Origin of the sequence: Mesorhizobium sp. Root552, from assembly GCF_001427285.1 — a bacterium.
Classification (GTDB): Bacteria; Pseudomonadota; Alphaproteobacteria; order Rhizobiales; family Rhizobiaceae; genus Mesorhizobium.
On record NZ_LMFV01000014.1, the window covers coordinates 1 to 53,315 of the forward strand.

At 60.3% G+C, this 53,315-nt stretch carries 54 protein-coding genes, 2 tRNA genes and 4 pseudogenes; 31 read left to right on the plus strand and 29 right to left on the minus strand.

The window, feature by feature from the left end; all coding sequences use genetic code 11:
• From ureB to ASD50_RS24065, 11 genes and pseudogenes are all read left to right on the plus strand, one after another.
• On the plus strand, positions 1-635 hold a 635-nt coding region (gene ureB / locus ASD50_RS08545), incomplete at its 5' end, for an urease subunit beta (protein ID WP_056239012.1).
• Positions 636-637: 2 nt separating this feature from the next.
• Positions 638-2,344 (plus strand): urease subunit alpha, encoded by a 1,707-nt coding sequence (gene ureC, locus ASD50_RS08550; RefSeq protein ID WP_056239014.1) that lies wholly within the window; start codon positions 638-640, stop codon positions 2,342-2,344.
• Positions 2,341-2,973, plus strand: a complete 633-nt coding sequence (ureG, locus tag ASD50_RS08555) for an urease accessory protein UreG (protein WP_056239207.1) — start codon at positions 2,341-2,343, stop codon at positions 2,971-2,973. The genes ureC and ureG overlap by 4 nt, the downstream gene beginning before the upstream one ends.
• Before the next feature lie 29 nt (positions 2,974-3,002).
• Positions 3,003-3,821, plus strand: a complete 819-nt coding sequence (locus ASD50_RS08560) for an urease accessory protein UreD (RefSeq protein ID WP_056239016.1) — start codon at positions 3,003-3,005, stop codon at positions 3,819-3,821.
• A 334-nt stretch (positions 3,822-4,155) separates the two neighbouring features.
• Positions 4,156-4,761, plus strand: coding sequence for a recombinase family protein (locus ASD50_RS08565; protein WP_003501158.1), 606 nt, complete (start codon positions 4,156-4,158; stop codon positions 4,759-4,761).
• Positions 4,762-4,777: 16 nt separating this feature from the next.
• Positions 4,778-7,588: pseudogene (locus tag ASD50_RS22380) on the plus strand (Tn3 family transposase); the annotation flags it as partial.
• Positions 7,589-7,599: 11 nt separating this feature from the next.
• Positions 7,600-7,854, plus strand: a pseudogene (locus ASD50_RS24220) (Tn3 family transposase); the annotation flags it as partial.
• Positions 7,855-8,199: 345 nt separating this feature from the next.
• Positions 8,200-8,604 carry a DUF3489 domain-containing protein gene (locus tag ASD50_RS23795; RefSeq protein ID WP_244484465.1) on the plus strand — a complete coding sequence of 135 codons (405 nt, stop codon included), beginning with the start codon at positions 8,200-8,202 and terminating at the stop codon, positions 8,602-8,604.
• Positions 8,605-8,608: 4 nt separating this feature from the next.
• On the plus strand, positions 8,609-9,082 hold the full coding sequence (locus ASD50_RS08580; protein WP_056239018.1) for a DUF2924 domain-containing protein: 474 nt from the start codon (positions 8,609-8,611) through the stop codon (positions 9,080-9,082).
• Positions 9,079-9,168: pseudogene (locus ASD50_RS24060) on the plus strand (hypothetical protein); the annotation flags it as partial. The gene ASD50_RS08580 and the pseudogene ASD50_RS24060, both read left to right, overlap by 4 nt.
• Positions 9,169-9,359: 191 nt before the next feature.
• Positions 9,360-10,086, plus strand: a 727-nt coding sequence (locus tag ASD50_RS24065) for a recombinase family protein (RefSeq protein WP_274533313.1), incomplete at its 3' end; no start/stop codon positions are given.
• 1,389 nt (positions 10,087-11,475) lie between these two features.
• Here ASD50_RS24065 and ASD50_RS08605 read toward each other — a convergent pair.
• Positions 11,476-11,551 (minus strand) — tRNA-Val (locus tag ASD50_RS08605).
• A 216-nt stretch (positions 11,552-11,767) separates the two neighbouring features.
• Here ASD50_RS08605 and ASD50_RS08610 point away from each other — a divergent pair.
• Positions 11,768-11,844: transfer RNA gene (locus tag ASD50_RS08610), tRNA-Asp, on the plus strand.
• A 142-nt stretch (positions 11,845-11,986) separates the two neighbouring features.
• On the opposite strand, the gene ASD50_RS08615 is transcribed toward ASD50_RS08610, so the two are convergent.
• The gene (locus ASD50_RS08615) at positions 11,987-12,190 is read right to left on the minus strand and encodes a hypothetical protein (RefSeq protein ID WP_056239034.1); all 204 of its coding nucleotides are present in this window, start codon (positions 12,188-12,190) and stop codon (positions 11,987-11,989) included.
• Positions 12,187-13,233: a hypothetical protein gene (locus ASD50_RS08620; RefSeq protein WP_056239037.1), complete on the minus strand. Its 1,047-nt coding sequence runs from the start codon at positions 13,231-13,233 to the stop codon at positions 12,187-12,189. The genes ASD50_RS08615 and ASD50_RS08620 overlap by 4 nt, the downstream gene beginning before the upstream one ends.
• A gap of 367 nt (positions 13,234-13,600) precedes the next feature.
• On the opposite strand from ASD50_RS08620, the gene ASD50_RS08625 reads away from it, so the two are divergent.
• A complete protein-coding gene (locus tag ASD50_RS08625; protein WP_156464982.1) occupies positions 13,601-13,954 on the plus strand; it encodes a hypothetical protein in 354 nt (117 codons plus the stop codon).
• Positions 13,955-14,459: 505 nt separating this feature from the next.
• Positions 14,460-14,633 carry a hypothetical protein gene (locus ASD50_RS22995; RefSeq protein ID WP_156464983.1) on the plus strand — a complete coding sequence of 58 codons (174 nt, stop codon included), beginning with the start codon at positions 14,460-14,462 and terminating at the stop codon, positions 14,631-14,633.
• Positions 14,634-14,646: 13 nt separating this feature from the next.
• Here the strand turns inward: ASD50_RS22995 and ASD50_RS08635 are convergent, their stop codons facing one another.
• A complete protein-coding gene (locus ASD50_RS08635) occupies positions 14,647-14,868 on the minus strand; it encodes a hypothetical protein (RefSeq protein WP_056239046.1) in 222 nt (73 codons plus the stop codon).
• Positions 14,865-15,284 (minus strand): hypothetical protein, encoded by a 420-nt coding sequence (locus tag ASD50_RS08640; RefSeq protein ID WP_056239049.1) that lies wholly within the window; start codon positions 15,282-15,284, stop codon positions 14,865-14,867. Before ASD50_RS08640 ends, ASD50_RS08635 begins: the two co-directional genes overlap by 4 nt.
• A 146-nt stretch (positions 15,285-15,430) precedes the next feature.
• Here ASD50_RS08640 and ASD50_RS08645 point away from each other — a divergent pair, with 146 nt between their 5' ends.
• The 3 genes and pseudogenes from ASD50_RS08645 (at position 15,431) to ASD50_RS24230 (ending at position 17,276) form a co-directional block, all read left to right on the plus strand.
• Entirely contained in the window at positions 15,431-15,694 is a 264-nt protein-coding gene (locus ASD50_RS08645) for a hypothetical protein (RefSeq protein WP_056239052.1), read from the plus strand.
• A 905-nt stretch (positions 15,695-16,599) separates the two neighbouring features.
• Positions 16,600-16,746, plus strand: a pseudogene (locus ASD50_RS24225) (TadE/TadG family type IV pilus assembly protein); the annotation flags it as partial.
• 434 nt (positions 16,747-17,180) lie between these two features.
• On the plus strand, positions 17,181-17,276 hold the full coding sequence (locus tag ASD50_RS24230) for a zinc finger domain-containing protein (RefSeq protein ID WP_413813883.1): 96 nt from the start codon (positions 17,181-17,183) through the stop codon (positions 17,274-17,276).
• A gap of 741 nt (positions 17,277-18,017) precedes the next feature.
• Here the strand turns inward: ASD50_RS24230 and ASD50_RS08665 are convergent.
• The 4 genes from ASD50_RS08665 to ASD50_RS08680 form a co-directional block, all read right to left on the minus strand.
• Positions 18,018-18,272: a hypothetical protein gene (locus ASD50_RS08665; RefSeq protein ID WP_056239059.1), complete on the minus strand. Its 255-nt coding sequence runs from the start codon at positions 18,270-18,272 to the stop codon at positions 18,018-18,020.
• Between the two features lie 75 nt (positions 18,273-18,347).
• Complete coding sequence (locus tag ASD50_RS08670; protein WP_056239062.1) at positions 18,348-19,355, minus strand: hypothetical protein; 1,008 nt, start codon at positions 19,353-19,355, stop codon at positions 18,348-18,350.
• Positions 19,315-20,217: a phage tail tape measure protein gene (locus tag ASD50_RS08675; protein ID WP_056239063.1), complete on the minus strand. Its 903-nt coding sequence runs from the start codon at positions 20,215-20,217 to the stop codon at positions 19,315-19,317. Before ASD50_RS08675 ends, ASD50_RS08670 begins: the two co-directional genes overlap by 41 nt.
• Positions 20,177-20,473, minus strand: a complete 297-nt coding sequence (locus ASD50_RS08680; protein ID WP_056239066.1) for a hypothetical protein — start codon at positions 20,471-20,473, stop codon at positions 20,177-20,179. The genes ASD50_RS08675 and ASD50_RS08680 overlap by 41 nt, the downstream gene beginning before the upstream one ends.
• A gap of 24 nt (positions 20,474-20,497) precedes the next feature.
• On the opposite strand from ASD50_RS08680, the gene ASD50_RS23000 reads away from it, so the two are divergent.
• Positions 20,498-20,932 (plus strand): hypothetical protein, encoded by a 435-nt coding sequence (locus ASD50_RS23000; RefSeq protein WP_156464984.1) that lies wholly within the window; start codon positions 20,498-20,500, stop codon positions 20,930-20,932.
• 270 nt (positions 20,933-21,202) lie between these two features.
• Here the strand turns inward: ASD50_RS23000 and ASD50_RS08690 are convergent, their stop codons facing one another.
• From ASD50_RS08690 to ASD50_RS08740, 12 genes are all read right to left on the minus strand, one after another.
• Complete coding sequence (locus tag ASD50_RS08690; protein ID WP_056239071.1) at positions 21,203-22,006, minus strand: hypothetical protein; 804 nt, start codon at positions 22,004-22,006, stop codon at positions 21,203-21,205.
• Between the two features lie 2 nt (positions 22,007-22,008).
• Entirely contained in the window at positions 22,009-22,905 is an 897-nt protein-coding gene (locus ASD50_RS08695) for a hypothetical protein (RefSeq protein WP_056239074.1), read from the minus strand.
• Positions 22,906-23,232: 327 nt separating this feature from the next.
• On the minus strand, positions 23,233-23,526 hold the full coding sequence (locus ASD50_RS23005; protein ID WP_156464985.1) for a hypothetical protein: 294 nt from the start codon (positions 23,524-23,526) through the stop codon (positions 23,233-23,235).
• A gap of 128 nt (positions 23,527-23,654) precedes the next feature.
• A complete protein-coding gene (locus ASD50_RS08700; protein ID WP_056239078.1) occupies positions 23,655-23,963 on the minus strand; it encodes a hypothetical protein in 309 nt (102 codons plus the stop codon).
• Positions 23,963-24,616, minus strand: coding sequence for a hypothetical protein (locus ASD50_RS08705; protein WP_056239081.1), 654 nt, complete (start codon positions 24,614-24,616; stop codon positions 23,963-23,965). The genes ASD50_RS08700 and ASD50_RS08705 overlap by 1 nt, the downstream gene beginning before the upstream one ends.
• A complete protein-coding gene (locus tag ASD50_RS08710) occupies positions 24,609-24,875 on the minus strand; it encodes a hypothetical protein (protein ID WP_056239084.1) in 267 nt (88 codons plus the stop codon). Before ASD50_RS08710 ends, ASD50_RS08705 begins: the two co-directional genes overlap by 8 nt.
• Positions 24,875-25,075, minus strand: coding sequence for a hypothetical protein (locus ASD50_RS08715; RefSeq protein ID WP_056239087.1), 201 nt, complete (start codon positions 25,073-25,075; stop codon positions 24,875-24,877). Before ASD50_RS08715 ends, ASD50_RS08710 begins: the two co-directional genes overlap by 1 nt.
• Positions 25,065-25,250: a hypothetical protein gene (locus ASD50_RS08720; RefSeq protein WP_056239091.1), complete on the minus strand. Its 186-nt coding sequence runs from the start codon at positions 25,248-25,250 to the stop codon at positions 25,065-25,067. The genes ASD50_RS08715 and ASD50_RS08720 overlap by 11 nt, the downstream gene beginning before the upstream one ends.
• Positions 25,251-25,472: a helix-turn-helix transcriptional regulator gene (locus ASD50_RS08725; protein WP_056239094.1), complete on the minus strand. Its 222-nt coding sequence runs from the start codon at positions 25,470-25,472 to the stop codon at positions 25,251-25,253. It abuts the gene before it with no gap.
• Positions 25,473-25,562: 90 nt separating this feature from the next.
• Entirely contained in the window at positions 25,563-26,276 is a 714-nt protein-coding gene (locus ASD50_RS08730) for a hypothetical protein (protein WP_056239097.1), read from the minus strand.
• On the minus strand, positions 26,276-27,565 hold the full coding sequence (locus tag ASD50_RS08735) for a tyrosine-type recombinase/integrase (RefSeq protein ID WP_056239100.1): 1,290 nt from the start codon (positions 27,563-27,565) through the stop codon (positions 26,276-26,278). Before ASD50_RS08735 ends, ASD50_RS08730 begins: the two co-directional genes overlap by 1 nt.
• A gap of 400 nt (positions 27,566-27,965) precedes the next feature.
• Positions 27,966-29,000, minus strand: a complete 1,035-nt coding sequence (locus ASD50_RS08740) for a LacI family DNA-binding transcriptional regulator (protein WP_056239103.1) — start codon at positions 28,998-29,000, stop codon at positions 27,966-27,968.
• Between the two features lie 146 nt (positions 29,001-29,146).
• Here ASD50_RS08740 and ASD50_RS08745 point away from each other — a divergent pair, with 146 nt between their 5' ends.
• The 12 genes from ASD50_RS08745 to ASD50_RS08800 all read left to right on the plus strand — a co-directional run bounded on the left by ASD50_RS08745 (position 29,147) and on the right by ASD50_RS08800 (position 42,720).
• Positions 29,147-30,364, plus strand: a complete 1,218-nt coding sequence (locus tag ASD50_RS08745) for a CaiB/BaiF CoA transferase family protein (protein ID WP_244484466.1) — start codon at positions 29,147-29,149, stop codon at positions 30,362-30,364.
• A complete protein-coding gene (locus tag ASD50_RS08750; RefSeq protein ID WP_082549548.1) occupies positions 30,361-31,194 on the plus strand; it encodes a 3-ketoacyl-ACP reductase in 834 nt (277 codons plus the stop codon). The genes ASD50_RS08745 and ASD50_RS08750 overlap by 4 nt, the downstream gene beginning before the upstream one ends.
• Positions 31,195-31,266: 72 nt before the next feature.
• Complete coding sequence (locus ASD50_RS08755; RefSeq protein WP_244484467.1) at positions 31,267-32,796, plus strand: sugar ABC transporter ATP-binding protein; 1,530 nt, start codon at positions 31,267-31,269, stop codon at positions 32,794-32,796.
• Positions 32,797-32,805: 9 nt separating this feature from the next.
• On the plus strand, positions 32,806-33,639 hold the full coding sequence (locus ASD50_RS08760) for a Cof-type HAD-IIB family hydrolase (protein WP_056239112.1): 834 nt from the start codon (positions 32,806-32,808) through the stop codon (positions 33,637-33,639).
• 2 nt (positions 33,640-33,641) lie between these two features.
• A complete protein-coding gene (locus ASD50_RS08765; RefSeq protein WP_056239117.1) occupies positions 33,642-34,619 on the plus strand; it encodes an ABC transporter permease in 978 nt (325 codons plus the stop codon).
• A gap of 95 nt (positions 34,620-34,714) precedes the next feature.
• Positions 34,715-35,659, plus strand: coding sequence for a substrate-binding domain-containing protein (locus ASD50_RS08770; RefSeq protein WP_056239120.1), 945 nt, complete (start codon positions 34,715-34,717; stop codon positions 35,657-35,659).
• Between the two features lie 74 nt (positions 35,660-35,733).
• The gene (locus tag ASD50_RS08775; RefSeq protein WP_082549549.1) at positions 35,734-36,696 is read left to right on the plus strand and encodes a dihydrodipicolinate synthase family protein; all 963 of its coding nucleotides are present in this window, start codon (positions 35,734-35,736) and stop codon (positions 36,694-36,696) included.
• Between the two features lie 13 nt (positions 36,697-36,709).
• Positions 36,710-37,141 (plus strand): MaoC family dehydratase, encoded by a 432-nt coding sequence (locus tag ASD50_RS08780; RefSeq protein ID WP_056239122.1) that lies wholly within the window; start codon positions 36,710-36,712, stop codon positions 37,139-37,141.
• Positions 37,138-38,769, plus strand: a complete 1,632-nt coding sequence (locus ASD50_RS08785) for a GMC family oxidoreductase (RefSeq protein ID WP_056239238.1) — start codon at positions 37,138-37,140, stop codon at positions 38,767-38,769. Before ASD50_RS08780 ends, ASD50_RS08785 begins: the two co-directional genes overlap by 4 nt.
• Positions 38,766-39,566, plus strand: a complete 801-nt coding sequence (locus ASD50_RS08790; RefSeq protein WP_056239125.1) for an enoyl-CoA hydratase-related protein — start codon at positions 38,766-38,768, stop codon at positions 39,564-39,566. The genes ASD50_RS08785 and ASD50_RS08790 overlap by 4 nt, the downstream gene beginning before the upstream one ends.
• Position 39,567: 1 nt before the next feature.
• The gene (locus ASD50_RS08795) at positions 39,568-41,166 is read left to right on the plus strand and encodes a GMC family oxidoreductase (RefSeq protein ID WP_056239128.1); all 1,599 of its coding nucleotides are present in this window, start codon (positions 39,568-39,570) and stop codon (positions 41,164-41,166) included.
• Positions 41,167-41,220: 54 nt separating this feature from the next.
• Positions 41,221-42,720: an aldehyde dehydrogenase family protein gene (locus tag ASD50_RS08800; protein WP_056239131.1), complete on the plus strand. Its 1,500-nt coding sequence runs from the start codon at positions 41,221-41,223 to the stop codon at positions 42,718-42,720.
• A 110-nt stretch (positions 42,721-42,830) separates the two neighbouring features.
• On the opposite strand, the gene ASD50_RS08805 is transcribed toward ASD50_RS08800, so the two are convergent.
• From ASD50_RS08805 to ASD50_RS08825, 5 genes are all read right to left on the minus strand, one after another.
• Entirely contained in the window at positions 42,831-43,103 is a 273-nt protein-coding gene (locus ASD50_RS08805) for an HU family DNA-binding protein (protein ID WP_056105095.1), read from the minus strand.
• A gap of 195 nt (positions 43,104-43,298) precedes the next feature.
• Positions 43,299-45,710, minus strand: a complete 2,412-nt coding sequence (gene lon / locus ASD50_RS08810) for an endopeptidase La (protein WP_056239134.1) — start codon at positions 45,708-45,710, stop codon at positions 43,299-43,301.
• 262 nt (positions 45,711-45,972) lie between these two features.
• Positions 45,973-47,253, minus strand: coding sequence for an ATP-dependent Clp protease ATP-binding subunit ClpX (clpX, locus tag ASD50_RS08815; RefSeq protein WP_056239146.1), 1,281 nt, complete (start codon positions 47,251-47,253; stop codon positions 45,973-45,975).
• 288 nt (positions 47,254-47,541) lie between these two features.
• Positions 47,542-48,174 carry an ATP-dependent Clp endopeptidase proteolytic subunit ClpP gene (gene clpP, locus ASD50_RS08820; RefSeq protein WP_056239148.1) on the minus strand — a complete coding sequence of 211 codons (633 nt, stop codon included), beginning with the start codon at positions 48,172-48,174 and terminating at the stop codon, positions 47,542-47,544.
• Positions 48,175-48,337: 163 nt separating this feature from the next.
• Positions 48,338-49,438, minus strand: coding sequence for an NAD(P)/FAD-dependent oxidoreductase (locus ASD50_RS08825; protein ID WP_056239153.1), 1,101 nt, complete (start codon positions 49,436-49,438; stop codon positions 48,338-48,340).
• 131 nt (positions 49,439-49,569) lie between these two features.
• Between ASD50_RS08825 and ASD50_RS08830 the strand changes: the two genes are divergently transcribed.
• On the plus strand, positions 49,570-50,820 hold the full coding sequence (locus tag ASD50_RS08830; protein WP_056239156.1) for a cytochrome P450: 1,251 nt from the start codon (positions 49,570-49,572) through the stop codon (positions 50,818-50,820).
• Here the strand turns inward: ASD50_RS08830 and ASD50_RS08835 are convergent.
• The 3 genes from ASD50_RS08835 to ASD50_RS08845 all read right to left on the minus strand — a co-directional run bounded on the left by ASD50_RS08835 (position 50,810) and on the right by ASD50_RS08845 (position 53,115).
• Positions 50,810-51,160 carry a cupin domain-containing protein gene (locus tag ASD50_RS08835; protein WP_056239159.1) on the minus strand — a complete coding sequence of 117 codons (351 nt, stop codon included), beginning with the start codon at positions 51,158-51,160 and terminating at the stop codon, positions 50,810-50,812. The two genes, ASD50_RS08830 and ASD50_RS08835, sit on opposite strands and share 11 nt — an antisense overlap.
• Position 51,161: 1 nt before the next feature.
• Positions 51,162-52,445, minus strand: coding sequence for an O-acetylhomoserine aminocarboxypropyltransferase (locus tag ASD50_RS08840; protein WP_056239163.1), 1,284 nt, complete (start codon positions 52,443-52,445; stop codon positions 51,162-51,164).
• 136 nt (positions 52,446-52,581) lie between these two features.
• The gene (locus ASD50_RS08845; protein ID WP_056239166.1) at positions 52,582-53,115 is read right to left on the minus strand and encodes a CoA-binding protein; all 534 of its coding nucleotides are present in this window, start codon (positions 53,113-53,115) and stop codon (positions 52,582-52,584) included.
• Positions 53,116-53,315: the final 200 nt, after the last annotated feature.

The window sequence follows — 53,315 nt, forward strand, 5'->3', positions numbered from 1 at the left end:
CCGCCGCCTGCGGCGGGTCGGTTATCCGCTGCGGCCAATCCGGTGCCGCCCGTCATCAGTGCAAGGCCTGTGCCAACAGTGCCGCGGGACGACCCTTAGCCGAGWTCCGCGATCTGGGCGGTCGCTTGCTGACAACCGATGATGTGGAGCCGGGCGTCGCGGACATGGTGCCGATGATCTACATCGAGTGCCTGTTTGCCGAAGGCACCAAGGTCATGGCGCTGTTCGAGCCGATCGGCCCCGGCGAGAAGCCGCTGACCGACACGGTCTCTCCCGGTGAAATCATCTCGGCACCCGATGACATTGAGATGTTCCCCGGCCAGCCGGTCACGGAGATTGAGGTAGTGAACACCGGGGACCGCGATATCCAAGTGCGCAGCCATACGCATTTCTTCGAGACCAACCGCGCGCTGAACTTCGACCGCGCGGCCAGCTGGGGCATGAAGATCGACCGCCCGGCCGGCACCGGCATCCGTTTCGAACCGGGCGTCGTCAAGACGGTGCCTCTCGTCCCGATCGAGGGCGAGCGGCGGATCCTGGGGGCGGCCGGGCTGGTGATGGGCAGCCTCGATGCGCCCGGTGCCAAGGAGCGGTCGCTCGAACGCGCCCGCGACCGCGGCTACAAAGGAGCCTGACGATGAGTACCCTTGGCCGCCGCGCCTATGCAGACCTCTACGGACCGACGACAGGCGATCTGGTGCGACTGGGCGATACGGCCCTGTTCGCCGAGATCGAGCACGACTTCACCGCCTATGGGCATGAACTGCTGATCGGGGCGGGGAAGAACCTTCGCGATGGCGAGGGCATCAATGGCCATCGCACCTCCTCCGACAAGATCCTCGACATCGTCATCAAGAATGCGACGATCATCGATGCCGTGGCCGGGATCGTGAAAGCCGACATCGGGATCCGCGATGGCCGGATCGTCGGCATCGGCAAGGCCGGCAATCCCGATGTCATGCCAGGCGTCCATCCCGACATGGTGGTCGGCCAGACGACATCTCCGGTCTCCGGCGCCGGGTTCATCGTCACTGCCGGGGCCATCGAATCCCACGCGCATCTCGGCTCGCCGGAACAGTCGGATCATGCGCTGGCTGGCGGCACCACGACGATGATCGGCAACGGGCCGGGGCCGCTCTTCGACGTCGGAAGCGGCAGCACGACCACCTTCGGCCGCTTCCTGCAAGCCTGCGAGTTCTCGCCGCTCAACTATGCGCTGTTCGGCCGGGGCGCGTCGAATGCGGAAGCGGTGGAGGAGTCGGTTGCGGCCGGCGGCATGTCGGTCAAGATCCACGAGGACTTCGGGGCAGCACCCTCCGTCATCGACCAGAGCCTGGTCGCGGCCGACCGCAACGACTTCGCCGTGCACCTCCATACCGATTCCATCAACGAGTTCGGCTTCTGCGAGGACACGATGGCAGCCACCGAGGGGCGGACCATCCACATGTACCATGTCGAGGGAGCAGGCGGCGGGCACGCGCCGGATCTGTTGAAGGTCGTGTCCTACGACAATGTCATTCCCTCTTCCACCAATCCCACCAATCCCTATACGGCCTATGCGCTCGAAGAGGGCGTGCCGATGGCGATGATCGCCCACCAGCTGAACTACAACACGCCCGAGGACGTCGCCTTCGGCGAGTCGCGGGTGCGGGCGCAGTCCATGGCTGCAGAGGACTTTCTACATGACATGGGGGCCATCTCGATCTTTGGGACCGACACGCAAGGCATGGGCCGGCTGGCTGAGAACGTCACCAATTGCTGGCAGTTGGCGAGCGTCATGAAGGAACGTGTCGGGCGTCTTCCTGAGGAGACGACGGCGCGCGCCGACAATGAGCGTATCAAGCGGTATATTGCAAAGCTGACGATCAACCCCGCCATCGCCGTCGGCATCGATCATCATGTAGGTTCGATCGAGGTCGGCAAGCTTGCGGATCTCGTCCTCTGGCCGCGCGCCTCCTTCGGGGTCAAGCCTTACATGGTGATCAAGGCCGGTTTCATCGTCTGGGCGGCGATGGGCGACGGCAATGGCAGCCTGGGTCTGGCCGAGCCGATGATCCAGAAGCGGATGTGGGGTGCGCTCGGCGATGCGCCCAAGCGGCTTGGCTTCAACTTCATGTCGCGTCTGGCGATCGACGCCGACGTGACGAGCCGGCTCGGCCTCGGCAAGGCAGCGCTGCAGATCAGGAACGTGCGGGGACTGCGCAAGACCGACATGGTGCGCAATGCGGCGATGCCGCATGTCGAAGTGGATCCGCAGACATTCGAGGTCCGCGCCGATGGCGTGCTGCTGATGTGCCCGCCGGCAACGCGCGTGCCGCTGGCCCGGAGGTACATGCTGCGATGAACACTCCACCCATCCTCAAGACCAGTGCCGCCAGGGTCGGCATTGGTGGGCCGGTCGGTTCCGGCAAGACAGCCTTGGTCGAGCGCCTTATCCCGGCGCTGCTCGGCCGCGGCATCGACATCGCCGTGATCACCAACGATCTGGTCACGGCCGAGGATGCCGAGCGCATTCGCCGCTCCGGTCTCATCGACCCCGCCCGCGTTTCCGCGGTCGAGGCCGGTGCCTGCCCGCATACCGTGATCCGCGAGGATCCAAGCCTCAATATCGAAGCTGCCGATGAACTGGAACGCCGCTTCCCCGGCGTCGAGCTGATCCTGATTGAAAGCGGCGGCGACAATCTCGCCTCCACCTTCTCGCGCGATCTCACCGATCTCTGGATGTTCGTCATCGACGTCGGCGGCGGCGACGACATTCCGCGCAAGCGCGGCCCGGGAGTCATCCGCTCCGATCTCCTTGTCATCAACAAGACCGACATCGCCCCTTACGTCGGCGCTGATCTTGTGCGGATGCAGCGTGAGGCGTGCGAGGTCCGGGACGGCCGCCCTGTTCTGCTCACCGATTGCCGCCGGGGCGAGGGTGTGGAGGCCGTGGTGGACCTGCTCGAACGTGACGTGCTGTTCAGACGGTGAGCGCTCCGTTCCAGACTGGCGCCCGGCAGATGGATCTCGGCTTTGAGCGGCGAGGCGAGCACACCGTCTTGGCGCGGCGGCTGTTTGCCTGGCCCTTCGTGATCACGCGGACCTTTCATCTCGATGCCCGGCCGGCACATCTGTTGACGGTGATCCAGCAGACCAGCAGCGGCGCCATGCATGGTGATGATCATTTACGCCAGCGCTTTACGCTCGGTCCGGGCGCCGCGGTCCATCTTGCCTCGCAGGGAGCGGCTGCGGTGCATCGCGCCCATCCGGGCGATCTGACCCGGGATCATGTGGAGATGCGCCTTGGCCCGGACAGCTACTTCGAATATCTGCCCGAGCCCCGGATCCTGTTTCCGGGCGCTGCCCTTGAGCAGCGTATCGACATCGATTGTGCCGAGACGGCCGTTGCTCTCGTCGCTGACGGGTTCGGCGTTCATGATCCCGCCGGTGGCGTGTCGGCCTTCCGGCAGCTGGAAAGCACCAACAGCCTGCGCTTCGAAGGCGGCGAGCCGGTGCTGATCGATCGGCAGCGTGTAGAGGGTCCCTTGCCGCGCTGCGCCGGGCAGTTTGCGGCCTTCGGCAGCCTGCTGTTCATCCGCCGCCAGCCTGCACATGCGCTCGAGGCCGTGGCCGCGCAGCTGACGGCAGCACTGGCACAGGACGGCTTGCTCTATGGGGCGGCAAGTCCCTTGCCGGCCGATGCCGGGATAGGCATCCGCATTGCCGCCTCCAATATTTCCGGTCTGCGGCGCGGCACGAGCCTCGTGCGGACCTGTCTTCGGTTGATGCTCTTCGCCGCCGCACCCGTCGAAAGACACCGGCTCGCCACCCGGGACTGAGCAGCCGGTCGCTTCTCCTAAAACATATCGCGTTTGTCCAGCCTCTGCCGGCGCTTCGTCTTGGAAGCATGAGGCGGTCGGGCACTATCAACATCAGAATGAAACGGTCGATACGGAACCTATTGACGCGAATTTAACCTCGTCTACTAGGGGCTCTGTGGTCATTTCTACATTAATACACGCTAAGGGCATTTTGCAGGTGACGGGAAACACATGATTTCCGCTCACCGTGATCGCGGGGCAAACTGGCCACGCAATAGGGCCATTTTTTGCGCGACAAACCCTGTCGGAATGTTAGGCTGTGCGGCAACACCTGATTTGAGGTTTGTCGCACATGTTGATCGGTTACATGCGGGTATCGAGTAGTGACGAGCGCCAGTCGGTTGCCTTGCAGCGCGATGCCCTGCTCGCGGCCGGGGTCGATGAGCGCCATCTCCATCAGGATCGCGCTTCCGGAGCGCGTGATGACCGGCCGGGTCTGAAGGCATGCCTCGGCGAATTGCGCGAAGGCGATGTCCTGGTCGTCTGGAAGATAGATCGGTTAGGCCGGTCACTCTCCCACTTGATCCGCATCGTCGAGGATTTGAAGGAACGTGGTGTCGCCTTCCGATCTCTCACGGAGGCGATCGACACCACGAATTCGCACGGCGCGTTTCTGTTCAACCTGTTCGGCTCGCTTGCAGAATACGAGAGAGTGCTGATCACCGAGCGGGTCAATGCCGGCCTGGCGGCGGCTCGCCGACGTGGCCGTAAGGGCGGGAGACCTCCAACGATCGATGCGGAAAAGGTCGAGCAGGTTCTAGCTGCTTTGGAAGCTGGCGCCAGCAAGGCGTCCGTGTGCCGGACGTTCAAGGTGGCGCGCTCGACCTTGATCGACACGTTGAAGCGGACTGGATGGACAGGCCCCGGCAAGACCGGCACGCCCGAAACCGTAGTTTGACGAGTGACCGTGGCTGATGGCGTTTCTCGATGAGCAATCGCGTGCCGTTTTATTCGAACCACCCGAAGCTTATGAAGATGCGCAAGCGCGCTATGCACTGACTTCCGAGGATATTGTCTTCGTCAAGGAACATCGCCGGTCGCATAATCGGCTTGGCTTTGCGATCCAACTCGCACTGGTGCGTGATCTGGGCCGTCTGCTGCGAATAGGCGAAGTTCCACCTCAGGCGGTTGTCTCTGTTGTCGCCGACCAGCTGGGCATCGACCCTGCAGTGTTCGAGTTCTACGCCCAGCGCGACGAAACGCGCCGGGAACACGCGCGCGAGATCGTCTCTGCACTGGAGCTTCAGCCTGTCCGGACGAGTGACTATCGCGAGTTGATAACGGCGGCGGCACGCGAGGCGGCGGCCACTGAACAAGGTGCGCCGATCGCCAAGGCCGTGATCGAAGCCTTGAAGGAACGAAAGTTGCTCGTTCCTATGCCGGAGCTGCTGATCCGTCTGGCACTGGCCGGCCGGGCGGCGGCGCGTCGACAAGCCTATCGCGAATTGATCCGGGATCTGGAGCAGCCTTCGATCGAGGCGCTTGATCAGCTCCTCGCTGAGCGGGCCGGCGATCGGAGCCACCTTGGCTGGATTGCGGAAGCACCTGAAGGGGCGAAGCTGAAGAACCTCAAAGGCTTGATCGCCCGCCTCGAGGTATTGCGCTCAGCCGCCATTCCCGACGACCGTCGCAAGACGATCCATGCCAATCGCTACGGCATCATCGCCAGGGATGCACGCATTCTGCATGCCCGGGAGATACGACGCCTGACATCCGAACGTCGCTACGCCACGCTGGCCGCCTTCGTCATCGAGAGACAGGCGTCGATCACCGACCTGACGATCGACATGTTCTGCAAAATGATTGGGAGCAACCGCCGCAAGGCCGAGATCAGCCGCACGGAACGCCGGCTAAAAGAGGCCGAGGTTCTTGATGGGGTGGCGCTTGAGCATCTCAAGCTCGGCGAGGCGCTTCTGGCCGCTCGTGCGAGCAAAACCGATCTTGCATCGGCGATCGCAGCCTCCCTCGGCTGGGACGGATTGGTCGCCAGCATGGCGGCAGCCAGATCTGTCGTCCACCCTGATCGCAGTAACGAATTCGACGAGCTCATCAAGCGGCACAAATCGTTGCGCAAGCTGGGCAGACTGATGTTCCGCACGTTCTCGTTCCGGTCGTTTCGTGCTGATGATCCGATCCTTGTAGCAGTGGACCATCTGCGCGCGCTCTATGGCGGCCGGAAATTGCCGGCGCAGGTGCCGCTCGCCTTTCTGACCCGCAAATGGCGACGCTGCGTGCGCCCGAACAGTGCCGATATCGACCTGCGCGCCTGGGAAGTGGCGGTCCTCGTTCACCTGCGAGAGCGTCTGAGGGCCGGTGACATCTGGGTCGAAGGCAGCCGGGCATGGCGCAGTTTCGAGGATTATCTTCTGCCTCGGCCGATCTTCGAGCTGATGCGCGCCGAGGGGCGGCTCGGGCTCGCACTCCCCGACAGCTTTGCCGAATGGCGAGCAGAACGGACCGCCACGCTCGATGCGAAGCTGAAAGAGCTGGCAAAGGCGGCGGCTGCCAATGCTATTCCGGATGCAGCGATTTCCGACAAGGGCCTGTCGATCTCGCCGATCCGCGAGGAGGAGCGCGACAGCATCGTCGCGCTCAGCCGCCGACTATATGTTCTGGTGCCACGGATCAGGATCACCAGCCTGCTTGCCGAGGTGCAAAGCTGGACCAAATTCCTCGACAGCTTCACGCATTATCGTACCGGTGAGACGGCAAACGACGAGGCAGCGCTGATGGCAGCGATCCTTGCCGACGCCACCAATGCCGGAGCCGAACGTATGGCGGAAAGCTCACGCGGCGTCACGATCCACCAGATGATGCTGATGGTGGACAGGCATATGCGATCGGAAACCTACGCCACGGCGACCGCCGTGCTGGTCGATGCGCAGCAGGCCCATCCCTTTGCCGCGATCTGGGGTGACGGCCATATCTCCTCCTCGGACGGACAGTTCTTTCCGGCTGGCGGGCGTGGCGAAGCCAGCCTCGACTACAATGCAAAATACGGCAAGCGACCGGGGGCGTCGATCTATGGCTTCCTGTCCAACCGTTTTGCTTCCTTCTTCTCCCGCATGATCCAGGCATCCGAGGGCGAAGCCCCCTACGTTCTCGACGGCCTCCTTCACAACGAAAGCTCCGTCGAAATCTATGAGCACGCAACCGATACCGCTGGCGCCACCGAAACGACGTTCTCCATGTTCCACGCCTTTGGCTACAGGCTCATTCCCCGTATCCGCAATCTCGGCAATCGCAGGCTCTTTGTCATTGATCGCGATCCGGCTTACGAACCGCTCGACGCGCTGATCGCTGGAACCGTCAACATGGATGTCGTCGAGCACCACTGGGATGAGGTCTTGCGGCTGAAGGCTTCGATCGCTGCAGGTTTGGTGCCGCCTTCCGTCATCCTCAAGAAGCTGGCAGCGTCGCCGCGACAAAACCGGCTGAACCAGGCCCTGCGCGAAATGGGCCGGATAGAACGCTCGATCTTCATCTGCGACTGGCTGCTCGATACGAAACTGCGCCGCAGATCGCATGCGATCCTCAACAAGGGTGAAAGCCGTCATGCTCTCGCACGCGCCATCTTCCTCCACCAGCTCGGCGAATTGCGCAACCGCGTCGCCGAAACCATGGCTTACCGCGCGTCCGGTCTTAACCTCGTCGTCAACGCCATCATCCTGTGGAACACTGTCTATCTCAGCCGTGCTGTCGATTATATCAGCAGTCAGGGTATTATCATTCCGGACGCGCGTCCGGTCTTAACCTCGTCGTCAACGCCATCATCCTGTGGAACACTGTCTATCTCAGCCGTGCTGTCGATTATATCAGCAGTCAGGGTATTATCATTCCGGACGAGCTGCTCTCCCAGGTCGCACCACTACCATGGGCGCATATCGCGCTCACCGGCGACTACCTCTGGAACGAAATTGACCGACCCCTCGAACGCTTCAGGCCAATCCGGGCTAACCGCTTCAATCCAAACAACTTCAAATTCCCTTAGCGTGTATTAATGTAGAAATGCCCACGGAGCCCCCTTTTCATNCGAAATTGACCGACCCCTCGAACGCTTCAGGCCAATCCGGGCTAACCGCTTCAATCCAAACAACTTCAAATTCCCTTAGCGTGTATTAATGTAGAAATGCCCACGGAGCCCCAACACTGCAGCGCTTCAACTTTAACACTCGACTTCGCAGGCAAACGGAGCATTGCTGTCGTCCAGTTTGTGAACTGCCGATGACACTGTTGGCTGGAACGTTACCATGGACCTTTTTTGCCCGCCTTATGAGCGGGCTTCGGCCAGTACAGGCGTCAGAATTGTCTGGGCCTGAGCTGACGGAGAATGAACATGGCAAACAGCAATCCCGAACCCGTCCATATCCAGTCGCTCAGCGAAAGTTCGTCTGAGATTAGCACATCGACGCGCGATGCTGCTGCGACCTCCAAGCATCGTCGCCACTCCTCTAAGGCTTCCTCGGCTGCGATCCCACCGATGTCTGTCACCACGCCCCCAGCATCAAAGCATGGGGCAGACCGGCCGACCAAAGCAGACCTTATCCTTAAGAAGCTGAAGAGCGCCAAAGGGGCAACCATCGAAGCGATGATGGAGGCAACGGGCTGGCAGGCGCATTCGGTACGGGGCTTCCTGTCGGGGACAGTGAAGAAGAAGCTGTGCTTGGTCGTCACCAGCGAAATTGGCAAGGACGGTGTCCGACGCTATCGCATCGGCACTAGCGGTGAGGCTGAGGGTTAAGCCTATGCGCACCGATGCCAACACCGAGCAGGAGATCGCGGCCCTTCGCGATCTCCCCTACCCTGAACTGTGCGAACTCTGGGCCAAGCAATACGGCACGCCACCTCCCAAGGGCACCCGGCGCTTGTTGCTCGAACGCTCCGCGACTTATTGGCTACAGGTGAGGCGGTTTGGGAGATTGCGCGCCAGTGCGCGTCGCGCGCTCAAGTCTGCAATGATGGAAGTCGAGGCCATGTCGCGCGCCAAGGCGACAGGTCTACCGATTGAAGAGCAAGGGAGGAACGCTTCTTTCAAGTCGTCGTCTGCAGCTCTCCAGCCTGGGACGCGCTTGTTGCGGGAGTGGAATGGCAAGCAGCATCTGGTCGAGGTGCTGGAAGACGGCTTTGCCTTTGAGGATCAAGTCTACAGATCCTTGTCGGCGATTGCCCGCCGGATCACCAATGCCCATTGGTCAGGCCCAAGGTTCTTTGGGCTATGAGCACGCAGCATCCAAAATTGCGCTGCGCGGTTTATACCCGCAAATCAACCGAAGAAGGGCTCGACCAGGAGTTCAATTCACTCGACGCTCAACGTGAGGCCTGCGTCGCCTATATCGCCTCACAGGTCGGGCTCGGCTGGAAACTGGTCAGCGAGCACTACGATGATGGTGGCATCTCAGGCGGCACGATGGAGCGCCCTGCCCTGCAGCGGCTTCTTGCCGACATTCGCCAGAAGAAGATCGACGTGGTCGTGGTCTACAAGATCGATCGGCTGCCCTGCAGCGGCTTCTTGCCGACATTCGCCAGAAGAAGATCGACGTGGTCGTGGTCTACAAGATCGATCGGCTCACCCGATCGCTTGCCGACTTCTCCAAAATGGTCGAAGTCTTTGAGGCTGCTGCCGTGTCGTTCGTCTCGATCACCCAGCAGTTCAACACGACCACCTCCATGGGCAGGCTGACGCTGAACATCCTGCTGTCCTTCGCCCAGTTCGAGCGAGAGGTTACGGCCGAGCGTATCCGCGACAAGATCGCGGCATCCAAGAAGAAGGGCATGTGGATGGGCGGCGTGGTGCCGCTGGGCTATCGCGTCCAGGATCGAAAGCTTGTGATCGACGATAGCGAAGCCATCACGGTCCGATATTTGTTCAACACATATCTCGAACTGAAGTCGGTTCGGGACCTTGTCGACGACGCAAACCGCTCTGGCCTGCGAAGCAAAAACGGTCAAGCCTCATTCACGCGCGGTGCGCTCTACCATCTGCTTTCCAACCCGACCTATATCGGCAAGATCAGGCACGATGAACAGCTCTACGACGGAGAGCACGCTGGTATTGTCGGCCCCCAGCTCTTCGCCGACGTACAGAAATTGCTCGTGGCCCAGGCAGCGAACCGATCGTCAGCGCAAAACCGGCAAGATGTACATCTTCTGACAGGCATCGTGTTCGATGAGACTGGCGATCGTCTGAGCCCGACACATGCCCGTAAGCTTGGTAAGCGCTACCNCGGCAAGATGTACATCTTCTGACAGGCATCGTGTTCGATGAGACTGGCGATCGTCTGAGCCCGACACATGCCCGTAAGCTTGGTAAGCGCTACCGCTACTACATCTCGCACCGACTGATGCAGGCCAAGCGGAGGAGCGGTGACGGCTGGCGTCTCCCAGCCGCCGAACTGGAAGGTCTCGTAGAGCGTGAGTTGATGCGCCTCCTCGCCGACCACGCAACCTTGGCGTCCTGGATGAAAGATCACGGTCTCGGCGAGCTTGTCGCCTCCGGCGTGCGCAATGCCGAACAATTTGCAACGGGCTACATAACGCGGGCCGCCGCTGATCGGCGTGAGATTCTTCAGCGCCTTGTCAAGCGCATCGACCTTGCTCCGAATACCATCACCATCCGCTTCAACATCGGGGTGATTATCCAGCATCTCACGCAATCAGATCATCAAACCCAATCGATCGCGGCTTGCGGATCACATATCGTCACCACTCCCTTTGCGATGGCACGCCGCGGCATCGAAACCAAACTCGTGCTCTCAGATGGTTCCAGCCCCAACCAGAAAGTGGATGCCGCCCTGATCCATCTCATCGCCAAAGCACATTGCTACATGAAGGCAATGACTAACGGCAAATCGCGCAACGATGTAGCGGCTATATACAGAGTGCATCCACCACAGGTCAGCCAGGCCCTACCGCTGGCGTTTCTGGATCCCACAATCACAGAAGCTATCCTGACCGGCCGTCATCCTGCTTCCCTGAATGCGCACAGGCTGCTTCGGGACGTCGAGTTACCCCTATCCTGGCCTGCGCAGCGCCAGATGCTTTTTACCTGACACAATCACGCTTCAACTGTTTGACACCGATCGAAGAGCGGCGAAGCCACGGATTCCCACGGGTGTCGATCACACTCGACGCGTCGTGATGCGAAACTCTTTGGTTGTACAATCGGGCAACGATCTCATCTACATCAGCGAGATGGTCCCCCATCGCCAGGTCAACATAGTTGCCGCCGGGAATACCCTGCTGAGACGAAAGGTTAAAAACCGGCCTAAAACGGCGAATATCCGTCTCCAGGCTGAGCTTTCCCTCGTCTCGCCCTCCCTAAGAGGCGGAAATGTCGGTACTATTTGGAGAAATGCCGAACCGGCGCAAACAGCCAAGGCTGAATGGTGGTTCGCGACGGACTCGAACTAGCAACGACATCGCAAAACTAAGCCTCGGAAATGTCGACACTATTTCCCCTCACTTCCCCAAAAGCCGAGACCAGAGACATTTCGAGCAAATTTGGGCAACCTTTCGATAGAAACGATTCTCTCAGCATCCAATTGCATCATAACGACTATGGTGCGATGCATATAATGAAAAATTCTGCTAAGCCGTTGATATTATAGGATAATGGTGGGCGATGAGAGACTCGAACTCCCGACATCCTCGGTGTAAACGAGGCGCTCTACCAACTGAGCTAATCGCCCTTCGTGGCGCGGACCTTTAAGCAGTTCCGTGCAGCTTCGCAAGGCCTAACCAAGCGCTCGGCGCAAAGCAAGTGCCACACAATGGCTGCCGCGCAATGCTTTTGCCGAAAACACTTCATTGTTTTCCCACAAGCGTGATTGCCCCGCTTGACACCTAGCGGTGAAGCCCTTATCCACCCGCCATCGACGCACACACAGACCGGTGTTCGTCTGTGCGCGGGTGTAGCTCAGTCGGTTAGAGTGCCGGCCTGTCACGCCGGAGGTCGCGGGTTCGAGCCCCGTCACTCGCGCCACTAAGTCTTTGAAAATACTATCTAATTTCCATTTTCACCCGCGACATTCTTGGCGGGTGATTTGCTGTGTAAGCACCATGTAAGCAGAAAACCCGGCCACGTTTCCGCAGCCGGGCTGTTTTCTTCAACCGTCATCCTGCCGCTAATGGACGGTCGGTCTGTCATCCTCGCCCTCGGAATCGGACGGAAATCCGGCTTTGTCGTCTCGCATGGCTTCGAGCAGAACCTTCATATTCTCGTCCAGGATGGCATTGGCCTGCTTAACGCCCCGCCTGTCACCGAGCAGGAAGCCGATGACGAAGGCCGCAAGGATGCCCGCCGCTATCGACAAATCGAAGTAGGTCATTGCGGACGCTCGGTCGCTGCGCGGTGGTGCAGTTCCCGCCACTTTTCAGGATCTACCTGCGGTATCAGGGTCTCAATTTCGACAGGCTGGAATTGGCGTATGATCGTATCGTCCGGCAAGCGCGTAGCTTGTTCTCCTAGCCGTGGCGCTGATGAAGTAAGGAACACCAGAGGCGCGTCATCCTCCGACGATGAATAGTCGTGTTCATCGCCGTTCGGCTCCCGCTCATCGTCATGCTCACGATCATCGAGGCAGTTCTGCGAACCAACAATGCCCTTGCCCGCGCTTTCGGTCCAACCGAGGTCAGGTTCATCCAATCCTGCCATTACGCCGGCACCGATTTCCAGCCGCCGTAATTGGTCGATTTCTTCGGTCGTTGCGAGGTCGGCCTCCAGGTCACCGTCGCCATAGCTGCCGCTTAGGTTGGCTTGGCTGCCTTCATCTTGCCAGCCGAGAGAATGCTTGCGGTCATCCTGTGCGCCCTCGTCCTCGCATTCTTCCTCGCGGTCGTCGCCGCTGCCGGATGCCCATTTCTCTTGCGAGCCATCGAAAGTGCGGCGAAGATTGTTGGATGGTGACATGCGCACTCCGCAGGCCAAGTTTTCTTGTGAATGTGGATACCATTGCACCGAACCGAGCGACGGCTCCCAATCCGCTTTGTCCACCTCGCGATCATCATCGGCGCACATCGCTTCATTGATTGGTTGGCCCGCATTCGGCCACCCGTGCAGGGGCTCATCGTCGCCAGTCGCTTCAAGGTTCTCGTCGCCGTCGAACGCATCGAGCATATCGATAAGGCGCTCTATGGTCGTGGCGATGCCGGCGCGGTCGTCCTGCGACAGCGTGACGAAGAAAACGCCCTTGGCTTCGGCAAGAGCGGCTTCCGCATAGGCCTCGCCCTTCTTTGTCAGTTCAACACCGGATGGCTCCGGCTCGCGCGGTTTCAGATGATCGGGCCAAGGAACAAGGCCATATTGCCCGGTCCAGCGGCCATTGGCGTCATGGACGGCACCGTAATAATGTTCAGGGGTATAGCTGGTCATTTTTAGACTTTCGCGAAACCGGCTTGTGAAGGCCGGGGCGGTCCCGTTGTGACGCGGTTAGGCCCAAAAACCAGCGGTCGGCACTGGCTCCGGGAAGTTCACAACATGTCGCGAAACATGCGCCACAGCCTTTCCCCCGGAGGGGTATTGTATAACCGTGGCCTTCCCGGCATAGTGAGCCGGTCACGCCCACGGCAAAGGGGCGCGTCATGAATTCGGAAAAACTCGGGCCGGCAAGCCCATGTCTTTCCTATCGCGATTGCAGCGCAATCCCCTGCAAGGGACCGCTGCGAGAGTTGTGAAGCTCCACCCGCGATCCTGCCTTGATTTCGCTAAAAGTTCAAGCATTCCCCTTCGGGGATCCCTCTTGCGCGTCTTCCGCTTTGGGAGAATGATTGCCTTGGGCAACTTGGGGGACTTTTCGGTGAGCAGGATCGAACGCGTCGAGGTTCGCAAACGCGGCTTTTTTGGAATGGTGTTTTGGCTGATGTTTCTGGCCTTCAACGCGCTCATGGCGTTGTGGTTGGTCTTCACGATCAAATCCGCTTCAGATCAATTCCAGGCAACTTCCGATGCCGCCTCGCAAGCAGGAACGGCGGTCGGCGGCACAATCGCAACTGGCGTTCTGCTATGGATATGGGTGTTCGGGGACATAATCCTTGGCCTGCTCGTCATGCTCTCGCGCGGGCGCAAAGTCACCATTGAGCGGACAATCAACTGAAATTGGAAGACCGGACTTTGACAACGCGTATGGCCTGCATCCGTTCGCTCTAAGCGAAAGGTTGGATTGACGCCATGGCGGGCCGACGCGATGCTGTACTGCTTCGGCGCATCGTTGATCATCTAATCGCTATCCGAAAGGCAGCCGAGCGCCAGGTTGAGATATTCGATAAGCTGGGAAAGCTGAAGGCATAGTCTAAAATGGATCATGCGGGCAGGCACTTTCGACCTCTCGCGAAATCCTGAAAACAGACTTCGTCAATGTGCAACCAGGCTGGATGAGAGAAGCGGCCTTCGCGTTACTTATGGTCAGCATGAAAGACGCCTTGCAGATACTCCACGCAAGCAGCATGCGAGTGTCATTCACCGATGACATACCGGAGGGCGACGTAACGAATCTCATAACCAACATGCGCAATGCGATATGCCATGTTGGTTCGCCCCTTCGCCACTTAGACAAGAATAATAATACGCTATCGTTGGACACAGCCATTGGAGCTGGTTGCTTGATGGAGATCGACGGTGTGGAACTAAGCAACCCTTATGCTGATGATGTGGCCTTTTTCTATGGAAAGCATCGCGTCCTTCTAAAGCGCCACTGTCATCGTGCGTTCAGCGAAGCATATCAGCGCACAAAGGCCAAAGTTAACGCCGAAGGGTGGTGGTGGCCTTTCGATTAAGCCACGCTGATGACTAAATGTTCGCCGGGCTCGTAAGGCGCTTGAATGCCTCCCAAGCAGCGCACTGACGTTCGGCCGATAGCATCTTGAACTGCTTTACCGTCATGCCGAGCCCGAAGGCCATCCACGCAATTTGAGCATTGTCTTTGTCGTGGATTTTCCTGATCCGGGCGATCTGCCACTCATTGCACGGCCGGAGGATACCTACATCCTCAACCTCGATTTCTCGAATCATGCAGCAGCCTTTTCGAACATCGCGGTACCGGTAAGCATGGGGTACAGCAAGGCAACCATGTTGTGCTTCGTAGATCCCGGCATTGCCCTTGCCAGTCGTCGGACATGGCCAAGATCGATCCGGTCGAAGGCTTCGAACAGCGCCGATCCGATTGGTATCACCTCGACCAGGATCAGGAACGACAACGCCTGCAAAGTAGCGGCATGAAGCTCGAGACCGTTGCCGGTTTCGGTGCAGAGCCGGAAGACAAGCGCCAGATGCGCCTCGCCATGCGCTTGGCCGATTGCCCTCGCCGTCGGCTTGCATGCACAGAGACCCGGCTTGCGGCCCGATGAGCGGTTATCCTCAGCATCGACAAGGGTGACGCCGCACTGACGGGCAACACGGTGCAGGTTGAGAGGATGCGGGGCGAGCATTGGGAATATATGCCTCGCCATTATTGCGATGACAAGTAGCGGAGCACTCTTGCTCCGATGCTATCGGCAACCGGCACGAGGCGGCTTGTGATCGTCGGGGAAAGACGATTAGATCGAGCACATAATAGGCTTGGGAGGGCTTGGGAATGGAATATCTCGACTTTGTCGTTCTGGCCGTGCCGGCAGTTATCGGACTGGTGGCCGCCCTCGTTTTCGGGCCGAACCGCGGGATTATCGCCGGCGCCGTTGTCATGCTGGTGGTGGTGCTTGTCCTGCTGGTTTTCCAGGTGACGCCGCACGAAGTCGGCAGCGCCATGGGCCTCATGCGCTTCGAATGGTATCGCTGGGTGCCATCGTTCCTCGTTGGCGCAGCTGTTGGTTCCGTCATTTTTCGGATGCGAAATGGCTGACAAAACGGCGGCGCCTCCCGGTGGCTTTTTGTTGCTTCCCTGCGATCCGGTGCTAGGCTCTACTTACTGTCCGCCGCAACGGGCAGCGCGAGGCCCAGCCGCCTCTCCTGAGGCACCCCCGGCTGGGCCTCGATCCCCTCTCCAAAACCCTTCCCCGCTTCGGCGGGGTTTTTTGTCGTCGACAGGAGCGACGGATTAACCTTGCTTTGTTCCGTCTGATTGTCAGCAATTGTCAGTAGGCATATATTCCGCCTGCGGTATGTCGGGGCGGTCACCTAAGCCGGCGCAAAGTCCCTCCAAGCAAAGTGCGCCGGCTGTGGTCGATGTTTAACCTGGATCAATAATCCGGTTGTCTAAATGCACCACGGTAAACTAGATGTCCGCTGCGGCATCTCCCAATGTCGCAGAGGGCCGGCGGTTGGGGTTCCCCGAGCTATTGCACTTTAGCTTCGCCGGCCCTTGCTAGAGCCAAGCCATCGCCGCGATGAAAATTGTAGCAAATGAAGTTGGACGGATGCCCAAGGGTGAAGTGACGGTAAAATTTGAGTGCCCATTGTGCGGAGGCACTGCAATTGATCTGCCGGATAACTTTACCGACGATTCAAGCGCATCCTGCGCCAACCGAGGCTGCAATGCGCACTTCGGCCGGTGGGGCGACATAAAGGACCGCACCAGGAAAGCCGTGGCGAAGGCTGTTGGGGAGAATTTCCGCAAGGATTCGCGCAGGAGCTTCACGAAGCACTAGGCTTGATGGCGTGTCTGGACCTTGGAACGTCGAACGACCGCCGCCCGTTCACTTAACCTGTTCAAGGGAAGCAGCAGAACATTCGGCATTTTAGCTTTCAATTAAACTCTCATTTAGGTCCGCATCGACTAGTTTGCGCGATGTTCAGGCGGGGGCCGACATGCTCAGACAATTCTGGCGTTCAGAACAAGGAAACTATGCCGTCATAACAGCAATCGCCATGGTGCCATTGCTAGCAGGTGTTGGTGGAGCAGTCGATTATGCGGTTGCGACCAATGAGGCATCGAACCTTCAAAATGCCTTGGATTCCGCAGCACTGGTGATTGGAACCCAATATTTCGACGGCATGTCGAAAGACGAATTACAGGAAATCGGGCACGAGTATTTCCAGGCAAACCTGAGGCTGCTCCACAAGCAGTCGACGACGATCGAATACGAGGATTGGAAAGGCAGTTTCGACGCGGAAGCGAGCGGCTCAGAGGCGTCATTCCTTGTCAGCGTTTCGTCCAATGTCCAGTATCCTGGCTTCATTGGCGGTTTCGATTGGCCTTTGACCCGCACTTCGGTTGCAGCCATATCGGCAGGAGATCCCGCATGTGTTCTGGCACTCAATGAACATGCCTCGAAGGCCATTGAAGTTCAGGGATCTACAAACGTATCGATGGCAGGCTGCGTTATTGCCTCGAATTCCGACGCCTCCGATTCCCTTTACCGGGGCGGGTCAGCCAAGCTCACGGCAAAATGTGCGATCGCTGTTGGAGATATTCTCGGACTGTCCGATTCCAGCACGAATTTGGAATGCCCGGCGCCCATGCCAAAACAATATCCGTCATTTGATCCGCTGGCAGGCGTCGAGCCCCCGCCTTACGGATCATGCAAATCGATCAAGGGCGGCAAGATAACAGCCCTGGAACCCGGGACCTATTGCAACAAGACGATCAGCGGAACGGTGACGCTTGAGCCAGGCGTCTATATTTTCAAGGGTGGGAAAATCAACCTCGGAGGCAATGGCAGTTTGTCAGGTACAGGAGTGACGATCTTCCTCATGGAAGATGCGGAACTCTCCATCAATGCCAACCAGTTGGTAAGCCTTTCTCCCCCAGCCACAGGGCCTTATGCCGGCATCACGATATATCAGGCCCCCGGCAACACTAAGGACTTGACACTCAACGGCGGTGCCGGTTCGAGCATCAACGGCTTTGTCTACGCACCTGACGCCCGCATAACCTATACTGGCAATTCGGATACTGGCAGTGATGCTTGTCTTCGGATCGTCGGCGACACGATTAAGATGATCGGCAACTCCACAGTCAAATCTGACTGCACAAATGAATTGGGCGGCAGGAAAATGTACGCGGGCCGCGTCGTAAGGCTGGTTAGATAGTAGGGCGGCGCCTCGTTTGCGAACGCGCGCAACACGCGCAATATAGCGCTTACATATGCCGCGGCGTCATCCTGAAGCCGCGAGGGCCAGCAGAAATATCTAGCCATTGCACACGGCTTTTCTGACTCTTTTCTAGAACCAGATCATCGCCACAAGGAAGGCGACCGCAACTGCGAAGGTCATCATGGGCATGATCACGCCCTGCCCTTTGGTGGCGCATACGCGGCTTCGCAAAGCTCGGCGGCACTCATCATGGCGAGAGCAAATTCATTGCCAAACTGCTGCCAGTATACGTACGGCACGGCAACCTTGACGGTGCGGCCGTCCTCCATGTCGAACATCAGTCCAACCCATTCGCCTTTCGGTGCGGGGCCGATCCAGAAGCCGGTGACATGGCGGCTTTTGAAGTCACCGAACGCCGTTTGAAACTCGGCCTGGTTGGAGCGCACGGTTGGAGCGCACGGCTGCCTTGTGCTGGTCGCCGTGCTGCGGAATCGTCTTCGGATCGAAGTCGGGGAAATCGGTCATTTGAACCATCCGGGCTTGCGGCCTGCCGAAAGCGTGGCGCTGCCCGTCGCATAGGTCGAGAGCTTCGCCGCCACCTGAACCGGGGCGACGGTATCGAACCGCTCCCCATCCGGCATGACGATGGTGACAGGCGTCCCCGAAAATCCACCGCTCGAAGCCGCCGGTGCAAGCTGCATGTTGGCAAAACCACCACCGGCAAAGCGCGGGATATCAATCGAAAGCGATCTTCCTATTCCGTCTGCGATGCCGCCGATACTGAAACCTCGCATGCCCTGGAGAGCGTCGAAAAGACGGCTCTTGGATATCTTCATGCTGTTGAGCATGTGGAAGAAATCTGGTCCGTAGTACGCGACCGCCTTGGCGCGAGTGACGAACTCGCCAACACTTAGCATCGCCGGGATGCTGTCGCTGGTCGACGTGCCCCGGCCATGGGCAAGATGCCCGCCGCTGGCGAAACCTTGGGCTGAACTGCTGTCCGATGAACCGCCGAGCCCGACGAGTTCCTTTGCCCTCGAAATCGCGGCGCTGATGCGATCCACCAAGCGGTTGATGAACGATATCGCTTCGTTGATCGTGTTCTTGATGGTCGAGATCGCCCCGTCCCAGATACCGATGACGCGGTTCTTGGCTGCCTCGACGGCACCAACGATGCCGTCCCATATGCCTTGCGCCGTCTGTGCAATCGAGCCTGATACGCTTTCCCATGTTTCGGAAAGAAAGGTGATGAAGTTGTCGAACACCTCCTGAGCCGAGGCCAGCGCCTCGTTCCACACCGCGGCTATCTCGTTCCAAAGTGGAGCCGCCACACCCTTGATGCTGTCCCAAAGACCGCTGAACATTCCCTGCAAGGTTGCCACGACTTGCGCGCCGGCATCCCACAAGCCGGCAAAGAGGGCGGTGACCGCTTCGGTGCTGAACAGCCCCTTGATGAAATCCCAGGCCACCTGCGCGCCGGACTTGATCTCATCCCAGAACGTATAGACCGCAACACCCGCCGCAACCAATGCGCCGACAAGCAGTGCAGGCCATCCGACGAGGATCCCAATAAGCCCGATGAATATTCGGGCATCCGTGATCAGCGTCCGAAGCCACGACACCGCTGATGACGACGACAGCGTCCTTGCCAAATTGGAGGAGCGCATCGCGCCACTTCAATATCCACGGATTGCGCACCTTGTCGTCACGTCCCGCTAGCATGTTCACCAGGTCGCGCACCGCATGGATGCCTCCGACGAGAACAGCTCGTCCGAATGCCACGATAGCCTCACGGTTAGCCGCTATTGCATCCCTGAACGCCGCAGCTGCTTCTGTGACGAAGGGAGTGAACAGGATGCCAAGTTGCAGCCTCACCCCGCCCATCGCCTTCCCCAGCGAAGTCAGCGTGTCATTCATTTCCTCGCCGGCTTCGACCATTGCCGGGGTGATCTCGACACCAAGCCGCTTTGCTTCCTTTCCAAGATCGATGAAACCCTGCTTGCCGGCGTTTAGCAGAGGGAGCCATTTCGCACCGGAACGGCCCAGCATCTCGATTGTCAAGGCGGACTTTTCGGCACCATCAGGTAGCCTTGCAAATGCGTCGGCGAGGTCGAAGATGATATCTTCGGTGGGGCGGATTTTGCCTTCGGAGTCCTTGAAAGTGACACCGAGGCGAGCGAACAGATCGGCTGCCGACTTCGACCCCCTCGCCGCATCACCGATGGTCTTGTTCAGCCGCGCCAGCCCGGCATCGAAGTCCGACTGCTCAAGATCGGCTAGTTCGGCGGCGTAGGCCAATCGGGAATAGGCATCGACCTGAACGCCTGCCGCTTGGGCGGATTTTCCCGCACTATCGACAACCTCTGCGCTTTCCTTTGCCAGCGCCGACATCGCAAACCGCTGCCGAACCCGCACCCGCCGCGATGGCGCTACCCGCCAACGCCGTACGTCGCGCCACCGTTGCAAGATCGCTGCCGAAGGCCTTGAGGCTCGCGCCGAACTTGGCGAAGTCAGCGCGGGCAGCGGCAGCCCGAATCTGGTTGAAGGCCTTTTCACCAGCTTCCCCGAGTGCCTTCAACTGCTGCTCGATGGCTTTCCCGCCTTCGAGCGCGATGCGCTGCGATATGGTTTTGGAGTTTTTTGCCATGAACCAATTCCTCGATCAGTTTAGTTGAAGCTTCCGCGCGCCGGTGCGATCCCCGGACGCGCGAGCAAGGCATTGAAGGGCGATCTTCCAATCCACCAGCCACGCGGGTCGAAGGATAAATCCGTCGCCGGTTTCGAAGTCCCCGGCCAGAACGTAGGGGAGGCCTGCCCTCAGCCAGACGAGCAGTCGCTCGCGGTCGATGCCAAAGGCATCCGCAGCCTCCCCAAGGGACATGTCGATGTCTGCGCCCTGGTAGAGTTCCTGCCACCCGTCGAGGCGGTCAGTGAAATGCGCCAGGGGCCCTTCGCCTGCCGGTTTGCCACCCCGATCAATCGCATCGAGCGCGGAAGTCAGGAACCAGCCTCGATGACCGCCCGCTATCGTGCCATCGGAAGGGACACTATCGAGCGCCGACGCTACGGTGCGCCGGTCCTTGCCCAGCTCAACAGCCAGCGCTGATATCGAGAAAAGCGTCCGTGTCATTGCCATTGTTCACACTTTCTATGCCTTGTGGTGGAACACGTTCATAATTCTGTCGCTAGAAAAAGCCCGCGCTGCCGCCGACCCGTATTGGGTTTGGACTGGGAAGGACCCAAAGGTAGGGGGTATGTGCAACCACGGCTCCTTGACCCTTTGGGCGGGCGCTGAATGCCCAAGGCAGCAAGGGAGAAGCCTTCCCGTTGTTGGACAGGTCGCGGTGCCCGCAAAGGAGCGCTGCCTTTTGATTTGTCATGGGCTTACCCTTCGCCATTGCATGCGCTGGCGCTGATCGGAGATGAGGCCGGAATATTTTGCGCGCGACTGATCGGCATCGAAGCCGCGCAGTCCCAAACGAATTGCCACCTCGGATTCCATTGAGGGGTCATCGAGGGACAGGGGCTCGCCCGTTACGGTTCTTCTCAGGCTCGCATCGAGAACGGCAGCAGCCACGTCGCGTCTGTTGATCTGTTTATTTTGTGAAGCCCTCGAAGCCTTATATGCGGCTAGTGCTTCCCGTGTCGGTTGCGGGCTGGGCTGCCACGCCCCGGTCTGTTTCTGCTGAATTCCGTCGAGGAAGCCAGTCGCCTGATCTCCGCTCAGAACATCGTGGGTGAGCAGTGCATGAGCGATTGTATCGACGTGAACCCACGACAGGTTGACAAGCGCTCTCGCTTCCTGCCCCGCGAAACGTAACAGAGTGCGTTCAGCCTCTGGGGTGAGCGAGTGGATACGTGCCAGCCTGGAGGCCGCATCGATATCAGCCGATCCGGCCTGTCGCACCTTCGACCTCGGGGCAGCCTTGCGTTGGGCTGCTGGTCCGGCAAGGGTGAAGATCAGGCATCCAGGCAGACCGTGGTTGTTCTGGCTGACGCTGATATGCCCTCCCCTGTGAAGGCCGTCGTCATCGATATCGGGAATGATGGTGACGTGGTTGATTGTCCAGTGTCGCCGCCATGTCGCCACACAATGCCCGGCCTCATGATAGGCTGCCGCCCTGCGCTGGCTGCGCGAGACAGGGGTAGAAGCAACAAAGGGAGAGGCAACCGGCTGCATCGTCAGATACCATCGATCGGGACAACGCGATCAAAGCTGTTGCGGGGTGGACGCGGGTCACGGCTCGATGCTGCCAGATCTTCCCTCGCCTCTACCACTCTCGCGAGGATGGCGTGGGGATCATCAACGAAGCCATCCCAATATGCCGTGCCGGGGAACAGGCCGGGGAGAATGATTTCGCCTGCAAGCCTTGGCGCGGTATAAGGCGCCCTCGCCTCGTTGAAGACTTGCCGCTCGAAACGGCGCTTGAACACGGGAATATCTCTCTGGCCTGCCCCTTCCTTCATCTGCAGGAAGCCAGTCTTGCCGTCCGTGGACTCGATGCGCGCAATCAGGCCCGGGTCCACTCTATCGCCGTCCTGGTAGCACCAGATATCGGGAACCGATTCGGTGCGCAGAAGCTCGCGCGCATCGCCCGGAAGGCATCGCATGGCCTCAACGCTTTCGATTTCCGGCAAGCCTTCGGGCCTATCTGCATTCGCTGTATTGATGGCGATTTCTGCACTGGCGAGCGTTTCGAGAAGATCCAGCAACTGACGGGCGATCTGCGGATACTTCCGCAATGCCTTCTCGGCGGTGCCCCTGATGGACACGGCCTGGTCATAGCGGGCCCGCCTGTCAGCCTCGGCAGTTTCAGCATCGATGCCGGCCAGACGTGCTTCCAGTTCTTCCCGGAGAGCAAGCGTCCTTTCGATGGCACGGTTCGCCGTGGTGATCTTGACCTCGATGGCCTCCAATGCCGCGTCGTCACCCGACACAAGCAGGCGACGGCGTTGTGCTTCAAGATCGTCCGCACTCCGCTCCGCAGCATCAATGTCCAGTTCCGCGAGTGCCGCCACGATCTCCGTGCGTGGGTTGCTCGGCTTGCGGGTCAGTTTGAGGATTTCAGCCAATCCCATCGGTGCAAATCTCCATTGTTCACAGAACAATGCGATCCGAAACACGACAAGCGAAGAGCGCGAAACACGACAAACACGACAAACCGTGCAGACGATTGATGGGCCTCAGCCCAAGTTCAGCCTGGGGCAGACCGGCGGAGCGAACGGAGGCGCGAAACAAAGCAGGCGCATAATATGGGCGACGTTGGAGATAGACGTGGCCTTAGCTCAGTCGGATAGAGCGCTGCCGGATACCAGGCCGATAGATCGCCGTCACAAGACGGTAGAGCGAGGCGGCAGGCCAAGGCTCAATACCAAGAGCCATAGTGTGTGAAGGCCGATCAAGCCTTAATAGCAGTCATCCAACATAAGACCCTCAACGTCGAGTTCGCATTTCTTGGTTTGGACGTTGTATTGATAGCAATAATAGTCCGGGTCTTTTTTGTTCTTTTTCTTGCACGCATTATCTTGTTTTATGGTGTTGCAAAAATATCGACCCTGTTCATCTTGGGCCGTTGGATCGCCGCCGAGCTTTCGGCATTGTTCTTTCGTTTTTGTGTATCCAGCCGCGAAACCATAGGTCGGAACCCACAACGAAAGTAAAAGGGCTGATGCTACGCAAGCATGAATTGCAATTTTCATAGGCTCTCCCTGCTCTGAAAACGATCAAAGGTAATCAAACGTGGCGCGCGGTGGCAAGTGGCCAAGTGATGTCCGCGGCACGCCGCCCTGCGGGCCCCTTTCGGTAGAAAAAGCCGACGGGCGACGCCTCAGGCGGTGCCAAGTTTTTCCCGCATCTTAGTGACGGAAACATACCAACGGCCACCACGCTTCCAACCGAAGTCATCATACCGCTGGCACCAGGACTGGATTCTTTCCTTCGAGACTTCGAAGCGCTGTGCCGCAACAGAGGTTTCAATCCACTCGACGCCGATCAGGTTGGCTCGCCGCTCCGGCTCCGATACGGTCGGGGTCTGCGGTGCCGGCATGGCTTCTGGCTGCCCGCCGATATATCTGCGCAGATCAGCAATTGCCGCTTCTACTGCAGCCACATAGGTATCAAGTTGGGCCGCGTTCATCAGCGGGCACCGCTCTTGACGATACGGGAATTCAGTAATGCTCTGCTGATATCGCCCAAAGGCTGGGGAGATATGGTAGATATAGAAGTGCATGAGATTTTCACGCCATCACCAAGGCCATCACCCCCGAAATGGCGTGAGATTTTCACCCCATTGGCGTGAGATTCTGATGCCATGCCGCTATTTATGGCGTGAGATTCTGATGCCTTTGGCGTGAGATTTTCACGCCGCGTTTTGTTTTTAGAAGCGGGCTTCCAGGCCTTAAACTCATAACTCGGTGTCAGGCTGCGTTCTGGATAGTCCGCTGGCAATTCGGTCAGTCGCCACGTGGTAGCCCTGCCCACGCCATGAAACCGCACCTTCCAGTTAAACGACCCCTTGTGCACAAGCACAATGAAACCTCGATCCTGAAGCTCCCGGAAAGCGGCGATGACAGGTCCGTTCGAGCATCCGAGGATCTCGGCGGCCTCGCGATAGGACATCGGGATATCGCCGTTGTTGCTGCCGGCATAGCGCGCTCGAATCTCGATATAGAGAAGGCGTGTCCATGGGCTAAGCGACCGCCAAGCGTCAGTCTGTCGAACCCAATGGAATAGTTGGACGAAGGCGGGGCCGCCGCGAGAGCGGCCCTTTTTGTCTTGCTTGTTAGCCATTGCCGCCCACTTTCTCGCGACGGCGCAACTCGGCGTGATGTTGCTGATGATGCGCCCTGCACATCGGGATCGTCAGCCAAGGTTCATTGACTGGATCGGGATGATGCAGATCCACTTTGAGCGCACCGCAGAACACGCAGGGATCGCGCTTCAATTCCCCGCGCTTGATGGCACGGGCAACAAAAGAGTGAGCCTTGCGCGCTGCCGGATTGGCACGGTTCCATTTCTGCTGAGACGTTGTTTCCGGTGCTTCTGACATCAGCGCGCCTCCCCATAAGCGAGGGAGGCCACGACGCGCGCAACCGGCCAGGATACGGCGAACCGGTTGCGGAGCCGCACGGCTTGAAGGTGAAGGCGGTTCGGGGTATCTTCCTGAACATCGATTTTGCTGGTGAGCATTTCGAGGCTTTGGAAACCCGTCGCCTGATCCGCGACAGGTTTTCGCTTTTCAGGAAGCATGATTTGCGCCTCCCTTGTTCGCGGCCTGAATGACGGCCACGGCCTGCAAGTTGTCGAGGTTGAAGCGTTGCTTCAACGCTGGCACCAACGGGCGGCGGACACGGTCTTCAGACTGGCGCTGATGCCACTCGGCTACCGCGTCGATCATTTCCGGCGTGGGAGTGAAGGAAGCCATTTATGCGGCCTCCGAAGTGCTATGGCGCGGTGCTGAAAGCTTGGCCTCCGCCCATGCGTCAAGATCATCCGTCAAATAGACGGCGCGCAGACCGAAACGGCGATAGCGCGGCCCGCCACCGGTGGTTGCCCACTTCTGCAAAGTCGTCCAACTGACGCGAAGACCACGCTCGCGGGTGAGGTATTCTGCCGCCTGGCGGCGGTCGAGGTAAGTGTCTGTCATTCCTTTCCCTCGCAGGGTTGATTGAACTTGCGAGGGAAAGGTGCGGGGTGTCGGATGCCCGAAAAAGACGCCCGAAATTGACCCAAAACTTTAATTTCGGGCGTTTTTGTATTTAGCCCGAATCCGGTTCTGAATCGTCTTAGATGTTGTTTGAGGCATCGACAGGTGGTTGTTTGCCAACCACTTGGCCAAGTGATCGCTTTCAGTTCTGAGCGATCCGTTCAACAAGCCCGCCCCAGCCCGCCTTTGAAACTCCGCTTCTACGAGATGCATTGAGGTGGGTCGACCAGGTGCACCCGTTATCGGCGTCGGCGCGCCCATCTGTGAGCTAGGGAGCTTATTGGCTGTTTCAATGAGACCAAGAACTGGGTCGTCTGTCGGGATTCTTGCCAACTCCAAAAATAGCAATCCTCGAAACTCCATCCCTTGGCCCTTGGCCGTCGCCCGTTCGATATCCATCTCTAGGAAAGGCCAATACCTCTTGGGAATAACTTCGGCCGCTGTGTCAGGACCACGACGACCGAACGCAATCCAGTGACCCGACTCGATCAATTCCAGCATGCGACGATCGATGGCTTGCTCAATCTCGCGAACCAATTCGAGTGTCGGCCTGATAATTTCCTCATACTGTTCACGATCAGAAGTCGTATGGCCGTAGAGCCCAAAATATTCAGCTTCGGTGCTGAGTCCGGACTGACACCGATCCAACATTTCTTTAAGAGACCGCGACGGCGACGAGTTTGTGACCGAGGTACTAAGAACTTGGTTGCGAACTTCTGTTGGCGTTTTAAATGAGAGGGCCATCAAACACCGCCTTTCAGCGGAACGACTTCCGCCGTGTCATGGTTTGTCGACGCCGCCATACCGGCCAACGCGACCGATGCCGCCTTCTCTGCAATCGCCTGCCGGGCTTCCTGAGCCCAATGGACGTATTTCTGTGACGTAGCGAGGTTCCGATGCCCAAGCGCCGTCATGATTTCCGATGCCTGAGCGCCCGACATTGCAAGATGGCTGGCAAGGCTATGCCGCAGGCCATGCAGGCCGATACCTTCCGGCAGTTTTGCCTCGACGCGAACTTTTCGCCATGGCTTCGATAGATCAGCAGGACCTTCGCCACCCGCTGGCGGGAAAACGAAATCGTCGGGTTTTCCCTGTTGTTGTCTCGCAATAATAGCCTGTGCCATGGCAGGCAGCCCAATTCTACGCGGCTTGCCGATCTTCTTGCCTGTCTTATGGCGCGTAGGGGGCAAGACAATCTCGCCCGCCTTCAAATCGACATGCTCCCAGCGCGCACCGGCAATTTCCCCGCGGCGAGCGCCAGTCAATGCGATGACGCGAATTGCGTCCGCGACCGGTTGCGCAATACGCTTTTCGGCCTCCATGGTGTCGAGTGCCTTGAACAGGCGGCCATAGCTGTCCGCATCTTCGAGGATCGTCGTGCGCTCGCCGTCTGTGCCCACTGAAACATTCTCGGCGGCATTGACCTTGATTAACTGCTCACCGCTTGGCCCTGCCCATGCCAGCACAGTTCGCAGCAGACGAATGGATTTCCGGGCCGCACCTTCGCCACCGCGAACGTTGGCCTTGCCGCGAAAGCCCGTCTTTTCGACCACAGCGGTTTTGCCGTCGCGGATCGCGGCGAAGGCGCGCTTGATCTTCTCCGGTGTCAGCGCGTCGGCGTGTGCCGTTCCAAGTAGCGGCTTGAGATGCCTGTTGATGCGACCACGATCCGTATCCTGCGTCTTCGGCGCTTTGCTCTTAAACGCTTCGGATTCAAGGTAAGCTTCGAACACCTGAGCGACCGTCTTTGCGTCGCGCCGCTCACGCTTTTCATTGAGAGGGTCACCGCCCTTGTTGACCGCCCGTCGTAAATCATCCGCCTTGGCGCGAGCTTCCTCTGCCGTGAAGGCACCATGCTTGCCTATCGTCGCGCGCCGGGTGCGGCCTTCAGGCGTCCGGTACTGGAATAGATAGCTTTTCACACCGGTAGGCAGGACCAGCAGGCCGAAGCCCTTTAACTCGGTGTCCCATACGAAATATCGCACCTTGTCGGGCTTGGCCGCGTCCACCGTCGTCTTAGTGATTTTCGGCATGTTGCAGGACCCCAATTTACTGACACGGAAGCGCTGTGTAAGCACCATGTAAGCAGAATCTGGAAAGTCACAGTAAGAAACGGCATGACTTCCGGCCTAAAAGGTAAGAGATATTTCCTTATATCGCAATGGGTTAGTTTGAGTAAGTAAGGTCGTGTAAGCGATAGAAATCAGCCTAAGTTTGGCCTGTCACGCCGGAGGTCGCGGGTTCGAGCCCCGTCACTCGCGCCATTTCTTTCAGAACTCAGCATGATATTTCCGTGCGGCGACCCTGTGCGCCGCGCCCGGGCCAGGCGGCAACTCGCCATGCCAGGCGCGCGCGCAATACCTGTTGTCAAAGCCTCGGATTTTCCTGAAAGCGGGCCGGCTTTGGGTCACGCACCGGCCCGTCCCTTGTGCCTCAAAGACGCGGCGCTGCCCCGGTGCTACCGCGCACAATGATGCGGATCGGCAATTCTGTCTGGCGCAAATGTCGCTTCTGGGTGGCGGGAGCGAGGATGTAATTCGCCGCCAGGTTGCCCATCTCGCGTGCCGGCACTTCCAGCGTGGTCAGTTCCGGTGCGGTGAGCTCGGCAATCTCCAGATTGTCGAAGCCAACGATGGATATGTCCTTCGGTATCGCAATACCCTGTTGATGGCAGTACTTTATGGCTCCGGTGGCGAGGATATCGCTGCCGCAGAATACGGCGGTCGGTCGCTGCTGCAGATCCATCAGCGATCGCATCGCCTGCCTGCCGCTCTCGACCTTATATGCTCCCTCAACCACGGGTACGGCCTCGGGATCATGGCCACGCGCCGCGACTTCAGACAGGAAGCCGTCGAGGCGACCCTTCGCGCGGTCGTTGTTCGTGGTGATGCCGGCGATCATGCCGAGCCGGGTATGACCCAGATCCAACAGGAAGCGCGCTGCCGCCGCCCCGGCCTTTTCGTTGTCAAAGCCGATAGCAGCGCCGGATTCGGCCGGAGCCGAGGTATAGGTGAAAACATGGTCGACGCGCTTCTGGTCGAGCAAGGCCATTGTTTGGGCGCTATGCGTCGAACCAACCAGCACGATCGATTCCGCACCGCGCTCGACGAGCAAGCGCGCCTGCTCGAGTTCCAGGTCGAGGTCATAGTGCGAGGTACTGATGATGACGGAGACACCGCTCTCCGCCAGCCTTGCCTGCAGGCCCTCGACCATGGTGGCGTAGATGGCGTGGTCCAGTGTCGGGATGATAGCGCCGACCAGCCGCGAACGCGTCGAACGTAGCGCCCGCGCCGAGCCGTTCGGGACATAACCAAGTTCCGCCGCCGCGCGCATGACCCGCTCGCGCTCGTCTTGCCCGACACGCGGATTTCCGTTGAGCACGCGCGACGCAGTTGCCAGCGAGCAATTGGCAAGACGGGCGACATCCACCAGCTTGGCGCCACCGCCCTCCGACCCCTGATCCGCCAAGCAATGCTCTCCTATCCGTGAAAACGTTTTATCATTTTTTCTTTTTCTAGCACAGACACATAGTCAATCGAAGCGAAAACTCGCTTGACTTGCAAGTTTTGATGTGAAAACGTTTTCTCACAAGTTGCTCGGGAGGAGAACGACGGATGCTGCTCAATGGCATCAAGATTGTCAGTTTTTGCCATTTTCTGCAGGGTCCGGCCGCAGATCAATATCTGGCTGACATGGGCGCGGACGTCGTCAAGGTCGAGCCGCTCACCGGCGCCTACGAGCGCCACTGGTCGGGTGCCGACGTCTATGTGGAAGGTGTCAGCGGCTTTTATCTTTGCGCGAACCGAAACAAGCGCTCCATTGCGATTGATCTCAAAAGCCCCGAGGGCAAGGCTGTTGCCAGGCGGCTGATCGCTTCGGCCGACGTCGTATCCGAGAACTTCCGTCCCGGCGTGTTCTCGCGACTGGGCTTCGATGAGGCTGCGCTGCGTGAAATCAACCCGGATCTGATCTTTGCTTCGGCAAGCGGCTACGGCTCGAGCGGACCGATGGCACAAAAACCCGGCCAGGACATTCTGTGCCAGGCGCGCTCCGGCCTGATCAGCGCAACCGGGACGCCACAAAATGGACCGACGCCGGTCGGCGTTGCCGTTGTGGACCAGCATGGCGGTGCGCTGATGGCCATGGGCATCCTCGGCGCCCTGATCCGCCGGCTGCGCGAAGGGCGCGGAACGCGCGTCGAATCCAGCCTCATCAATTCTGCGATAGACCTTCAGGGCGAAGCACTGGTCAACTATTTCGCCGGCGGCATGACGCGCGAGGTGCTGAAGCGCGAAAACAACTTGGCAACGTGGTTTCACGCTGCGCCCTACGGTGTCTACCCGACACGCGATGGTCACGTCGTCATTTCGCTGTGCGAGGCAAGCGTGCTGGCCGACGCGGTAGACAGCGACGAACTTCGCGCCGCCGCCGGTGTCGACCGCTACAAGAACCGCGACGACTATGCCCGCATGCTCGACAAGGCGACGGCGGTGTTCACCACCGAGGAACTCGCCCGTCGTCTCGACGAGCGCGGCATATGGTGGGCGCCAATCGCCTATTACGACGATCTTCTGTCAGACCCACAGCTTACTCATATGAACGTCTTCCGGCGCATCGACGTCAGGGGGCGCACCATACATCTCGTCAACCACCCCAACCGCTATGACGGCGAGGTGCCGGACGTCCGGGTGCTGGCACTGGAAATCGGCGAACACACCCGCGAAATCATGGGCGAACTCGGTTACTCGCACGCCGAAACCGACGGCCTCATCGAAGCGGGCGCAGTGGCTGCCTCGCGCGCCGAGCAGACCAAAGTGACGGAGCCGTCATGACCTTAAGAGAGCCCCCTCCCCGCGCGCGCGAAAAGGCGCTGCCTTCCGATACAGGGCTGGGCGAACGCGGTACCGCCCTTGTTACGGGCGGACGCCGCGGCATTGGCCGGGCGATCTGTCACGAACTGGCCGCGAATGGCTTCGACGTGGCCGTGGTCGACATTATCGATGACGACAATGGCCGCGAGACCGTCGAAATGGTGAAGCGGACCGGACGCAAGACGTTTTTCCGCCAGTGCGACATTTCCGATACCAGCTCCTACGCTGCGCTGCTCGATCAGGTCGAACGGGAACTCGGCGCGATCAGTTGCCTGGTCAACAATGCCGGCATCCAGGTGCCGGTGCGCGGCGATCTGCTCGATGTGTCGGAAGAGATGTTCGACCAATTGATCAACATCAACCTGCGCGGAACCTTCTTCCTGACACAGGCCGTGGCGCGACGCATGGTGGCGCAGACGGCACCGGTCGCCGAACGCTCCATCATCACTATCACTTCGGCCAATGCCGGCCTCGTCTCGCCGGAAAAGGGGCCGTATTGCGTGTCCAAGGCGGGGCTCTCAATGGCTTCGCAGCAGTTCGCATTGCGGCTGGCCGTCGAAGGCATCCGTGTTCACGAAATTCGTCCCGGCCTGATCCGCACCAACATGACGGCAGACGTTTACGAGCGCTATTCGCCGCTGGTGGTAGCGGGCGAAATCTGCCCCATGCGCCGCTGGGGCGAACCGGAAGACATCGCCCGCGGCATCGCCACGCTTGCGACCGGCGCAATGCCGTTCAGTACCGGCGATATCTACAACATAGGCGGAGGGATGCAGATCCATCAGCTTTGACCGCTTGAAGGGCATTTCGCGCGCTGGTTGAGAAAACGATTTCTCAACTTAATGAAAGAGGGATCGGAATTCATGCTTCTGGAAGCAATCTCGAAGGGGTCCTACACCTTCGATCCGACGATGATCCTGCAGATGGCTGGCATCGCCAAGTCATTCCCCGGCGTGCGGGCCCTGGACGGCGTCAGCTTCTCGGTGCGGCGTGGCGAAGTGCATGCGCTGGTGGGCGAGAACGGTGCCGGCAAGTCCACGCTGATGAAAATCCTGTCCGGCGCCTACCAGGCCGACCAGGGCGTGATCACCTTCGACGGCAAGGCGGTCGCCTTCCCCACCCCTTCGCAAATGATCGGCCTCGGCATCGCGGTCATCTACCAGGAGTTCGCCCAGGCACCGCATCTGACGGTTGCGGAAAATATCTTCCTGCACCGTTTGCCCCGGACCCGCTTCGGCCTCGTCGACTGGAAGAAGGCTGCGGCGGAGGCCAAGCGCTATATGGATCGACTCGGCTTTTCGGTCGACCCGCTGGCGCGCATCGACCGCTTGAGCGTCGCCCAGAGGCAGATGGTCGAGATTGCGCGCGCGCTCTCGCGCAACGCACGGCTGATCGTGCTCGACGAACCTTCGGCTGTTCTCGGCGACAACGAGTTGCAGAAGCTCTTTTCCACCATCCGCAGCCTGCAGAAGGAAGGCGTGTCCTTCATCTACATTTCGCACCGGCTGAAAGAGGTGTTCGACATCAGCCAGACGGTCACCGTGCTCAGGGACGGCAAGGTGATGAACTCCACCGCGACCCGCGAAATGACAACCGACGACCTGATCCGCTCGATGGTCGGCCGCTCCATCGGCGACTACTTCCCCCCGCGCAATCCCAAGTTCGGCAACGATGTGCTGAAGATCAGCGGCATCAATCGCGGCAAGGTGTTGAAGGACATTTCGCTCACCTTGCGCGGCGGCGAGATCGTCGGCATCTGCGGCCTTGCCGGCGCCGGGCGCTCCGAACTGTTGCGCGCCATCATCGGCGCCGACGCAATCGACAGCGGGCGTATCGAATTGCGCGGCAAGGCGCTGACCATCGATACCCCGCGCAAGGCGATCGCACTCCGCATCGGCTTTGCGCCGGAGGATCGCAAGACAGACGGCCTGTTCCTCTCGCAGTCGGTGAGCTTCAACATCACGATTTCACGCCTGCGCGACGTGCTGAGCGGCTTCTGGCTGAACCTCTCCCATGAGCGGAAGACGGCGCAGGATTTTGCCGCCAAGCTGCGGGTCAAGACGCCGGACGTCGATGCGCGCGTCGGCAATCTCTCGGGCGGCAACCAGCAGAAATGCGTGATTGCCAAGCAGCTCAACGCCAAGTGCGACGTACTTCTGGTCGATGAACCGACACGCGGCGTCGATGTCGGCGCCAAGCGCGAAATCTACGAATTGCTGGTCGACCTCACCGAGCGCAGCGGCCTCGCCATCCTGATGGTGTCTTCCGACCTGCCGGAGGTGATCGGTATGTGCGACCGCATCCTCGTCATGTGCGAGGGCCGCATCACGGCCGAAATCGCCAAGGCCGATGCGACCGAAGAAGAAATCATGAAACACGCGACGGTTCACTGAGGAGGAGTGATGCGCCAGCCTATTTCCCTCATCGCCCTCGACGTGGACCGCACCACGTTGACCGACGACTATCGCCTGCTGCCGGCGGTGGTCGAGGCCGTCGCGCGGGCGGTGGAAGCCGATGTCCAGGTGGTCGCGGCCACGGCGCGTGCGCCGAATGCTCTGCGCGGCATTGCCGCCTCGCTCGGCCTCAAAGGCCCAAGCGTGTGCCTCAACGGCGCATGGACCGGGACGATCCTGCCCGGCGAGACCATGATGGATCATGGCGCGCCGATGGACCTCGCCAGGACCAAGGCACTGATCACGCAGGCAGAGGCGGCCTGCCTCAACCCCTGCTGGTTCACCGAGAAGGATTGGCACGCACTGTCGCATGGCCATCTCGTCGAGCGGGAGGCGCACGCAACTCAAACCGATCCGATCCTGACGTCATCGCTCGACGGCATGGCCCAGCCCGTTTTCAAGGTGCTCTGTCTCGAGACCGACAGCACGGGCGACGCGCTCGACAGCCTGGTTGCCAATTTCGCCGGCGACTTCAATTTCGTGCGCTCCGACAAGCATCTGGTCGAGATCACGTCCAGCGGTGTTTCCAAGCAGGTCGCGGTCGCGGCGCTGACCAAGCGCCTCGGCGTCGACCGGGAAAACGTCGCGGCAATCGGCGATTCGGAAAACGACCTCGACCTGATCCGCTGGGCCGGTTTCGGGATTGCCATGGGCAACGGCTCGGAATCGGTGAAACGCGCCGCCGACTGGGTCACCTGGTCGAATGCGCATGCCGGCGCAGCCTTCGCCATCGACACGATCATCGCCGCCAACAGGGCCGCCGCCCGCTCCCCAGAGGTCTGACAATGAGCGACATCAGCACAATAGAACCGCGGTCGAACATGCAGAAACTCTCGGCGTCGATCTTCAAGGCATCCGGCCTTCTGTGGGTGTTCCTCGGCCTTTGCGTGGTCGCCGCACTGCTGTCACCGGCCTTCCTCAACCCCGCCAACCTGATGAACGTGTTCCGCCAGGTCGCGCTCTACGGCATCGTCAGCGTCGGCATGACCTTCGTCATCCTGACCAAGGGCATCGACCTGTCGGTCGGTTCGATCCTGGGCGTCTGCGCGGTTTCGACGGCCCTCCTGCTCAGCGGCGGCTGGTCGCCCTGGCTCGCGGTCATTATTGCGCTGCTGATCGGCACCGGCCTTGGCGCGATCAACGGCATCGGCGTTGCCATCGGGCGGGTGCCTCCGTTCATCATGACGCTTGGCATGATGGTGATGGCGCGCGGCCTTGCGCTGACGCTGGCCAACGGCCAGCCCATCGGGCTCAAGGATGCCGCTGCCAATTTCGCCTGGCTTGGCCGTGGCGCCATGCTCGGCATCCCGGTACCGGTCTGGATCTTCGCCGTCGTTGCGGGAATCGCCATCTTCGTGCTGCGCTATACGCCGTTCGGACGCCAGATCTATGCTGTCGGCTCCAACGAAGAAGCCGCCCATCTATCCGGCATCAGCGTCAACCTGATCAACTTCTCGGTCTACGTCATCAGCGGTTTTCTCGCCGCGCTGACGGCGCTGATCTTCGTCTCCCGCCTTACCGTTGGCGAGCCGACCGCGGGCACCGGCATCGAGCTTGAAGCCATCGCCATCACCGTCATCGGCGGCACCAGCCTGTTCGGCGGCGAAGGCGGAATCTTCGGAACCATCATCGGCGCGGCCATTCTGGCCGTTCTCGCCAACATCATGAATCTGGTCGGCATTTCGCCGTTCACGCAACAGATCGTCAAGGGAGCCATCATCGTGGGAGCCGTGCTCTACGAGATGCAGCGCAAGCGCAAATGATCACCTTGACCCACCAACTTCGCCGTTGCGAAGACCGCCGCAGGACAGTGCGGAAGACGTTGGAAACAGAGCCAGAACCAAAGGGAGGACTATCCATGTCATTAAAACAAAACCTGAAAAAGGCCGGTATCGCTCTTGCCGGAGCCGCTGCGCTGGTCGCTTTGTCGGGCGCGTCGTTCGCCGCCGACAAAATCCTGATCGGCTTCAGCCAAGGCACGCTCAACCATCCTTGGCGCGTGGCTATGGTCGACGGCAACAAGAAGTATGCCGAAGAGCACTACAAGGACGTCGAACTGGTCGTGACCGACGGCCAGAATGACTCGGCCAAGCAGGTTGCAGATGTCGAAAGCCTGATCGCACGCGGCGTCAATGTGCTCATGATCAGCCCGCTGACCTCGGACGCCCTGACGCCTGTTGTGCAGCAGGCGCTCGACGCAGGCATCAAGGTTGTCAGCATGGACCGCAAGGTCAACGTTCCAGTGACGGTGCATGTCGGCGCGCTCAACCTGCCGATCGGCGAATCTGCCGGCAAGTTCCTGGTCAAGGCGCTCGACAACAAGGGCAAGGTGATCGAACTGCAGGGCACCGGCGGCGCTTCGGCGACCGTGGACCGCCATGACGGCTTCATGAAGGGCATCGAAGGGTCCGGACTGGAAGTCGTCGCCTCCCAGAACTGCGACTACCTGCGCGAGAACGCGGTCAAGTTCATGGAAGATCAGTTGCAGCGCTTCGGCCCCGGCGAAATCCAGGCCGTGTACGCACACAATGATGAGATGGCGCTGGGCGCAATCCAGGCGCTCGAAGCCGCCAACCGTCTCGGCGAAGTGAAGGTCGTCGGCGTCGATGGCCAGAACAACGCTTTCGAAGCCATTGCCGCCGGCAAGCTCGCCGCCACCTTCACCTATCCCTATGTCGCGCCTGAAGGCATCGAGATCGCCTACAAGCTCGCCAAGGGCGAGAAGGTCGACGCCGAAGTCATCCTGCCCGGCAAGCAGGTCGACGCCACCAACATCAAGGACATGCTCGGCACGGGCTTCTGAGCCGGATTGCCTCCCCCGCGCGGCCTCGCTGGCCGCGCGGTTTTCATTCGATCACTTTACGAAGGAGAACCCACGTGGCCCAGGCCAAGCATTTTGATCCGAAAGGCGTTATCCCGGCGGTATTGATGCCGTTCGACGCCGATCTTGCCATCGACGAGCGCGCCTACCGCGATCACCTTGCCGACGTGGCCTCGGTCGAGGGAGTTGCCGCCATCACCATCAACGGCCACGCTGCCGAGGTGCATGCGCTGACACTCGACGAACAGCACCAGGCAATCGTCACCACGAAGGATGTGTTGCAGGAGCGCGTACCGACCGTCGTCGGCATCTTCACCAATTCGAGCCTCGAAGCCGCCCGCATGGCGGCGGACGCCGAGCGCGAAGGCGCCAACGCGCTTCTCGTGTTTCCCCCGGACGTATTGGTGCTTGGCGGCCATCTGCGCCCCGAGATGATCCATGAGCATCTGCGCCGCATCACCGACGCCTCAAGCCTGCCGATCATCCTGTTCCAGTTTCCGCTCGGCTCCAATCTCGCCTATCCGCTGCCGACGCTGCTTGAGCTTTGCCAGCGTTTCCCGACGATCAAGGCGATCAAGGACATGTGCGGCGACGGCAATCTGCACGAGCGCCAGATTCGCGAACTGAAGGCACTGGACCGCCCGGTGAAGACACTCACCACGCACAGTTCCTGGCTGCTCGGTTCGCTGGCGCTCGGCTGCGACGGGCTTCTGTCTGGCGCCGGCAGCGTCATTGCCGACCTGCAGGTTGCGCTCTTCCGTGCTGTCCAGGCCGGCGACCTCAACGCGGCCAAGGCGATCAACGACCGCATCTATCCGACGGTGCGCGCCTTCTACGATCATCCGCTGGTCGATATGCACAATCGCATGAAGGAGCTGCTGGTCATCCTCGGCAAGATGAAATCGGCCCATGTGCGCCCGCCGCTGGTGAAGCCTACCGCAGCCGAGATCGAGAAGATCGGGCGGCTTGCCGCGCAGGCGGGCCTGACGCCGGCCTCGGTCTACAGATACGCAGCCTGATCGGGAGCCTCGAATGGCTGATTTCTATCTCAAGGTCGGCGACGAAGTCAGCCTCGATCGCGAGGTGACCGAGCAAGCCGTCAATACCTTTGCCGACCTCAGCGGCGACCATTCGCCCAACCATGTCGATGAAGGCGAGATGGCTGGTTCCACCTACAAGGGGCGCATCGCCCACGGCGCGATGCTGGTCGCCTATATGTCGGCCTGCTCCACCGAGATCGTGGAGCGGGTGCCCAACGTGCGGGCGACCGAAACGCCGGTTTCGCTTGGCTATGACGGTATCCGCTACATCAAGCCGGTCTACATCGGCGACCGGCTGAGGCTGCGCTACGCCGTCAAGGAAGTGGATGCCGATCGGCGGCGGACGCGCTCGGCCATCACCATCACCAACCAGACCGGCGATCTGGTCTGTGTCGGCGAACATATCCTGAAATGGGTGTCATGACGCCAGCTGCGGCAAAAACCTATGATTATGTGATTGTCGGCGGCGGCTCAGCCGGTTGCGCGCTGGCCAGCCGGCTCAGCGAAGATCCAGATCGCCGCGTGCTTCTGCTCGAAGCCGGCCCTGCCGACCGCAGCCCCTACATCCACTTGCCGGTCTGCTACTACAAGACAACCAAGGGACCGCTCACCTGGGGCTTCGAGCTCGCCGCACAACAGCGCCAGGAAGGCATCACGCCGGCCTATGCGCAGGCACGCGTGCTGGGCGGCGGCAGTTCCATCAACGCACAGGTCTATATCCGTGGCAGTGCCGAGGATTATGACGGCTGGGTCGATATGGGTTGCCCCGGCTGGTCCTATCGCGAGGTGTTACCCTACTTCAAACGCTCGGAGGCAAACGAGCGTCTGGCCGGAGCCTATCACGGAACGGAAGGCCCGCTCGGCGTTTCCGACCAGCGCCACACACACCCGCTCTCCAAAGTGTTCGTGCAGGCGTGCCAGGAATACGGCATGCCCTACAATGCCGACTTCAACGGAGCGGCCCAGAGCGGCTGCGGCCTCTATCAGGTGACGAACCGCAACGGTCGCCGTTGCAGCGCTGCCGTCGGCTATCTCGGCAAGGCCCGCGGCCGCAAGAACCTGACGCTGCGCACCGGCGTCCTTGTTCGTCGCATCGTCTTGAGGAAAGGCCGTGCTGTCGGCGTCGAATATGCCGAAAACGGCCGCCCGGTCGAAGCGAATGCCGACGTCCAGGTCATCGTGACGGCCGGCGCGATCAACTCGCCCAAGCTCCTGATGCTGTCCGGCATCGGGCCAGCCGCGCACCTTGCCAGCCACGGCATCGAGGTGAAGGCCGACCTGCCGGGCGTCGGCCAGAACCTGCACGACCATCTCGATGTCTTCCTGATGTACAATCTGAAAGGCATCACCAGCTACGATGCCTATCGCAAGCCACACCGCCAGCTTTGGGCCGGTATCCAGTACGCCGCATTCCGCAACGGTCCGGTCAGCGCCACGGTGGTCGAGGGCGGCGCCTTCTGGGCAACAAGCAGCACGCTTGCCCAGCCCGACCTGCAATTCCATTTCCTCGCCGGCACCGGCATCGAGGCAGTTACCGACAGCCATTCCTCCGGCAATGGCTGCACGCTGAACGCCTATTTCCTGCACCCACGCTCGCGCGGGTCGGTGACCCTGAAAAGTGCAGATCCCGGCGTCGCGCCGAGCATCGATCCCAATTTCCTTGCCGAACGCTACGACCTCGACCGCACCGTGGAATCGCTGGAGATCGGCGAGGAAATCATGGCCCAGCCCGCGATGGCGAAAGACATCGCCAACCGGTTCATGCCGAGCCCCGAGGTTACAACGCGCGCGGGCTACGAAGCTTACGTTCGGCGCGAAGCGCGCTCCGGCTATCATCCGGTCGGCACCTGCAAGATGGGGCTGGACGAGATGGCGGTTGTCGACCCACAACTGAGGGTTCATGGTGTCGACGGCCTGATGGTGGCCGACTCCTCGATCATGCCGCGCCTTGTCTCGGGTAATACCAATGCGCCGTCGATCATGATCGGCGAGCGGGCCTCTGATTTCCTGCGCGGCAACCGGACCGAGACAAGCGAAGGACAGGCCGCATGACCGTTTCAAAGGCTCCCGCACCGGTATCGGAATTGGTGATTGCCGAGCGCCCTCGCCCCGGCGTCGTCGTGCTGACGCTCAACCGCCCGGAAAAGCTCAATGCCTTGTCCAAGGAACTGCTCGGCCAGCTTCTCGACCGGCTGGTGGAAGTGGAAGCCGATCAATCTGTTGGCTGCGTGGTGCTGACCGGCGCTGGCCGTGCCTTCGCGGCGGGCGCGGATATCAGCGATATGCTGGCGCGTGGCGTCGCCTCCTACGCCGACCCGGAACGACTTTCGGTCTGGAAAGGTATCGAAGCGTTCAGGAAGCCGCTTGTCGCGGCCGTCAACGGCTATGCGATGGGTGGCGGGCTGGAACTGGCGCTGTTGTGCGACATCATCATCGCCAGCGATGCGGCCAAGTTCGCCACGCCGGAAATCCGTATCGGCTCGTTTCCGGGCGATGGCGGCACGCAGCGCTTGCCGCGCCTTGTCGGACAATCCTTCGCCATGCAGATGGTGCTGACCGGAATGACGGTCGATGCAGCCCTTGCCGAACGCAAGGGGCTGATCAGCGAAGTGGTTCCGCCTGAAGCGCTGATGGCTCGGGCGCTCGGAATCGCCGGCGAAATCGCCGCCATGTCGGTCGCCGTCACACCTTTTGCCAAGCACGCGGTGCGTGCGGCCGCCGACCTGCCGCTCAAAGAGGGGCTGGAGTTCGAGCATCGCCTGACCGTGGAAGCCTTCGATACCGAGGATCGTGTCGAAGGACTGCGCGCCTTTGCAGAAAAACGCAAACCCGATTTCAACGGACGCTGACATGGCAAGCCGGCAGACGAGCGCCTGGGACTACATCATCGTCGGGGCCGGTTCGGCCGGCTGCGTGCTTGCCAACCGGTTGAGCGAAGACCCATCGGTGCGAGTGCTGTTGCTGGAGGCGGGCAGCCGTGACTGGAACCCGATGATCCACATACCCGGCGGTCTCGGCAAGCTGTTCGGTCCGGGCGTGAACTGGCGTTTCCACACCGTGCCGCAGAAAAACCTCGACAATCGCGAGATCTGGTATCCGCAGGGCAAGACGCTGGGCGGATCGAGTTCGATCAACGCCATGATCTACATTCGCTGCCAGAAGGAGGATTACGACCACTGGGCCGAGCTCGGCAACGCCGGCTGGGGTTACGAGGACATCCTGCCCTATTTCCGCAAGTCCGAGGACAATGACCGGCTGGCCGACCGCTATCATGGCGAAGGCGGGCCGCTATGGGTTTCGGACCAGATTTCGCCGCACCCGATCAGCCGCGCCTTCGTGCGCGCGGTGCAGCAATATGGCCTGCCCTACAATTCCGATTTCAATGGCGAGACGCCATATGGCGCCGGGCTCTATCAGGTGACCTGCCGCCATGGCCGCCGCCGCTCCGCCGCCGTCTCCTACCTGCATCCTGTCAAAGCGCGCCGTAACCTGACGGTCAGGACGGGCGCACGCGTGGTGCGCATCGTCGTTGAAGGAGGACGGGCCGTCGGCGTCGAGCTTGCTGAAGGGCACACGCTGCGGACGGAGCGGGCCGAGCGCGAGGTGCTGGTGGCTAGCGGTGCGATCAACTCGCCACGCCTGCTGATGCTGTCCGGTATCGGGCCTGCAGACGAGTTGAAAGCACTTGGCATCAAGCCGGTGCACGAATTGAACGGCGTCGGCAGGAACCTTCAGGACCATCTATGCACAAACGTGCATGTCGGCACCAAGGAGCGCATCAGCTACGACGGCCATGACAAATTTCCGCGCTCGATCCCGCATGGCATCCAGTGGCTACTCTATCGCAGCGGGCCAGCTGCCTCGGTCATTGTCGAGGGTGGCGGCTTCTTCAAGAGCGACGGCGCGACCCGGCCTGACCTGCAAATCCACGTTGCGCCGGGTACGGTAGTGCGCGGCGGCCAGACGACGATCCCCGGCCATGGCTTCACCGTCAATTCGACCTTCCTGAGACCGGAAAGCCGGGGAACCGTGCGCCTGCGCTCAGCCGATCCCGCAGACGAGCCACTGATCGACCCGAATTACCTTGGCGAGGCGAAGGACCGCGCCATGGCGGTCAAGTCGGTCCAGATCATCCGCGAGGTGCTGTCGCAAAGCGCCATTTCCCATCTCATCGACAATGAGCGGCTGCCGGGACCCGGAGCCCAGTCGGACGAAGAGATCATGGCCTATGCGCGCCAGTACGCCTGCTGCGACTACCACCCGGTCGGCACTTGCAAGATGGGCGTGGACGAAGCCGCAGTCGTCGATCCCAGCTTGAAGGTGCGTGGCATCGAGCGGCTTCGCGTCATCGATGCATCGGTCATGCCGAAACTCACCAGCGGCAACACCAACGGCCCGACCATGGCTCTCGCCGAAAAAGGCGCCGATCTGGTCAAGGCAAGCTTATAGTTGCGCCAACCGGCCGCTCCGGCAGAGCGGTCACCAAACTCAGGAGCAGAAACGATGGATGCGAAAAGCCCAACCCTTTCCCTGCCGGCCGCGCCACGCGAATTCGGCTTTCATGTCGGTGGCCGCTGGATTGCAACCGGCAAGCGCGAAACCATGGAGCGGCTCAGCCCCGGCCATGATGTGCCGGTGACGCGCATCACGCTGTGCACGCGCAAGGACCTCGATGACGCGGTTGCCGTGGCGCGCAAGACCTTCAACAGCCGTGTCTGGTCAGGCATCTCCGGCGCGGACCGGGCAACCGTGCTGCTCAAGGCTGCGGCCGGCATTCGCGCACGCGCCGAGGAACTAGCCTATTGGGAAACGCTGGAGACCGGCAAGCCAATCTCGCAGTCGCGCGCCGAGATCGAAGGCGCGGCCGGCATCTACGAATACGGCGCTGGTGCTGCGCGCTGCCTGCATGGCGACAGCTTCAACAATCTGGGCGACAAGCTGTTCGGCATCGTCACCCGCGAGCCGGTCGGAGTCGTCGGCCTGATCACGCCCTGGAATTTCCCGTTCTTCATCCTAGCCGAACGCATCCCCTTCATGCTGGCCGCAGGCTGCACAATCGTTGCCAAGCCCTCCGAGATGACCTCGGCGACCACGCTGATCATGGCCGAGATCCTGACCGAAGCCGGGCTTCCCGACGGTGTCTTCAACGTCGTCACCGGCACCGGGCCGGAGATCGGCCAGGCAATCACCGAACACATGGGTATCGACCAGGTGTCGTTTACCGGCTCGACGGCCGTTGGCCGGCATGCGCTGCTTGCTTCGGCCAGCAACTTCAAGAAGGTCGGGCTCGAACTCGGCGGCAAAAGCCCACAGGTCGTGTTTGCCGATGCCAACCTCGATGACGCCGCCGACGGCGTCGTGTTCGGCATCTGCCACAATGCCGGCCAGTGTTGCGTCAGTGGCAGCCGGCTTATCGTCGAGAAGTCGGTGGCCGCGGAGTTCGAGAAACTGCTGGTCGAGAAGTTTTCACGGGTGCGCATCGGCGATCCGCTCGACCCGCGCACACAACTGGGCGCCATTGTGTCTGCCGCCCATAACGACAAGATCCTCGGCTATATCCGCAAAGGCGGCGAGGAAGGCGCGCGTCTTGCCTGTGGCGGCGATTCAGTGGCCAGCAAAGCCGGCCGCTTCATCCATCCGACGCTGCTTGCCGACGTCACCAACGACATGGCCGTGGCGCGTGAGGAGATTTTCGGACCGGTCCTGGCGATGATTACCTTCGAGACGCAGGAGGAGGCGATCGAGCTTGCCAACGACAACGCCTATGGCCTCGCCGCCAGCGTCTGGAGTTCCAATCTGGACAAGTCGCTTGGCACCATCCGGCGTATCCAGGCCGGGCGCACATGGATCAACACCACGATTACCGGCGGCCCCGAAATGCCAATCGGCGGCTTCAAGCAGTCGGGCATAGGGCGCGATACCGGCATGTACGGCGTCGAGGAGTATATGGAGGTCAAGTCGATCCATATCGCCCTCGGCAGCCGCGACCACTGGGTTTCGTAACGGCCATTTCCAAGTACATGCGGTACGGTGGCAGATATTGATCAATCTGCCCCTCGCACAAAAGAAAAGCCGGGCGAGCCCGGCTTTTCAGGAATTGCGATGAAAGCGGATTAATTGACCGCGTCCTTCAAGCCCTTGCCGGCAGAGAACTTCGGCACGGTACGGGCCGGAATCTTGACCTCTGCGCCGGTCTGAGGATTGCGGCCGGTGGAAGCAGCACGCTTGGACACGGTGAAATTTCCAAAGCCGACAAGCCGGACATCGCCGCCCTTCTTCAATTCGCCGGTGATGACGGAAAATACCGCATCAACCGCCGACTGCGCGTCACCCTTCGAAATTTTCGCGGCATCGGCGACAGCGGACACCAGTTCGTTCTTGTTCATATAGTTTCCCTTCCATGAGAAAACCGGGACGAAAGACTCATCCGGCAGGAAACGGACTTTAAGAAGAAGAGTTGCAGCAACCAAGCAAAATTGCGCCGCAAACACCGAGAAATCCCCTGTTTTCCGGGCTTTTGATGCCAAAAACCGGGCGCGAGGCCCGGTTTTAGGTTTATCGCAATGCAGCGTTAGCAATTGCTAATGCGCTAGACCCTTGCCAGCGTCGTCTGTCGCGTCGACCGACGCAGGCGTCTCGGCCGGCTCAACCCATTCGATCGGATCGGGCATCCTGACCAGGGCGTGGCGAAGGACCTCGCCGACACGGCTGACCGGAATGATCTCCATGCCGTTCTTCACGTTGTCCGGAATTTCCGCCAGATCCTTGGCGTTGTCTTCCGGAATAAGCACCTTCTTGATGCCGCCGCGAAGAGCTGCAAGCAGCTTTTCCTTCAGGCCGCCGATGGGCAGCACCCTGCCCCTGAGCGTGATTTCGCCGGTCATCGCAACGTCGGCCTTGACCGGAATGCCGGTCAGCACCGAGACGATTGCGGTGGCCATGGCAACGCCTGCCGACGGACCGTCCTTCGGGGTGGCCCCTTCCGGAACGTGGACGTGAATGTCGCGCTTGTCGAACAAGGGCGGCTCGATGCCGAAATCGATAGCGCGCGAGCGGACGTAGGAGGCCGCCGCCGAAATCGATTCCTTCATCACGTCCTTCAGGTTGCCGGTGACCGTCATGCGGCCCTTGCCGGGCATCATGACGCCTTCGATCGTCAGCAACTCGCCGCCGACCTCGGTCCATGCCAGGCCGGTCACGACGCCAACCTGATCGTCGGTCTCCGCCATGCCGAAGCGATAGCGCTGGACGCCGAGATAATCCGCCAAGTTGTCCGCGGTGATCTTCACCGACTTCTTCTTGGTCTTCAGAATCTCGGTCACGGCCTTGCGCCCAAGCTTCATCAGCTCGCGCTCAAGGCTGCGCACGCCTGCCTCGCGGGTATAGGTCTGGATGATGCCGCGAATGGCATCCTCGGTGACCGAAAACTCCTTCGGCTGCAAGGCGTGGTCGCGAACCACCTTCGACATCAGGTGCCGCTTGGCGATCTCAACCTTTTCATCCTCGGTGTAACCGGCGATGCGGATGATCTCCATGCGGTCCATCAGCGGACCCGGAATGTTCAGCGTATTCGCCGTTGTCACGAACATCACGCTCGACAGGTCGTATTCGACCTCGAGATAGTGGTCCATGAACGTCGAGTTCTGTTCCGGATCGAGAACCTCCAGCAAGGCCGACGACGGGTCGCCACGGAAATCCTGGCCCATCTTGTCGATTTCATCGAGCAGGAAGAGCGGATTGGACTTCTTGGCCTTCTTCATCGACTGGATGACCTTGCCGGGCATCGAGCCGATGTAGGTGCGGCGGTGGCCTCTTATCTCGGCCTCGTCACGCACGCCGCCGAGAGCCATGCGAATGAATTCGCGCCCGGTTGCTTTCGCGATCGACTTGCCAAGCGAGGTCTTGCCGACGCCGGGAGGGCCGACGAGGCACAGGATCGGGCCTTTCAGCTTCTTCTGGCGGCTCTGCACGGCCAGATACTCGACAATGCGTTCCTTGACCTTTTCAAGGCCATAGTGATCGGCATCGAGCACGTCCTGCGCGAAGTTGAGATCCTGCTTGACCTTGGAGTTACGGCCCCACGGGATCGACAGCAGCCAGTCGAGATAGTTGCGCACTACGGTGGCTTCCGCCGACATCGGCGACATCGTGCGCAGCTTCTTCAGTTCGGCTTCCGCCTTTTCGCGGGCTTCCTTGGACAGCTTTGTCTTCTTGATGCGAGCTTCGATCTCGGCGGCCTCGTCGCGGCCGTCCTCGCCCTCACCAAGCTCCTTCTGGATCGCCTTCATCTGCTCGTTGAGGTAGTACTCGCGCTGCGTCTTCTCCATCTGGCGCTTGACGCGCGAGCGGATGCGCTTTTCCACCTGAAGCACGGAGATTTCAGCCTCCATGAAGCCCATGGCGCGCTCAAGGCGCTCCTTGACGGAGAGCGTTCCCAGCATCTCCTGCTTCTCGGGAATCTTGATCGCGAGATGCGAGGCAACCGTATCGGCCAGCTTCGAATAATCGTCGATCTGGCTGGCTGCACCAACCACCTCGGGCGAGATCTTCTTGTTCAACTTGACGTAGTTTTCGAAGTCCGAGACCACCGAGCGCGCCAGCGCCTCGATCTCGACTTCTTCCTCCGCCGGCTCGGCCAGAACCGATGCATGCGCCTCATGGAAATCGGCACGGTCGGTGAACGATGCGATCCTGGCGCGCGAGGTGCCTTCGACCAGCACCTTGACGGTGCCGTCGGGCAGCTTCAGCAGCTGCAGGACGTTGGCGAGCGTGCCGACGTCATAGATGGCGTTGGGCTCGGGATCGTCATCGGCAGCGTTCATCTGCGTGGCAAGCAGGATCTGCTTTTCCTGCCCCATCACATCTTCGAGCGCCTTGATGGACTTCTCTCGGCCGACAAAGAGCGGCACGATCATATGCGGAAAGACCACGATGTCGCGCAGCGGGAGGACTGCGTAAACGCCGTTGCCGGGGGACCGGGCTGTTTTGGCCATTGTCAAACCTTTCCTTCACGACCGCTCATTAGCCAATCGCGAATCCTATATTAACGACCGCGGGTCGTTCCGCCTACCACCGATTGTCGCCGGAGATTTACAGCACAGAATGCGGCCCGGGGCCTTCCACAGTTAGTTGGATACATATGCACGAAAGATCAAGGTCCAGTTCATTCGTATAGCCGGCTGATCTGCCCTATTCCGGTCCATGATAGCAAAACGGCGCCTCGCGGCGCCGTTTTTCAAAGCCATCCGGGCAAAATCAGGCGCTGACGTTGCCCTTCTTCTCCTTGGTCTCGGAGTAGATATAGAGCGGACGGGCATTTCCGGATACGACTTCCTCCGAAATGACGACCTCACGCACCCCTTCGAGGGCTGGCAATTCGAACATGGTGTCGAGCAGGATCGCTTCCATGATCGAACGCAGGCCGCGTGCGCCTGTCTTGCGCTCGATGGCGCGCTTGGCGATGGCCGAAAGCGCATTCTCGTGGAAGGTCAGGTCGACATTCTCCATCTCGAACAGGCGCTGATACTGCTTGACGAGAGCGTTCTTCGGCTCGGTCAGGATCTGGATCAGGGCCGGCTCATCGAGGTCTTCCAGCGTCGCCAGCACAGGCAGACGGCCGACGAATTCCGGGATCAGGCCGAACTTCAGCAGATCCTCTGGCTCAACCAGACGGAAGATTTCGCCGCTGCGCCGATCTTCAGGCGAGGCAACCGTCGCGCCAAAGCCGATCGAGGTCTTGCGGCCACGGTCGGAGATGATCTTGTCGAGGCCGGCAAACGCACCACCGCAGATGAACAGGATGTTGGCGGTATCGACCTGCAGGAACTCCTGCTGCGGATGCTTCCTGCCGCCCTGCGGCGGCACCGAGGCAACCGTGCCTTCCATGATCTTCAACAGCGCCTGCTGCACGCCCTCGCCCGACACGTCGCGCGTGATCGACGGATTGTCCGACTTGCGGGAAATCTTGTCGATCTCGTCGATGTAGACGATACCCCTTTGGGCACGTTCCACATTGTAGTCGGCGGACTGCAACAGCTTGAGGATGATGTTTTCGACATCTTCACCGACATAGCCCGCTTCGGTCAGCGTCGTGGCGTCGGCCATGGTGAAGGGCACGTCGATGATGCGAGCCAGCGTCTGGGCCAGCAGCGTCTTGCCGCAGCCGGTTGGGCCGATCAGAAGGATGTTCGACTTCGCCAATTCGACGTCGTTGCTCTTTCCGGCGTGAGCCAGGCGCTTGTAATGGTTGTGAACGGCAACCGACAGGACGCGCTTGGCGTAGGGTTGGCCGATCACGTAGTCGTCGAGGACTTTCAGGATCTCCTGCGGTGTCGGCACGCCCTCGCGCGACTTCACCATCGAGGTCTTGTTCTCCTCGCGGATGATGTCCATGCACAGTTCGACGCACTCGTCGCAGATGAAGACCGTTGGACCGGCGATCAGTTTGCGTACTTCATGCTGGCTCTTGCCACAGAACGAGCAATAAAGCGTGTTCTTGGAGTCGCCGCCGCCGCCACCGTTGCTGACCTTGCTCATCTTCCAGTCCTTTCATGACCGCCCGCCGATGGTTTGGCTGACAGGACGCGTACCTAGTCTAGCGCGGGGATCCGCCGCCGCCACCCTTCTGGCGCCCGCAACGTATTCCGTACGAAACACAAATCAGAAAACGTGGCAATGACTCCCTAAGCCCAGCTTGAAACTAAGCCGTCGAAAATCAACATTGCCTTAACGTAGGCAATCGCAGGGGCCGAGGGAACAGCAAATTGTGGCCGAAATGCCGCAAATGGCCGTAAAAGCACGCCTTTGTGAGGTAGCGCCCTGCCATCAATCCTGAGTAGCTGCCTCAGCGGCTTCACGCGACGAAATGACCTTGTCGATCAGGCCGAACTCCTTGGCCTCGTCCGCAGTCATGAAATGGTCGCGATCAAGCGTCTTTTCAATCGTCTCGTAGTCCTTGCCGGTGTGGGTGACATAGACCTCGTTGAGGCGGCGCTTCAACTTGATGATGTCCTGGGCATGGCGCTCGATGTCCGATGCCTGACCCTGGAAACCGCCGGAAGGCTGGTGAACCATGATGCGGGCGTTCGGCGTTGCAAAGCGCATGTCCTTGTGACCAGCCGTCAAAAGCAGTGAGCCCATCGAGGCCGCCTGGCCGATGCACAGGGTCGACACAGCAGGCTTAATGAACTGCATGGTGTCGTAGATAGCCATGCCCGAGGTCACCACGCCGCCCGGGGAGTTGATGTAGAGGTTGATTTCCTTCTTGGGGTTCTCAGCTTCCAGAAACAGCAACTGGGCGCATACCAGCGTCGCCATGCCGTCTTCCACCGGACCGGTGATGAAGATGATGCGTTCCTTCAACAACCGCGAGAAAATGTCGTAGGCGCGTTCGCCACGGTTGGTTTGCTCGACCACCATCGGAACGAGGTTCATGTAGGTTTCGATCGGGTTCTTCATGTACTGTCCCTTTGGCGAGGTGGTCCGGCGTTGGAATCGAGAGGCCGGGCAGAATCGGTGTTTATCGTCGCACCGTAAATAGGATGCCGCCTCACCCTTGCGCAAGGCCGACCCTTCTGCGGGCGTTGTTAAGGTTGCCAGTTAACGAAGCCGGCAGGCCTTGTCATTCGACTTCAGCTCGCAGCCAGCGCTTCAGGCCGTCTATATTGCCGCTGTCCACGCCCGCCGCCACACGCCGGCCAACTGCCGCGCCAAACTTGTAGCCATGCCCCGAACATGGCGATACTACGAGGCACTTGCCAAACTCGCGCGCCAGGAACTTCTCGTCTGCCGTGAAGATATAGGCGCATGTCACAAGCTCGATCACCTTGTAATCCTTCGCCCGCTCAATCGGCGGCTGGAAGATGTCGCGCAAAGCCTCGGCCTCGCCTTCCACCGGCTGGCGGTTCCAGTCGGCATCGCTGCTTTCCACCTTGTGGATGTTGGCGCCGAACTTCAGGCCGGTTCCGCGCGTCGGCGGAATGATATAGCCGTCGATGCCGTCGACTGCGAGAATGACCGGCGCCGCCTCCCAGACCGCCTTGAGGTCTGCCGGCGGCTCCAGATAGACGACAGCAGTACGATAAGCGGTCAACTCCGCGCCAAGCTCGGGAAAGAGCTTCAGGACCCAGGCTCCGGCAGTGACCACAATGCGGTCGGCTTGCATTGTTTCGCCGCTTGCCAAGGTGACCCGGCCAGCGTCCGGATCGACTTTGGTCACCTTGCTGTGTTCATAGACATTGACGCCGTGCTTTCGCAGCCAGCCGACGAGGCCGGAGGCAACGCGCCGGCAATGAAGCGCACCGCCATCGGGCGAACAAAAGGCGTAGCGGAAGGAGCCCGCCTCAAGGAACGGCCAGCGCTTTACCGCCGCATCCGCATCCAGCAAATCGATCGGAAAGCCACCGGCTTCCATGCCCTCGCGGTATTCTTCGGCCTTGTCGCCCGGCTCACGCGACACGCACAGAAAACCGCGCTGATCGAGATGGTTTTCGCCGATGTCGGCCCAAACCTCGTCCCATGCCTCATAGGCCTCGGTGATGAGTTGGCCATATCCGGCACCGGCGCGATACGCGCGGCGGATGATGCGGTGATGATCGCCGGAAGCCGCCAGCGGGTTGGGAATTGGACCCTGCTCGACAATGGAAACGCTGTGACCACGCTTGGCCAGCGACCACGCCGTAGACAGGCCGGCTATCCCGGCCCCCACCACGATCACCTGCATGAATATCCCTTTCGCCCTCTGGTCGGTCGCTCACCATACGGACTGGCGCATGGCAGGCAAGATTTGGCCCAACAGATTGCCTCGCATCTGGCCCCATTCCTCTTTCCCGCCCGCCGTTCTATTGCTTGGCGATGCTGGCAAATCCGCCCACCTATCTTGCCTATGACCCGGCCACGCGCCGCGTGCGGCTCGACCCGCATGAGCCGGCCTTCGTGCAGAATCCGTACGAGGCCTATCGCTGGCTGCATGGCGCAAGCCCGGCCTTCTTCTGGGAGGATTTCGGCTTCTGGTGCCTCGGCGGCTTCGACAGCGTCAACCGGCTGCTGCGCGACCGGCGCTTCGGCCGCCAGAATCCCGGCGGAGTTCCTGACACGCGCGGAACGGCGACGGACAGGCGGCATCTTGCGGCTTTCGATGCCATCGAGGCCAATTCGCTGCTCGAACTGGAGCCGCCGGTGCATACGCGGCTCAGGACGCTGGTCAACCGCGCCTTCGTCTCTCGCCAGGTCGAACGTCTGAGGCCGCGTATCGAAGTACTTGCCAACGAGCTGATCGACCGCTTCGAGCCGCACGCGCCAGTCGATCTCCTGAGTGCCTACGCCGCGCCGCTGCCTATCACCATCATCGCCGAAATGCTCGGCGTTCCCGTCGAAATGGGACCGCAACTGCTCGACTGGTCGCACCAGATGGTGGCGATGTACATGCATGGCCGCACGCGCGAGGTGGAGGAGACGGCCAACAGGGCTGCGAACGATTTCGCCGATTTCCTCAGGCGACATGCGAAGGAACGGCGACAAAATCCCGGCGACGACCTGTTGTCGCTTTTGATATCGGCGCAGGAAGATGGCCAGAGGCTCTCGGAAGACGAACTCATTTCTTCAACCATCCTCCTGCTCAATGCCGGCCATGAAGCCACGGTACACCAGACCGGCAATGGTGTGCGTACGATCCTTGCCCAGGGCGGCGATCCACGGCGCTTCTTCACCTCTCCCGAAGCCACCGCAAAGGTGGTGGAGGAATGCGTGCGCATCGATGCGCCGCTGCACATGTTCACGCGCTATGCCTATGAGGAACTGGAGATTGCGCCGGGCGTGACGCTCAAGCCGGGCGATCTGGTCGGACTGCTGCTTGGCATGGCCAACTATGATCCGTTGGCATTTGCAGAACCGGAAGCGTTTTCACCCGAGCGGACAGACCAGAAGAACGTGACGTTCGGAGCCGGTATTCACTTCTGCGTCGGCGCTCCGCTTGCCCGGCTGGAATTGCAGGTGTCGCTGAAAACCCTGTTCGACCGCCTGCCCCATTTGCAGCTTGCCGAGACGCCGCGCTTTCGCGACACCTATCATTTCCACGGGCTGGAGACGCTCAACATCAAAGCTTGATGACATACTCCTTGCGAGTCGTTTCAAGCACTTCCCAGCTTCCCTTGAAGCCGGGCCTGAGGATGAAGCTGTCGCCGGCTTTCACGGTGCGGGCCTCTCCGCCGTCCTCGGCAATCACCGAGACGCCGGAGAGGATATGGCAGAATTCCCATTCGTCATATTCGATGCGCCATTTGCCGGGGGTCGCTTCCCAGATGCCGGCATAAAGGCCGCCATCGCGTTCCTCGACATTCCATGTGCGGAATGTCGGATTGCCCGAAATCAGGCGGCCTTCAGCCGGCGCACCCTGTTCGGGCGCGACGGCTGCGGGATCGACGGAAACGAACCGGGGCTCGGCCATGTCAGGCCTTGGCCAGGGCCTGCTCGATATCGGCGATGATATCCTTGACGTCCTCGATGCCGACCGAGATGCGCACCACTTCATCGCCCGCGCCGGCAGCCCTGCGCTGCTCCTCGGTCAACTGGCGGTGCGTGGTCGAGGCCGGGTGGATGACCAGCGACTTGGTGTCGCCGATGTTGGCGAGGTGCGAGAACAGTTCGAGACCCTCGACGAACTTGATGCCGGAATCGTAGCCGCCCTTGAGGCCGAAGGTGAACACCGCGCCCGCGCCCTTGGGCGAATACCGCTGTTGCAGCGCGTGGTTCTGGTCTCCCTTGAGACCCGGATAGGACACCCACGAAATTTTCGGATGCTTCGACAGCCATTCGGCGACCGCCTGCGCGTTGTCGCAATGGCGCTGCATGCGCAGCGGCAGGGTCTCGAGGCCGGTCAGGATCAGGAAGGCGTTGAAGGGCGAGATCGCCGGACCGAGGTCGCGCAGGCCAAGCACGCGCGCGGCGATGGCGAAGGCGAAATTGCCGAAGGTCTCGTGCAGCACCATGCCGCCATATTCGGGGCGCGGCTGCGACAGAAGCGGATATTTGCCCGACTTCGACCAGTCGAAGGTGCCGCCATCGACGATGATGCCGCCGATGGAGTTGCCGTGGCCGCCGATGAACTTGGTGAGCGCATGGACGACGATGTCGGCGCCGTGCTCGAACGGCCGCACCAGATAGGGCGAGGCCAAGGTGTTGTCGACGATCAGCGGCAGGCCGTGCTTGTGGGCAATGTCGGCGATAGCCTTGATGTCGACGAACTCGCCGCCCGGATTGGCAAGGCTTTCGATGTGAACCGCCTTGGTGCGGTTGTCGATCAGTTTCTCGAAGCTCGACGGGTCGTTGACGTCGGCCCAGCGCACATCCCAGCCGAAGCTCTGGAACGAGGTGGCGAACTGGTTGATGGTGCCGCCATAGAGCTTGCGGGCCGCGACGAAGTTGTCGCCCGACTGCAAAAGCGTGTGGAAGGTCAAAAGGTGCGCCGACTGGCCGGATGCGGTCGCGAGCGCCGCAGTGCCGCCTTCAAGGGCTGCGACGCGCTCTTCCAGCACCGCCTGCGTCGGGTTCATGATGCGGGTGTAGATGTTGCCGAACGCCTTCAGGCCGAACAGCGAGGCGGCATGATCGGCGTTCTCGAACACGAACGACGTGGTCTGGTAGATCGGCACGGCGCGCGCGCCAGTTGCCGGATCGGGCTTTGCTCCCGCATGAACGGCAAGCGTGTTAAAACCGGGAGCCCCCTGCGACATTTCATTCCTCCAAAAGAGCGTGATTGGAAATCAGTTGCTATCATCCGGCAGCAGAAATGCAATTGCAAAGGGGAAAATGCTCACCGTGCACCCTGTTTAGAATAAAACAGCCGCCCATATGGCGCATCAGGAAATCCTATTCTCCATTTTCAACCCGCCGCACGCCGAAGCTCTGGAAACCCGGCCGCATCAACGGCTTTTTCGCCGACAGCACGCCGGAATTCACGCCATTCCAGCCGATCTCGCCGGACAGGCGGCCATACTCGATCTTGGGGCAGCGGTTCATCACCACCTTGAAGCCGGCAGCTTCGGCCTTGGCCGCTGCCTCGTCGTTGCGCACGGTCAACTGCATCCAGATGACTTTCGGCAGCGGTTTCAGCGCCAGCGCCTCGTCGACGATCGGCGGCACGGCGTTGGAGGCGCGGAAGATGTCCACCATGTCGATCGGCTCCGGGATGTCGGAAAGCTTCGCATATGTCATGCGGCCGAGGATTTCCTTGCCGGCATGGCCCGGATTGACCGGAAACACCGAAAATCCCTTGGCGAGCAGGTATTTCAGCACAAAGAAACTCGGCCGCACGTCGTTGGCCGAGGCGCCGACCATGGCGACCGTCTTCACCGAATTGAGGATGCCGGAAATATAGGCGTTGTCGTAAGCGTCATGGTTCATGATGGCCGGTCTGTGAAGCCGATTTCGCCTGCGGTCAATGAGACAGAAGGCGCAGGCGAATGATTGCAGGATGGCCAGACGGCTATCGGAGTTCGTGCTTATTCATCGCCACGCTGCCTTTCGGCCCTGGCCATTGTCAAAGAACTGACCTCGATTGAGGTCGGGAGGACGGGCGGCCGTTCGGTCGCTCGTTTAGATAG

Bases quoted from the DNA above. Each gene is read 5' to 3' on its own strand.
- ASD50_RS08755 (WP_244484467.1), top strand. From the start codon at position 31,267: ATGCTTCTGGAAGCAATCTCGAAGGGGTCCTACACCTTCGATCCGACG.
- ASD50_RS08735 (WP_056239100.1), bottom strand. From the start codon at position 27,565: ATGCCGAAAATCACTAAGACGACGGTGGACGCGGCCAAGCCCGACAAG.
- ASD50_RS08745 (WP_244484466.1), top strand. From the start codon at position 29,147: ATGCTGCTCAATGGCATCAAGATTGTCAGTTTTTGCCATTTTCTGCAG.
- ASD50_RS08830 (WP_056239156.1), top strand. From the start codon at position 49,570: ATGCTGGCAAATCCGCCCACCTATCTTGCCTATGACCCGGCCACGCGC.
- ASD50_RS08635 (WP_056239046.1), bottom strand. From the start codon at position 14,868: ATGATTCGAGAAATCGAGGTTGAGGATGTAGGTATCCTCCGGCCGTGC.
- ASD50_RS08765 (WP_056239117.1), top strand. From the start codon at position 33,642: ATGAGCGACATCAGCACAATAGAACCGCGGTCGAACATGCAGAAACTC.
- ASD50_RS08840 (WP_056239163.1), bottom strand. From the start codon at position 52,445: ATGTCGCAGGGGGCTCCCGGTTTTAACACGCTTGCCGTTCATGCGGGA.
- ASD50_RS08845 (WP_056239166.1), bottom strand. From the start codon at position 53,115: ATGAACCATGACGCTTACGACAACGCCTATATTTCCGGCATCCTCAAT.
- lon (WP_056239134.1), bottom strand. From the start codon at position 45,710: ATGGCCAAAACAGCCCGGTCCCCCGGCAACGGCGTTTACGCAGTCCTC.
- ASD50_RS08780 (WP_056239122.1), top strand. From the start codon at position 36,710: ATGGCTGATTTCTATCTCAAGGTCGGCGACGAAGTCAGCCTCGATCGC.
- ASD50_RS08770 (WP_056239120.1), top strand. From the start codon at position 34,715: ATGTCATTAAAACAAAACCTGAAAAAGGCCGGTATCGCTCTTGCCGGA.
- ASD50_RS24230 (WP_413813883.1), top strand. From the start codon at position 17,181: ATGTGCGATCGCTGTTGGAGATATTCTCGGACTGTCCGATTCCAGCAC.
- ASD50_RS08715 (WP_056239087.1), bottom strand. From the start codon at position 25,075: ATGCTTCCTGAAAAGCGAAAACCTGTCGCGGATCAGGCGACGGGTTTC.
- ASD50_RS08795 (WP_056239128.1), top strand. From the start codon at position 39,568: ATGGCAAGCCGGCAGACGAGCGCCTGGGACTACATCATCGTCGGGGCC.
- ASD50_RS08725 (WP_056239094.1), bottom strand. From the start codon at position 25,472: ATGACAGACACTTACCTCGACCGCCGCCAGGCGGCAGAATACCTCACC.
- ASD50_RS08560 (WP_056239016.1), top strand. From the start codon at position 3,003: ATGGATCTCGGCTTTGAGCGGCGAGGCGAGCACACCGTCTTGGCGCGG.
- ASD50_RS23005 (WP_156464985.1), bottom strand. From the start codon at position 23,526: ATGAAAATTGCAATTCATGCTTGCGTAGCATCAGCCCTTTTACTTTCG.
- ASD50_RS08785 (WP_056239238.1), top strand. From the start codon at position 37,138: ATGACGCCAGCTGCGGCAAAAACCTATGATTATGTGATTGTCGGCGGC.
- ASD50_RS08565 (WP_003501158.1), top strand. From the start codon at position 4,156: ATGTTGATCGGTTACATGCGGGTATCGAGTAGTGACGAGCGCCAGTCG.
- ASD50_RS08710 (WP_056239084.1), bottom strand. From the start codon at position 24,875: ATGTCAGAAGCACCGGAAACAACGTCTCAGCAGAAATGGAACCGTGCC.
- ASD50_RS08790 (WP_056239125.1), top strand. From the start codon at position 38,766: ATGACCGTTTCAAAGGCTCCCGCACCGGTATCGGAATTGGTGATTGCC.
- ASD50_RS08675 (WP_056239063.1), bottom strand. From the start codon at position 20,217: ATGTCGGCGCTGGCAAAGGAAAGCGCAGAGGTTGTCGATAGTGCGGGA.
- ASD50_RS08695 (WP_056239074.1), bottom strand. From the start codon at position 22,905: ATGGGATTGGCTGAAATCCTCAAACTGACCCGCAAGCCGAGCAACCCA.
- ASD50_RS08730 (WP_056239097.1), bottom strand. From the start codon at position 26,276: ATGGCCCTCTCATTTAAAACGCCAACAGAAGTTCGCAACCAAGTTCTT.
- ASD50_RS08705 (WP_056239081.1), bottom strand. From the start codon at position 24,616: ATGGCTAACAAGCAAGACAAAAAGGGCCGCTCTCGCGGCGGCCCCGCC.
- ASD50_RS08800 (WP_056239131.1), top strand. From the start codon at position 41,221: ATGGATGCGAAAAGCCCAACCCTTTCCCTGCCGGCCGCGCCACGCGAA.
- ASD50_RS08580 (WP_056239018.1), top strand. From the start codon at position 8,609: ATGCGCACCGATGCCAACACCGAGCAGGAGATCGCGGCCCTTCGCGAT.
- ureC (WP_056239014.1), top strand. From the start codon at position 638: ATGAGTACCCTTGGCCGCCGCGCCTATGCAGACCTCTACGGACCGACG.
- ASD50_RS08690 (WP_056239071.1), bottom strand. From the start codon at position 22,006: ATGCAGCCGGTTGCCTCTCCCTTTGTTGCTTCTACCCCTGTCTCGCGC.
- ASD50_RS08805 (WP_056105095.1), bottom strand. From the start codon at position 43,103: ATGAACAAGAACGAACTGGTGTCCGCTGTCGCCGATGCCGCGAAAATT.
- ureG (WP_056239207.1), top strand. From the start codon at position 2,341: ATGAACACTCCACCCATCCTCAAGACCAGTGCCGCCAGGGTCGGCATT.
- ASD50_RS08645 (WP_056239052.1), top strand. From the start codon at position 15,431: ATGGAATATCTCGACTTTGTCGTTCTGGCCGTGCCGGCAGTTATCGGA.
- ASD50_RS08615 (WP_056239034.1), bottom strand. From the start codon at position 12,190: ATGACCTACTTCGATTTGTCGATAGCGGCGGGCATCCTTGCGGCCTTC.
- ASD50_RS08700 (WP_056239078.1), bottom strand. From the start codon at position 23,963: ATGAACGCGGCCCAACTTGATACCTATGTGGCTGCAGTAGAAGCGGCA.
- ASD50_RS08640 (WP_056239049.1), bottom strand. From the start codon at position 15,284: ATGCTCGCCCCGCATCCTCTCAACCTGCACCGTGTTGCCCGTCAGTGC.
- ASD50_RS08835 (WP_056239159.1), bottom strand. From the start codon at position 51,160: ATGGCCGAGCCCCGGTTCGTTTCCGTCGATCCCGCAGCCGTCGCGCCC.
- ASD50_RS08750 (WP_082549548.1), top strand. From the start codon at position 30,361: ATGACCTTAAGAGAGCCCCCTCCCCGCGCGCGCGAAAAGGCGCTGCCT.
- ASD50_RS08720 (WP_056239091.1), bottom strand. From the start codon at position 25,250: ATGGCTTCCTTCACTCCCACGCCGGAAATGATCGACGCGGTAGCCGAG.
- ASD50_RS08680 (WP_056239066.1), bottom strand. From the start codon at position 20,473: ATGGCAAAAAACTCCAAAACCATATCGCAGCGCATCGCGCTCGAAGGC.
- clpX (WP_056239146.1), bottom strand. From the start codon at position 47,253: ATGAGCAAGGTCAGCAACGGTGGCGGCGGCGGCGACTCCAAGAACACG.
- clpP (WP_056239148.1), bottom strand. From the start codon at position 48,174: ATGAAGAACCCGATCGAAACCTACATGAACCTCGTTCCGATGGTGGTC.
- ASD50_RS23795 (WP_244484465.1), top strand. From the start codon at position 8,200: ATGGCAAACAGCAATCCCGAACCCGTCCATATCCAGTCGCTCAGCGAA.
- ASD50_RS08825 (WP_056239153.1), bottom strand. From the start codon at position 49,438: ATGCAGGTGATCGTGGTGGGGGCCGGGATAGCCGGCCTGTCTACGGCG.
- ASD50_RS08620 (WP_056239037.1), bottom strand. From the start codon at position 13,233: ATGACCAGCTATACCCCTGAACATTATTACGGTGCCGTCCATGACGCC.
- ASD50_RS08760 (WP_056239112.1), top strand. From the start codon at position 32,806: ATGCGCCAGCCTATTTCCCTCATCGCCCTCGACGTGGACCGCACCACG.